This window comes from Methylicorpusculum oleiharenae (assembly GCF_009828925.2).
Taxonomy (GTDB): Bacteria; Pseudomonadota; Gammaproteobacteria; order Methylococcales; family Methylomonadaceae; genus Methylicorpusculum; species Methylicorpusculum oleiharenae.
The window spans coordinates 1-57,671 of record NZ_WUTY02000003.1; the positions used below are offsets into that span (position 1 = coordinate 1).

The 57,671-nt window shown below is 46.0% G+C and carries 52 protein-coding genes and 1 pseudogene (1 of these 53 running past the window's edge); 21 read left to right on the forward strand and 32 right to left on the reverse strand.

The window, feature by feature from the left end; all coding sequences use genetic code 11:
- Positions 1–430 precede the first annotated feature (430 nt).
- The 11 genes from GO003_RS25710 (at position 431) to GO003_RS25760 (ending at position 9,699) form a co-directional block, all read left to right on the forward strand.
- Complete coding sequence (locus GO003_RS25710; RefSeq protein ID WP_159656280.1) at positions 431–1,741, forward strand: replication initiation protein; 1,311 nt, start codon at positions 431–433, stop codon at positions 1,739–1,741.
- On the forward strand, positions 1,738–1,884 hold the full coding sequence (locus GO003_RS25715) for a hypothetical protein (RefSeq protein WP_164505719.1): 147 nt from the start codon (positions 1,738–1,740) through the stop codon (positions 1,882–1,884). The genes GO003_RS25710 and GO003_RS25715 overlap by 4 nt, the downstream gene beginning before the upstream one ends.
- A 248-nt stretch (positions 1,885–2,132) precedes the next feature.
- On the forward strand, positions 2,133–2,627 hold the full coding sequence (locus GO003_RS25720) for a hypothetical protein (RefSeq protein ID WP_159656278.1): 495 nt from the start codon (positions 2,133–2,135) through the stop codon (positions 2,625–2,627).
- Between the two features lie 20 nt (positions 2,628–2,647).
- Complete coding sequence (locus tag GO003_RS25725; RefSeq protein WP_159656276.1) at positions 2,648–2,872, forward strand: hypothetical protein; 225 nt, start codon at positions 2,648–2,650, stop codon at positions 2,870–2,872.
- A gap of 241 nt (positions 2,873–3,113) precedes the next feature.
- Positions 3,114–4,079: an HNH endonuclease signature motif containing protein gene (locus GO003_RS25730; protein ID WP_159656274.1), complete on the forward strand. Its 966-nt coding sequence runs from the start codon at positions 3,114–3,116 to the stop codon at positions 4,077–4,079.
- Positions 4,080–4,417: 338 nt separating this feature from the next.
- Entirely contained in the window at positions 4,418–5,395 is a 978-nt protein-coding gene (locus tag GO003_RS25735; protein WP_159656272.1) for a DUF2971 domain-containing protein, read from the forward strand.
- A gap of 636 nt (positions 5,396–6,031) precedes the next feature.
- A complete protein-coding gene (locus GO003_RS25740) occupies positions 6,032–6,412 on the forward strand; it encodes a hypothetical protein (RefSeq protein ID WP_159656270.1) in 381 nt (126 codons plus the stop codon).
- Positions 6,413–6,683: 271 nt separating this feature from the next.
- A complete protein-coding gene (locus GO003_RS25745; RefSeq protein ID WP_159656268.1) occupies positions 6,684–7,736 on the forward strand; it encodes a DUF6236 family protein in 1,053 nt (350 codons plus the stop codon).
- Between the two features lie 802 nt (positions 7,737–8,538).
- Positions 8,539–8,757 (forward strand): hypothetical protein, encoded by a 219-nt coding sequence (locus GO003_RS25750; protein ID WP_159655699.1) that lies wholly within the window; start codon positions 8,539–8,541, stop codon positions 8,755–8,757.
- Positions 8,758–8,869: 112 nt separating this feature from the next.
- Positions 8,870–9,211 (forward strand): PadR family transcriptional regulator, encoded by a 342-nt coding sequence (locus tag GO003_RS25755; RefSeq protein ID WP_159655701.1) that lies wholly within the window; start codon positions 8,870–8,872, stop codon positions 9,209–9,211.
- A 2-nt stretch (positions 9,212–9,213) separates the two neighbouring features.
- Entirely contained in the window at positions 9,214–9,699 is a 486-nt protein-coding gene (locus GO003_RS25760; protein ID WP_159655703.1) for a permease prefix domain 2-containing transporter, read from the forward strand.
- A 68-nt stretch (positions 9,700–9,767) separates the two neighbouring features.
- Here GO003_RS25760 and GO003_RS25765 read toward each other — a convergent pair whose 3' ends face one another.
- The gene (locus tag GO003_RS25765) at positions 9,768–9,998 is read right to left on the reverse strand and encodes a hypothetical protein (RefSeq protein WP_159655705.1); all 231 of its coding nucleotides are present in this window, start codon (positions 9,996–9,998) and stop codon (positions 9,768–9,770) included.
- A 73-nt stretch (positions 9,999–10,071) separates the two neighbouring features.
- Between GO003_RS25765 and GO003_RS25770 the strand changes: the two genes are divergently transcribed.
- The 3 genes from GO003_RS25770 (at position 10,072) to GO003_RS25780 (ending at position 12,198) form a co-directional block, all read left to right on the forward strand.
- The gene (locus tag GO003_RS25770; RefSeq protein ID WP_159655707.1) at positions 10,072–10,725 is read left to right on the forward strand and encodes a hypothetical protein; all 654 of its coding nucleotides are present in this window, start codon (positions 10,072–10,074) and stop codon (positions 10,723–10,725) included.
- Positions 10,715–11,647 (forward strand): ATP-binding protein, encoded by a 933-nt coding sequence (locus tag GO003_RS25775; RefSeq protein WP_231089305.1) that lies wholly within the window; start codon positions 10,715–10,717, stop codon positions 11,645–11,647. The genes GO003_RS25770 and GO003_RS25775 overlap by 11 nt, the downstream gene beginning before the upstream one ends.
- Before the next feature lie 218 nt (positions 11,648–11,865).
- Entirely contained in the window at positions 11,866–12,198 is a 333-nt protein-coding gene (locus tag GO003_RS25780; RefSeq protein ID WP_231089306.1) for a metal-dependent hydrolase, read from the forward strand.
- A 437-nt stretch (positions 12,199–12,635) separates the two neighbouring features.
- On the opposite strand, the gene GO003_RS25785 is transcribed toward GO003_RS25780, so the two are convergent.
- The 4 genes from GO003_RS25785 to GO003_RS25800 form a co-directional block, all read right to left on the reverse strand.
- Entirely contained in the window at positions 12,636–13,190 is a 555-nt protein-coding gene (locus GO003_RS25785; protein ID WP_159655709.1) for a hypothetical protein, read from the reverse strand.
- Between the two features lie 320 nt (positions 13,191–13,510).
- Entirely contained in the window at positions 13,511–14,482 is a 972-nt protein-coding gene (locus GO003_RS25790; RefSeq protein WP_159656558.1) for an ExeA family protein, read from the reverse strand.
- Positions 14,472–16,118, reverse strand: coding sequence for an IS481 family transposase (locus tag GO003_RS25795; protein ID WP_206444674.1), 1,647 nt, complete (start codon positions 16,116–16,118; stop codon positions 14,472–14,474). Before GO003_RS25795 ends, GO003_RS25790 begins: the two co-directional genes overlap by 11 nt.
- A 4-nt stretch (positions 16,119–16,122) precedes the next feature.
- Positions 16,123–16,698, reverse strand: a complete 576-nt coding sequence (locus GO003_RS25800) for a recombinase family protein (protein WP_159656562.1) — start codon at positions 16,696–16,698, stop codon at positions 16,123–16,125.
- Between the two features lie 351 nt (positions 16,699–17,049).
- On the opposite strand from GO003_RS25800, the gene GO003_RS25805 reads away from it, so the two are divergent.
- The 3 genes and pseudogenes from GO003_RS25805 to GO003_RS25820 all read left to right on the forward strand — a co-directional run bounded on the left by GO003_RS25805 (position 17,050) and on the right by GO003_RS25820 (position 18,728).
- Entirely contained in the window at positions 17,050–17,457 is a 408-nt protein-coding gene (locus GO003_RS25805) for a MerR family transcriptional regulator (RefSeq protein ID WP_159656564.1), read from the forward strand.
- A 95-nt stretch (positions 17,458–17,552) separates the two neighbouring features.
- Positions 17,553–18,258: pseudogene (locus GO003_RS26755) on the forward strand (MerT/CopZ fusion-like heavy metal transport selenoprotein).
- 17 nt (positions 18,259–18,275) lie between these two features.
- Positions 18,276–18,728, forward strand: coding sequence for a putative iron-sulfur cluster-binding metallochaperone (locus GO003_RS25820; protein ID WP_159656570.1), 453 nt, complete (start codon positions 18,276–18,278; stop codon positions 18,726–18,728).
- Between the two features lie 180 nt (positions 18,729–18,908).
- On the opposite strand, the gene GO003_RS25825 is transcribed toward GO003_RS25820, so the two are convergent.
- Together GO003_RS25825 and GO003_RS25830 are read right to left on the reverse strand one after the other, a co-directional pair.
- Positions 18,909–19,649: a hypothetical protein gene (locus GO003_RS25825; protein WP_159655941.1), complete on the reverse strand. Its 741-nt coding sequence runs from the start codon at positions 19,647–19,649 to the stop codon at positions 18,909–18,911.
- Between the two features lie 434 nt (positions 19,650–20,083).
- Positions 20,084–20,548, reverse strand: coding sequence for a type II toxin-antitoxin system VapC family toxin (locus tag GO003_RS25830; RefSeq protein ID WP_159655943.1), 465 nt, complete (start codon positions 20,546–20,548; stop codon positions 20,084–20,086).
- A gap of 306 nt (positions 20,549–20,854) precedes the next feature.
- Here GO003_RS25830 and GO003_RS25840 point away from each other — a divergent pair, with 306 nt between their 5' ends.
- Positions 20,855–21,238, forward strand: coding sequence for a hypothetical protein (locus tag GO003_RS25840; protein ID WP_159655939.1), 384 nt, complete (start codon positions 20,855–20,857; stop codon positions 21,236–21,238).
- Positions 21,239–21,760: 522 nt separating this feature from the next.
- On the opposite strand, the gene GO003_RS25845 is transcribed toward GO003_RS25840, so the two are convergent.
- The 12 genes from GO003_RS25845 to GO003_RS25900 all read right to left on the reverse strand — a co-directional run bounded on the left by GO003_RS25845 (position 21,761) and on the right by GO003_RS25900 (position 36,654).
- Complete coding sequence (locus GO003_RS25845) at positions 21,761–22,036, reverse strand: HU family DNA-binding protein (RefSeq protein WP_159655937.1); 276 nt, start codon at positions 22,034–22,036, stop codon at positions 21,761–21,763.
- A 251-nt stretch (positions 22,037–22,287) separates the two neighbouring features.
- On the reverse strand, positions 22,288–23,379 hold the full coding sequence (locus GO003_RS25850; RefSeq protein WP_159655935.1) for a serine/threonine-protein kinase: 1,092 nt from the start codon (positions 23,377–23,379) through the stop codon (positions 22,288–22,290).
- Positions 23,376–24,428 carry a serine/threonine-protein kinase gene (locus GO003_RS25855; protein WP_159655933.1) on the reverse strand — a complete coding sequence of 351 codons (1,053 nt, stop codon included), beginning with the start codon at positions 24,426–24,428 and terminating at the stop codon, positions 23,376–23,378. Before GO003_RS25855 ends, GO003_RS25850 begins: the two co-directional genes overlap by 4 nt.
- Complete coding sequence (locus tag GO003_RS25860) at positions 24,425–25,603, reverse strand: PP2C family protein-serine/threonine phosphatase (protein WP_159655931.1); 1,179 nt, start codon at positions 25,601–25,603, stop codon at positions 24,425–24,427. Before GO003_RS25860 ends, GO003_RS25855 begins: the two co-directional genes overlap by 4 nt.
- Positions 25,604–25,741: 138 nt before the next feature.
- Complete coding sequence (locus GO003_RS25865) at positions 25,742–29,545, reverse strand: SNF2-related protein (protein WP_159655929.1); 3,804 nt, start codon at positions 29,543–29,545, stop codon at positions 25,742–25,744.
- Positions 29,545–31,185, reverse strand: coding sequence for an EH signature domain-containing protein (locus GO003_RS25870; RefSeq protein WP_159655927.1), 1,641 nt, complete (start codon positions 31,183–31,185; stop codon positions 29,545–29,547). The genes GO003_RS25865 and GO003_RS25870 overlap by 1 nt, the downstream gene beginning before the upstream one ends.
- A 9-nt stretch (positions 31,186–31,194) precedes the next feature.
- Entirely contained in the window at positions 31,195–31,905 is a 711-nt protein-coding gene (locus tag GO003_RS25875; RefSeq protein WP_159655925.1) for an OmpA/MotB family protein, read from the reverse strand.
- A 3-nt stretch (positions 31,906–31,908) separates the two neighbouring features.
- Positions 31,909–34,077 carry an anti-phage ZorAB system protein ZorA gene (gene zorA, locus GO003_RS25880; RefSeq protein ID WP_159655923.1) on the reverse strand — a complete coding sequence of 723 codons (2,169 nt, stop codon included), beginning with the start codon at positions 34,075–34,077 and terminating at the stop codon, positions 31,909–31,911.
- A gap of 128 nt (positions 34,078–34,205) precedes the next feature.
- Positions 34,206–34,763, reverse strand: coding sequence for a TIR domain-containing protein (locus tag GO003_RS25885; protein WP_159655921.1), 558 nt, complete (start codon positions 34,761–34,763; stop codon positions 34,206–34,208).
- A 391-nt stretch (positions 34,764–35,154) separates the two neighbouring features.
- Entirely contained in the window at positions 35,155–35,673 is a 519-nt protein-coding gene (locus GO003_RS25890) for a hypothetical protein (RefSeq protein ID WP_159655919.1), read from the reverse strand.
- Between the two features lie 72 nt (positions 35,674–35,745).
- Complete coding sequence (locus GO003_RS25895; RefSeq protein ID WP_159655917.1) at positions 35,746–36,300, reverse strand: MltR family transcriptional regulator; 555 nt, start codon at positions 36,298–36,300, stop codon at positions 35,746–35,748.
- Between the two features lie 39 nt (positions 36,301–36,339).
- The gene (locus GO003_RS25900; RefSeq protein ID WP_159655915.1) at positions 36,340–36,654 is read right to left on the reverse strand and encodes a hypothetical protein; all 315 of its coding nucleotides are present in this window, start codon (positions 36,652–36,654) and stop codon (positions 36,340–36,342) included.
- A gap of 378 nt (positions 36,655–37,032) precedes the next feature.
- On the opposite strand from GO003_RS25900, the gene GO003_RS25905 reads away from it, so the two are divergent.
- A complete protein-coding gene (locus tag GO003_RS25905) occupies positions 37,033–37,527 on the forward strand; it encodes a hypothetical protein (protein WP_159655913.1) in 495 nt (164 codons plus the stop codon).
- A 154-nt stretch (positions 37,528–37,681) separates the two neighbouring features.
- Here the strand turns inward: GO003_RS25905 and GO003_RS25910 are convergent, their stop codons facing one another.
- The 6 genes from GO003_RS25910 to GO003_RS25935 all read right to left on the reverse strand — a co-directional run bounded on the left by GO003_RS25910 (position 37,682) and on the right by GO003_RS25935 (position 48,939).
- Positions 37,682–37,954 (reverse strand): DUF4124 domain-containing protein, encoded by a 273-nt coding sequence (locus GO003_RS25910; RefSeq protein WP_159655911.1) that lies wholly within the window; start codon positions 37,952–37,954, stop codon positions 37,682–37,684.
- Between the two features lie 930 nt (positions 37,955–38,884).
- Complete coding sequence (locus GO003_RS25915; RefSeq protein ID WP_159655909.1) at positions 38,885–39,853, reverse strand: tyrosine-type recombinase/integrase; 969 nt, start codon at positions 39,851–39,853, stop codon at positions 38,885–38,887.
- Positions 39,854–40,472: 619 nt separating this feature from the next.
- Positions 40,473–43,679 (reverse strand): type I restriction endonuclease subunit R, encoded by a 3,207-nt coding sequence (locus GO003_RS25920; RefSeq protein WP_159655907.1) that lies wholly within the window; start codon positions 43,677–43,679, stop codon positions 40,473–40,475.
- A gap of 457 nt (positions 43,680–44,136) precedes the next feature.
- Positions 44,137–45,594, reverse strand: a complete 1,458-nt coding sequence (locus GO003_RS25925; RefSeq protein ID WP_159655905.1) for an ATP-binding protein — start codon at positions 45,592–45,594, stop codon at positions 44,137–44,139.
- A 58-nt stretch (positions 45,595–45,652) separates the two neighbouring features.
- Complete coding sequence (locus GO003_RS25930) at positions 45,653–46,951, reverse strand: restriction endonuclease subunit S (protein ID WP_159655903.1); 1,299 nt, start codon at positions 46,949–46,951, stop codon at positions 45,653–45,655.
- Positions 46,948–48,939 carry an N-6 DNA methylase gene (locus GO003_RS25935; RefSeq protein WP_159655901.1) on the reverse strand — a complete coding sequence of 664 codons (1,992 nt, stop codon included), beginning with the start codon at positions 48,937–48,939 and terminating at the stop codon, positions 46,948–46,950. The genes GO003_RS25930 and GO003_RS25935 overlap by 4 nt, the downstream gene beginning before the upstream one ends.
- Before the next feature lie 380 nt (positions 48,940–49,319).
- Between GO003_RS25935 and GO003_RS25940 the strand changes: the two genes are divergently transcribed.
- Both GO003_RS25940 and GO003_RS25945 read left to right on the forward strand, forming a co-directional pair.
- Positions 49,320–50,681, forward strand: a complete 1,362-nt coding sequence (locus tag GO003_RS25940) for an SIR2 family protein (protein ID WP_159655899.1) — start codon at positions 49,320–49,322, stop codon at positions 50,679–50,681.
- 8 nt (positions 50,682–50,689) lie between these two features.
- Positions 50,690–51,751 carry a phosphomethylpyrimidine synthase ThiC gene (locus tag GO003_RS25945; RefSeq protein WP_159655897.1) on the forward strand — a complete coding sequence of 354 codons (1,062 nt, stop codon included), beginning with the start codon at positions 50,690–50,692 and terminating at the stop codon, positions 51,749–51,751.
- A 772-nt stretch (positions 51,752–52,523) separates the two neighbouring features.
- Here GO003_RS25945 and GO003_RS25950 read toward each other — a convergent pair.
- From GO003_RS25950 to GO003_RS25980, 7 genes are all read right to left on the reverse strand, one after another.
- A complete protein-coding gene (locus GO003_RS25950; protein ID WP_159655895.1) occupies positions 52,524–53,618 on the reverse strand; it encodes a tetratricopeptide repeat protein in 1,095 nt (364 codons plus the stop codon).
- Positions 53,615–54,364: a hypothetical protein gene (locus tag GO003_RS25955; protein WP_159655893.1), complete on the reverse strand. Its 750-nt coding sequence runs from the start codon at positions 54,362–54,364 to the stop codon at positions 53,615–53,617. Before GO003_RS25955 ends, GO003_RS25950 begins: the two co-directional genes overlap by 4 nt.
- A 336-nt stretch (positions 54,365–54,700) precedes the next feature.
- Entirely contained in the window at positions 54,701–55,087 is a 387-nt protein-coding gene (locus tag GO003_RS25960) for a type II toxin-antitoxin system VapC family toxin (RefSeq protein WP_159655891.1), read from the reverse strand.
- Positions 55,087–55,422, reverse strand: a complete 336-nt coding sequence (locus GO003_RS25965) for a CopG family ribbon-helix-helix protein (RefSeq protein ID WP_159655888.1) — start codon at positions 55,420–55,422, stop codon at positions 55,087–55,089. The genes GO003_RS25960 and GO003_RS25965 overlap by 1 nt, the downstream gene beginning before the upstream one ends.
- Before the next feature lie 335 nt (positions 55,423–55,757).
- Positions 55,758–56,234 (reverse strand): tyrosine-type recombinase/integrase, encoded by a 477-nt coding sequence (locus GO003_RS25970; protein WP_231089307.1) that lies wholly within the window; start codon positions 56,232–56,234, stop codon positions 55,758–55,760.
- 119 nt (positions 56,235–56,353) lie between these two features.
- Positions 56,354–57,343: a tyrosine-type recombinase/integrase gene (locus tag GO003_RS25975; protein ID WP_159652056.1), complete on the reverse strand. Its 990-nt coding sequence runs from the start codon at positions 57,341–57,343 to the stop codon at positions 56,354–56,356.
- Positions 57,340–57,671, reverse strand: partial view of a tyrosine-type recombinase/integrase gene (locus tag GO003_RS25980; protein ID WP_159652058.1) — the end only. Its footprint extends 580 nt past the window's final position; only the last 332 of its 912 coding nucleotides appear in the window; the start codon falls outside the window, past its right edge; it ends in the stop codon at positions 57,340–57,342. Before GO003_RS25980 ends, GO003_RS25975 begins: the two co-directional genes overlap by 4 nt.

Here is a 57,671-nt window from a genome sequence, read left to right on the forward strand (position 1 = left end):
AGCTGGCTTTTTTAATTAACTTTACTTCCCAAAGATAACAACAACAGGCTTGTTGTTGTTTAGTGTGTTTAATTAACAACATATTTAAATATATTTAGCTTCTTGTAAGCCTTGTGCTTCAAGGTTTACAGTGGATTATGGTGAGGGTTTAGGGGACGAAAGGTGATGGTTTAGGGGATAAATTAACCTTGAAAGGTGAGCCTTTGGGGGATGAAAGGTGAGGGTTTAGGGGATAAGCAAAAATCCGTTTATAGATATTTATAACTAACTGATATTATTGGTATAAAACATATTTCACCGGATTACCAAGCTTTCAAAGGTGAGGGTTTAGGGGATGAAAGGTGAGGGTTTAGGGGGCGAAAGTAAAGGCGATAAAAGGTGAGTTTAAATCTAATTGACAAAACATCACCTTTCAATATAATCGGCCTTCATGACCCAAAAAAAGGCGCTTAAAAATACGCAGCCACCGAGCGAGCGAGTTAAGAAGCATGTGGCCGCTATCCACACGAGTGGGATTCTCTCTTTGCTCGAAAGGAAGATGGTCAACGTGCTGCTTTTGAACGCTTATGACGCGCTATTGACGCGACGGACGCACACGCTCCCGATAAGGCATTTGTGCGCAATGCTCGGCTGGGACGAGAGCAACAACATCGAGCGACTTCAAGACGTGCTGCGCAAACTTGCTTCGACCCCCGTTGAATTTAACATGATGGAAGACGGGAAAGAAGTCTGGCGGGTCATGTCCATGCTGTCTTATGGCGAGATCAAGGACGGAACCTGCACCTATCGTTACGATGAATATCTTGCCGAACGGTTTTACGACCCTGAAATATATGCGACGATCAATATTGGCATTCAGCGGCGCTTCGAGGGAAGCTATGCGCTGACGCTTTATGAAAATTGTCTGCGTTACAAGGTTGTTGGCTCAACCGGATGGTGGGAGCTTAACCGGTTCAAAAAAATTGTCGGTGCCACGGCATCGATGTATGACGAGTTCAAGTACCTCAAGCGCGATGTCATTATTAAGCCGGTTGAAGAGATCAATCGCATTTCCGATATACAGCTGCTTCCAGAGTTTCAAAAACAAGGCCGCAAGGTAACCGCCGTCCGTTTCCTGATTACCGAAAATCCGCAACAAACGCTATTGAAGCCGGTGATTCAGGATGATCATGAGGCCATTCGTGAAACCAAAATATTCAAACGCCTTTTGGAGCATGGAATAGGGGAGCGATTGGCCATTCTATGGGTTCTTCAGGACGAAGATCGGGCCCAAAAGGTTGTCGAATACGTCGAGGCAAGGGCTCGTAAAAAAGAGGTTAAAGGCTCGACCGCTGGCTATATCCGCAAGCTTTACGAGAGCGATGCCGTGGTCGGCAAAACGCCCTTCGAAACGAAGAAAGAGCAGGAAGAGCATGAAAAAATCGAGGAAGAGCAGCGTAAGGCTTTAGATAAGCGGCGTACCGTACTCGAAGCGGAGTATCTGCGCGGCCGCACCAACGAAGCGGTTAACGCCCTGTCGTTTGATGACATAAGCATGTGGGCTAAGCGCTATGCTGAAGAGACAGGGGTCGAGAAAGCGAAGTCATACAATGCCGAAACGGCGGAGTTTCTAGACAGATTGGAGCGGCTGCAGTTTTTAGCCTGGTTACGAAAGCAGCTTGCGCCGAAAATAAAACCAGCTGAATTCAAGGCTTGGCTGAAGGATAAGGAGAAAGGACATGACGCGAACAAGGCGGGATGAATTACCACTTCAAAACGTTTGCCATTCTGCTGGTTGCCCTGGTGTTTTACATGCTCGGTTACTCGGCTTTAGGCGAGGTTGGGTTAGTTGTTGGCGGTATCTTTGAGCTTTGGTTTTGGGTGCGGCTTATTTGGGATAATTAAAATTTAACACGTACAGGTTCTTGGATTTAAGTTGCCGCAATCGACCCGTTGCAGACTATCGCGTTGTCTGATTCAATGTCAGCAGTCTGGCTGTTACCGGTCATTATTTCTCCGCCGACTGATACACAGAAAGGAAGATCATATGCTGATCAATTAATTATCGTGTCGAAGATTATTTTTCGGTAGATATAGGGAAACTATCAAATTCCTTGCTAGGCTTCTTTTTAACGTCACACGGAGGATAAAAAATGCCAATTCCACTAATCCCGATAATTTCAGCATTAGCAGCAGGCGGCTCTTTAGTTCCTCATGCGGCAGGGGGGCTTATTGTCACGGGCGCAAGTGGGTATATTGCTGGCACATTTCTAAGTACGGCAGCTATTAGCGGGCTATTAGCGACCGCATCCGCCACATTGGGAGCGGGAGCATTGTATTTATCTGGTATTGCGGCAAGTATTGTTGGTGGTGCGGGTATCTTTGGTACAACTGTAGGAGCATCTGGAATTACAGGTGCTTTAATGTCCGCTGGTATTATTTCCTCAACTCCAGTTTGGGTTCCGTTTGCAGCTAGTGGGGCAGCTATTGGTTGTGGTTATGGAGGTTATCGCATTTTCAAACTAAAGAGCAAACTTAGCAAAACTCCCGAAGGAGAAGAGGCGCAGTTTACTGAAACGGAAGCAAAGATTATCGAAAAATTCATCAAACGGCTTGCGAAAAAAGAAAAGCCAGACAGCGAATCCTAATGGCATTAAGGTTAAATTAAATGGAAACAGAAGAAATAATCCGAGCACAAAAGCTCATTGATAAAATGAATATTGGTGATAAAAAATGCCTGAAAGAAATATATGGCAGTGAGTGGGATGATATTTCTGATCCACGAAATTTCGGGAAATTATTTAAAAACGCCTTATCAGAAAACGTTTTAACCAAAATTAAACACCTTGGCATCAGAAGTACTGGTCGTTGCGACGAATATATTAGAATATAAAGCTTAATAAAACCATGTGATTCGACAAAATCAAGCTGCGTTCGTTCCTTACTACGCGTAATTTTTGCCGGTACTGTGAATTCGCCACTCTCGATAGCTGACGATGTTGGTTAGAAGTAGCTAACAGGCATGGAACGGCTTCTGACGCCAGAGCGATTCAGTTCTATATTTCAAGTATATTCTTCAGTCAGGCCCCATAAATGTAATATTCGGTGCGTACTTTAAAATATTGGGATGAGTAATGGCTGAAAACTGGAGTGACGAAGAACTAGCAGCAGCCGTCGATGCATACAAAGAAATGGCGCATTTGGAAGCTAATCAAAAGCCATATTCAAAGCGTAAGTATTACCGAGACTTGGTAGAACGTTTTGGGCGTACAGAGAAGTCTTTCGAGTACCGGATGCAAAATATCTCAGCCGTGCTTCATGAGCAGGGGGACAGTTGGATACCAGGGCTGAAACCAGCCGGAAATGTGGGCGCCAACGTAAAGCCGCGCATCAAAGCTCTCCTGAACATCAACAACTTACAAAAGCGGCCTTCTGACGTTAAAAAAGCAGCGTACAAGAAAAATCTGTCTGCAATGCGTGAATGGTTGATCGAGGTGGCCCGGTCCAAGGAAAAAGTGCTTTACAGCGAGATGATGCAGGTATTCGACATAGACCGATTTAGTCTTAGGCACGCTATGGACTATCTAGGCCATCAATCAGACAATCTGGATGAGCCAATCATCACCGCTTTGATCGTCTCGAAAGGTACAGGCCGCTGCTCTGTCGGATTTTCCAAGGAATTTGAAGTTCGGGACGATGAAGTCGAGCGGCATCGTCTTTATGAATACTGGGCTAACAACTCACCGACACAAAGTATCTTAGAACCATCTCCGACTGATCTAAAAGCGAAAGCTCTCCGGTTCGCCATTGTCGCTAGCAGACCTGATCAGGCCGCTTTTCGCCGTGAAGTCTATGAGGCATGTGGAGGCAGGTGCGTTATTAGTGGATGTGATGTAGACAAGGTGCTGGACGCGGCACACAAGCATGGTCGGGATTGGCGACTTGGCCATAACAAAGCAGAGGACGGCTACCTACTCCGCAAAGACCTGCACGCTCTCTATGACAAGAATCTACTCACCATCGCGGATGATGGTGTTCTCTCCCTAGCACCGGAAGCACTCGATCACTACAAAGATTACGCGGGTAAGAAACTCCCCTAAACTTCGATTCGGCAAGTGGGAAGAAACGCGTTGATTTTGAGCGATGAAATTTCATACCTGATCGTCGACTTTGCGACTGCTGTGTAACAGTCTGGTTATGGCCGAACTTGCTCTATCGACGACAAAGGAGCAAAGCCGACCCGTTGCAGTCCGCCACCTAAAGTGATTCAATGGCAGCAAATAGACCATCACCAGTCATAACTTTTCGTTGTCGATGATATACAAAAGGAAAAATTCACAGCCACAGCCACGCAACGGATTGATCCATCAAAGATCATTTCCGGTAGATATACGAAAACTATCTAATTCCTTATTATTTTCCGAATAAAAAAGGCAACATGGAATCGCCAAATTCATTTGAAGAATTTGTTAAAAATATAGAACTTGGCATCCTAAGAGCGGAATTGACGTCAAATGATAGGTGTTATCGGAAAAAGTTTATCGACTTTCATAACATGAAAGAATTCATCTACCATTACACCGATTTAAGTGGTCTGCATGGTATATTGGAAAACAAGGGGTTTTGGCTGTCTGAAGCAATATTTTTAAACGATTCAGAAGAGCTTTATAACGGGAAAAATATAGCAGTCAGTCTAATAAATAGATTGATAGAGAAAAAAAGATATACAAAGTTCAGGCATATTCTCGAAGGAGTCATTGAAAATCTAAATAAATCCCAATTTATTGATCACTATGTTTGCTCTTTCTCAATGGAGCCCGACAATTTAGAGCAATGGCGCGCCTATGCAAAAAATGGAACGGGGGTTTGCATAGGATTTAACATCAAACAAAGCACAAGATACCCACACTTTCCAAATTATAATATATGGCAGTACGCAAAAGTAATCTACGAAGATGAATCAAAATTATGGATTCTGCATTCCATAATATTTAAATATCTATATGAATTCAATAAAGACCTGAAAAATAACCCGTCGTATATAGAAAATGAAAGTTACATAAATTGTCTTTCTTTTTCTCTTAAAAATAAGTTCGTTTTTTTTAAAAACAAGGCGTTTCACACTGAAAGAGAAGTAAGGCTTGTTTATAATATGGGCGATCCATTGCGTTTGTTCAATAAGAAATATTACAGGAACGGGAATAATGTTTTGGTCCCCTATATATGTACATACGATACTCAACTTAAAGACAGCAGCGGTACAAAACTTGAAGTCGACTTGCTTCCTGTTTCTGAAATAATCGTTGGACCAACTGCAAATCAATCATCAACAATTGAAAGTATTAAATATTTTCTAAAAGACATTGGCTACTCACCCGAAATAGTTAAGGCGTCGGATGTACCATATAGAGGTTGAGCATACCAAAGAATATTAACTCGGATGTAAATTCCGCTTCGCTCCATTTGCTCTGGTTATTTGCGGCGGTTGCTGTCTATTGCTTGATCTGATTCAATGGCAGTTATTAGATCGTTACCGGAATTTCTCAATGTCATTGACACATTCCGACGCCGACGCCCAAGAACCGTGCTCCGGCGCAGCTTAGCTCTGACATTGAACGACAGTTTAGTATGCTTTTGATGCGACATAAGTAAAAAAATCTCAAATGTCGTAAAGTGGTCGTTAGCCAACGCTCACTATTGCTGAATCTTAACTTCCCCAAACCCTAATCAAACAAAACCCTCGCGGCTGCGGTTTTGGATGATTAATTAACTGGGAGCCACGCAGGAATAGGCTTAATAATCATTCGCCGCCTCCGGTACAACCACAACAAACGGCCCGGCCCGAAGGTTGCCATCGCCATAACCCCGCACCGGCACCGATGGCCAAGGTTGCCGAACCTTGGGAAACGTTCGAGCAGGCGTTGCAACGTAAGCGGCATTTGGCTGAGGTTAAGCGGAAGTTGAGGTAGAAAAAAATCCATTTGTTTCACGTAGAACTACGCATAAATCACATGACGCCACCTTAACATTGTTATTCAAATAATTGATATTAATGAGTATTAGTATAAAAACAAAAGGGGTCCGGTGGGTCACCTTTATACCGCCACCTGGAGAAGCCTTGTATCCGGTGGTTTGGATTGGTGTTTCCCAAGTAGACAAGTCCTGGCAAAAGTCAGACCTCTATATCACCCCCGGTGGTGGGTGGTCAGGAAATCCTGAGCGTTATGACAAATTCGGCAAATGGATGGAACGTAAGGAACCGGTCCAGATAGCCAGTTTGAGAATAGTTGATGATGTCATCGAATTTAACGATGGCCGTCATCGATTCGCCTGGCTGCGTGACCACGGCGTTACCGTTATGCCGGTTCATGTTGATCCGGATAAGGTTGAGTTAGTGAAAAACCGGTTTGGGGTGGTGGGTAAGCTTGATTAGGCTTTGGCCGGTATATGGATATAACGGATATTGGCGATGAGAATATATTGGGGGTAGTTGAATAAATGTAAACGACCCCAAGCTGACTTCGCTTTAGCGAGTGTTACTGTCTGGTAAACGATAATCAACAGACATAGGCTAAGGCAATACAAAAACCATGATCATCCATTGCATAAGGAAAGAATTTCCAGCCAATTTGACTGATAAGCTTCCGCCTCCTACTCAAATTAAGCATAATTGAATAATTTACCATGCAACTCGGAGAAGAAAGTTGAGGTATGGTCTCTACTATCCCAGTATTGAGTTTCGTGATGTGGATTTCCTTAAGAAATCCCTATTGGTCTGGGATCGCGTCTTTCGTATCGTTCCGCCATCATATAAACCTAATGACGATTCAGCTATCAGTGAAGCCGTAGCTGAAGGGTTAGTTGTCGATTTGAATGTGGACGATTACGAGAAGTCCAAGGCTGCTCATGGATTCCTAGATTTCTATCACGTTCGAAAAAGTTCAGGTAACCTAACTTGGCCTGCGGGCTTGGATTCACCCACATTTGTCCGAATTGATCCAGAAAAGATTGAGGCTAGGCTTCTACCTCTTTTTGAACAGCTTGCCAAGCAAGTTACAGGAGATAGATTCCTGCAAGTCCCGCCTGATCTTGCGGGCGGTTATATGTTCTATTTGGCAAACAGCGTCGCCAAGCAGCGTGACCTTCAATTAATTACCGATTCACCAGATACCTGGGTTGTTGGTTCATACTTCGCTCACGCAGGGAACTTTTCTGAGCAGGTATATCAGGAAAACGGTGATGCTTTTCTATGCAACCTTGCGATTACTGACTTGCTACCGGATGAGCTTCACGAAGTTTCTATGGATGATATACTCCGTTTTGTTGAAAAGCATAGAGATGAGCGTGCTGCGTTCCAAGACGAACTTGAACGTTTTCGAATGGAACTTTCTCGATGCAATAATAAACAGCACGCTCACTATATTGTTAGTGACTTTGTTCATCGCCTAAAGCGTGCAAAAGAAGATTACAGAAAGGCGATAGGGCCGTTTAGCAAGCGCGAACTTTGCAGTATCTTCTCTGGCGGATTGTCTGCCACGTTAAGCGTGTTGTCTTTGCCAACGATAGGCGGCGGAGATCCTTATGACCCGGTCCGCTTATGCTCTGGAGTATTGTTAGGTGGGGTTTCTGCTTTGGCAACGAGAAGCATGATCCCCGTTGACAAGGGAGGCGCTTCCTATCTAATTTCTTTAGATCGCTTGTCTACTACGCCAAGTTGGCAACTGCACCGCACGTTCGAAGAATTCATTAACGATTAGGCAAATCGTACCTTCGCACGACCCTGCCGATAAGCAAAATTTTCTGAATGGCGGTAAGTTTACGAGAGCAAACATTTATAAAAATGCTTGAGAATATGTTACGGATGTCTAAACGTCGAAGTGAACTAGACCTGATTATCTTGGCAAAAATGTATGTCATCCCGTTTAGAACTACATGGACTACAGACTTAAACAATTACGCTAAAGCCTTTTATTTTGATACCTAAGTTTAACAATTCAAAGCACTCGGACGCAGCAAAGCAGGTCTGGTGTTTTAAGCGCTAAGCGGCTGCTTTCTAATGAATACTTGCTATTAGCAGGACGATACCGATAGACAGCTATTGGCCGTAATGCAAAGCTTTGCATTACGGCCATCATGTGAAGTTTCCTTTTATGCACATTGTCTTGGTTTCTCATAGTTGACGCTAGGAATATAGCGGATTAAGCAAGACAGCCAGATAAAAAGCTGGTCATAATTTTTGCAAACTGCAGGAGTCGATTTCCTGTAGTTCCATTCAGAAACTAACCCTCAGTACTACAGATAGCTTTTTTTCTTAAATATTGCTTCCAACAGGGAAACAATCACGCGGAATTTATCCATGATGTCGATAAAAAGTGAGAATTCGATACGTCTGATGACATCGACTGGAATAATCGCTGATATTGCTCCCTTTGGGTGTATTTGAAAGCTTGTTTTAAATCATAGAAATTATGCAAAGATTGCGTGCGAGGTAGAGGCTTTAAAGCCAGCTTACATCATAGTTGTGCCAAAGCCGCTGCTCATAAAAGGAAACTTCACATAATGGCCGCTACCCGTCTTAATAATCATCATTCGCCGCCTCCGGTACAACCACAACAAACGGCCCGGCCCGAAGATTCCCTTCGCCATAACCCCGCACCGGCACCGATGGTCAAGGTTGCCGAACCTTGGGAAACGTTCGAGCAGGCGTTGCAACGGAAGCGGGATTTGGCTGAGGTTAAGCGGAAGTTGTGGCAGTCATTCATGTTCCAGCCTGAATAAAAAGCAAAATTCAATGCTTTACAATGTAGACTCTACATTGTAGAATAAACCTGTATTAAATAAATAAACATCAAAAAGTAAAATCAAATAAATCAAATAAATCAAATAAATCATGAAAAATAATGAGGTCAAAGATAAACCCGTTTCAATGGGTGATTTGGAAAGATTTATTTTATTAGCAATTATCAACAATCATAACAATAGTTATGGCGTTGAAATTAGGCGCGAAATAAAGGAAAAAATAGGAAAGGATGTTTCTGTAGGTGCTTTGTATACGACTTTAGATAGAATTGAAACAAAAGGCCTTGTAAAGTCTAAAGCGGGTGAAGCGACTGAAGAGCGCAGTGGGCGACAAAAAAAATATTTTCAGGTTACGGCATTGGGACAAAATTCATTGAACCAATCTCTGCGTGAGATTGCTTTGATGGCTAACGTCAACCCAATTGCAATTTAAAAATGAACAACAAACAAGCCGATAACAATATTGACCATTTATTAGACGAGCTTAAGGTTGTAGTAAATGCAACCAAATTTTATTTTACTGATAGAAGAAGTCAATCATTTCGTCATCATATCAATGCAATGAAAGAGTTGAATTCTGTTTATCAAGGTAGCATTCACAGAATTTTTTCTATAACTGTTTTTAAAAAAACAATACCTGAAGATGTTTTACAAAAACAGCCGTATGTCATAGTGGGGCCGCCACAATTAGCTGAATATCTCCTTTATTTATTTATCCCAAAGAGTAATAGAGATGCGATCCTTGGCGATTTAGAGGAGGATTACAGAACCGTTTATCAAAAATTCGGTTCAAAACTTGCATTGATGTTTTATTGGTGGCAAGTCGTTACTTCAATTTGGCCACTAGTTTCAGCGTCGGTCGAAAAACTGTTTAAGCTGATTTTTAAAGGGATCTTGATCAAATTATCAATCAGCAAATAAACGTTTTTTCGATTATGGCGAAGATTGTTCGCAGTGTTGGGTTGCTTCTATACAACCCAACACTGCGCTCATGATTGGCTTATATTAATTTCTCCAAACCCCACCTCAAACAACACCCCCACGGCCGCGTCCAGGCGCTTGAATACGCGAACCTGGCCGCGCGCGGTTTCCAGCATCGGGTTCAGCTTGTGCTTTCCGGACAGCGTGACGGTCCAGCCGTCTCCGGAGGCGTGTTTTTGGATGACGGGCGTTTCTAAAACGTCCGCCTGAAATAAGAGTTCGGCTTCTTTAATATTCATATTCACTTTTGCGGCTACAAAAGTTAGACTAAGTTAAAACAAAATTACACTTTTGTATGTTAAAAGTGAATCTATGAAAGTGCGAATCGTCTTTATTGTAGCCTTATTCTTACCGTTCCGGGTAGTGGCCTGGGAGGATGATGCCGTTTTGTCGTTTATCAGCCAGGTCAACCCGATCATTTTGGCGCAGCGCAACGTCACCCAAGCCTACGCCCAACCGGATTCGGTGACCTGGGCCTTGCAAAACACCTCACTGAGCGGCCGACTGGGCTTTGGCGGTACCGACTTCCGGGACGATCCTTACACCGTATTCGGCGGACTGCAGATCAACATCCCGCTGTCGTCGATCAAGGAGGAACGCGAGCAGGCCTTGAAGGTGGTGGCTGAAGCCAAGGCGTTAGACGATATGCACACCAAAGCGCTGCTCGATATCGCCCAATTGCGGCAGATGGAAGCGGAACTCGAAGCCTCTCAGGTGCGCAGAACGTTTCTGAAAGAAAAGGCCGCCTGGCTGAAACAGCGCATCGATGAGGGTTATTCGTCAGAAATGAACGAACTGTGGACCATCGGCAGCAAACTTAACACCGAAGACGCCTTGATTGCCAAGGTGGGCTTGTTGGCCAAGACCCAGCGTTACAAGCTGGCCAAATACGCCGGCACGGAATGGCCAACTTTGTTGGCGTATCTGGAAGGCAAAACCGAGACGTTAGGGGGTTATGATGGATGAGATCGTTGGGTTGCTGGGCCGTGATGATCTGGTCGCCGAGCTGGTGACCGAGATCCGCAAGGGCAAGCACGTTATTTTGACCGGCCCGGTCGGCATCGGTAAATCGGCGGTGCTGAAAGCGGCGCTGGTCAAGGTCGCGGCGCATGCTGCCGGGGGCTTGCTGATCACCTTGCACGATCACCAGGCGAAAGGCCAGTTTGTGGAAATGGCTCGGCAGATGCTGGCTTTGGGCTTGATCAGTGCCAAGGAATTGGAGTTGCCGGCCAAGTTTCACGGCGTGCCGGGGTCTGAAATCGATTGGCGGGAAGTCAAAAGCCAGGTCAACCGGATGAGCATGCGCGATCTGACCCATGCGATCATTCCGGCATTGGCCCGGGCCGACAGCAAGCCGGTGATTGCTGCCGATGATCTGACGTCGCTCACACCTACGCAAATGGCCTTCTGGCTGGCCATTTTCGATCATGCCCAGGTGATCGGCTGCGCTTCCGATAAAAAAGCCCGGGTGCGTAAGCTCTGGTGGAAAATGAAGGAGATTGCCGTTAAGCCATTGCCGGCGGAAGTGATTCGCCAGGTCGTCAAAAAGTACATCGAAACCCAAGGTGTGTTGATCGAATCGCCGGACCTTTACATTTCCCACGTCGTCAAGCAGTCGGGCGGGGTGCCGCAGGCGATCTACGACATGCTGGATGAATCCGGCAAAGAGCGGATTATCGACAAGCGCAAGGTGCGGGAAATGCGGCATGAGGCCGGCGTGGCCTACCTGGATTTTACGCCGATGATCATGATTCTGGGCGCACTGATCGTGTCGATGCGTTATGTGGGCATGGGGACCGGTGATAAGACCTTGTACATCATTGGCGGTATCGGCGCGGCGATGTTCCTGACGTTCCGGTTCTTTATCTTCAAAGGGGTAGGGCGGTAGTATCGTATGATATCAAGTGATATGAAATCATATCATTTCATATCATACCAAAGAGGGATGTTTACGATACCTTTTTAATGCTGTAACGGAGCCGTTTTGGTACCAAAAAGGTACACGTTAATCCGCTGTTTACGGACTGGGCAGCAGAGCCTTAACCCGTACCTAAACGGCACACTTTTAGTATCAAACCGGTACCTATTCAGCATCAAATTAATACTATGTTAGCCGCCACCCACGCCGCCTTTTCCACTGCGCTTTATTTAGGCGGCGCGGCGGTATTCGAATACCAGACCGATCCCGTTTCCTGGGGCCTGGCCATCCTGTTTTCCTTCATGCCTGATATCGATATCCCGACCTCGCGGGTAGGGCGGCCGCTATTCTGGCTATCGGTACCTTTGGAAAAGCGCTTTGGCCACCGCACCATTACCCATTCCGTTATCGGCGTGGCCATCCTGGCGGCGCTGGCTTCACCGCTGTATTTTGCCTATCCGCTGTGCTTCTGGTCCGTCCTGGGCGGCTACTGGTCCCATATCCAGATCGGCCGACCGTAAGGATTCCTCCGTAAATGAGTAAAGTGACCTCGTGACCCTTGGTAACACTGGCTTGGAAATACCAACAGCAAGAAAAACGCTCGTTAATCTTGCGGTCAAAAAATCGCCCGTTTGATCGGGAGAAAGCACAAGAAAACTGATTGTGAAAATCAAAAAAGATTCAACGCCTCGATTTTGCTTTTCTTGTCCTTCCAGTTACTCATTTACGAAGCGATCCTTACGGTACCCCATACTGAACGCCAGCAAATAGAGAGGCGACAGATTCTTCGGCAAACTCAGCGAGTTTATCCGGGCCGGTGTGTAAAGATATGTAGATACAAGCTTTAACACAAATATTAGCCGCATAGTGTTAGCGAATTAGGATGAAGCGCTGTTTTAGCCATATAATTTTTACTCTGATCCTAATTATTCTAATTATTTCTTGTGGCGGCAATGGTTTACCTGCTGTTACAGGCTGTTTGTATAGCATTGAAAGCAATGGTCAATTCATCACCTGTTTTGCCTGCAGGATTGTTCGCAGCAATTGCCATTTGGCATCGTGTGATCATCTGCTTATTCCAAAGAACGGAGAGTTCATTAGAAAGATTGTTGCTTTCGTTTTCCGACACTTTTTTAAGCCCTACAAAAATTTCTCCAAGGGCACTTGTGAAACCACCTAAGGCACTGGCAGGAATTTTTGCTAACCCTAGTAACTCGCTGTCGGTGTTTTGTTTTAAGCTGTTCACAACGCCGTTTATTAGAGTAATGTCGCTTGTATTATCTGTGAATAAGGTTTCAGAAATAGGGGCTAAGTAAACTCCAGACTCATTGGGTGAGAATGCATTAAATATAGCCGATGCATTTCTGTCCTTTTCGTATATTATGACTTTGTATGGTCTGTCCTGCTTGTAGTAAACTCCAGGGACAGATCCAACCGCATATTGATCTAAAGGACCCATGGCCATTAGATTTCGCGCCAACCTTTTGTAAATTAAAAAATAATCAGCAATCATTCTCCAACCATAGGAGCTAGGGTCCAACCAAGATGAATTGCCAGGATGTTTAAGATTTATGAATTCACGCTCTATATCTACGTAAAGCCCACATATCTCTTTGTGGTTATCCTCGTCAAGGTTTAGAGGGTCGATTAGTAGTTGTAGCGGCTTGCAATCAAAAACCCTCAAACCAGCAATCAGCGCAATTTTCGACCGGAATTAAATGCAACTGAAGGCCATTCAAACCGAGATTATTTGCAACTGAACCTGCAATCATTCATACCGACCTGCAATTATCCGCCGGAAACCAGGATTATTTGCAACTGACCGCAGATAGTTCAAATTGGTAATCCAGCCAGGCGCATACGATCTCGTAGCTCGCTGGCACGGACTGGATCGAGCTGGTTGGCAAATAGCGCTTTGATTTCTGCCGGTTTTGCATCAAAGTTCTGCACCAATTCCCGCAGACCATAGCCTTGCCGCGTGATGGTGGCCTCCATATCATCCAAATGCTTGGAGAGTACCGTTTCGACCAATTCAGCATCTACCGGTAATTCGCCTGATTGATAACCGGCTTCAAAAGCCTGAGTGAGATGCCATTCGATCTGTAAGGCTGTCCGTAACCGGCTTGCCAAGAGATCGATGGCATCGGCGGTCATCAATGCCTCTATCCCTTCCTGGCGTCCGGTGCAGGTAGTGAGCAACCATCGAATGTATTCACGTTGGCTGCCCGTGATACCATCCATTGAAAACATATCGGTACGTAAGCCGATTTCTTCCAATTTGGGGCGGCGCAAATCATTACGCAGCTTGGGCCAACCCGCAAGGACTACTGACAAACATCCGCCATCGCTTTCAATCACTTCCATAAGCCGTTTGATGCCGGTTAAAGCGTCATCTTTCAAGGCATGGGCATCGTCGATAAATAAAGCCACCGGGCGTTTGCCCTTTTTGACCAACTCCTGTAATTCCCGTTCACGGTCCTCGGATCGGGAAGGTATCCTGACCTTCTTTCCGGCTGACAGATCGTAGAACAGTGCCGCCATCAGTGTGTTCAGTTTAACGTTGTGCTTTTCTACCGCCTGTGAGCGGGAGACGGTGACTTTATTTTCGTCTTTCAGTTGTTGCTGCAATCGCCGTAAAGTGACGGTTTTGCCGCTGCCAATGACGCCGTAGAGAACGATAATCCGGCCTTCATGGATAGCACCGCGAATATTCTTGAACAATTGACTGTGATGTTCGGTTTCGTAATAACCGGCGCGATTCAGTGGTTTGGTTAGCCCATAATAGTCCATCACTTCAACCCGCATGTTGACCCCCTTGGGTTTCTTGGTGTCTAAAGTATTCCCGGATGCGTGTAAGTACGATACTTCGCGCGAGGGTTTCGGCTAGCACGTTGTCGATGAATGCGCGATCATTGGGTGTAAGCTTAGCTAATGGCTTGGCAATTTCATCGGCGATAGCCAGCTTAGCCGCGATCTTGCTAGGATAATGGTATTCCTGAAGGTCGGTGATGAAGGGCTGCCGCGGCAGATCTTCCTTTAATATCGCCGGTTCCGTCAGTTGGAAATCCGTTTCACCGGTTAATGCGGCGATGGGAAGCCCGAGTTGATCGGCAAGTTGCCGGATGCGATCAGCCTTTTCGTCTATTGCCGTTTTCTTGAAGGCCCGGTACCGATTAAGGGGAATGGGGCCTGAAATAGGAGCGTATGGCCCGGAACGTTCGCCATCGTATTCGACATAGAGTTCGGTGTCGAATAACCCCCATAGTAGCAACACGGTTTCACCGGCCAGTTCCGGCGCTACCTCATAGGCGGTACCATCCACCGAAACCCGCGCATCGGCCCCGACCTTGTGCCGCTCTGGCTCCCGAGCAAACCGGCAAAACTGTTCCCAGGAACACATTTCGCGAAAACCAATTGCCGGCAAGTTGGCGAGCCAGTCCTCCAGCCGTGTGTGTGGTTCGCTCCGATGTGGCTTCCGGTTGTAGTCCAACAAATAATTTTGCAACCACAAGTTGGCTTCGGCCTCATTCTGCGGCTGATGGAAATGATACAGGGTTTCATGTACCTCTTTCACGGTACGAAACGGCCGTTCAACTTTGCCGGTAGCACGAGCAGTGACGCGGCGGCCATCTTTTCCCGCTGGCATGTGGGTTTGCCAATTGGTACCCAATGCATCCATCACATTCTGGAAAACCCGGCTCTTGGACACCGGGCCACAATCCATGTAGATCATTTCCGGAATGCCTTGAAACGGAAAATCCGGCATGTAGGGTTTGGGCGCCATGGCATTGAACAGAAACCGCAACGCCGATTCGGCATCTTCACCGTAGACACAACGATATTCCTCATACCCTACTCCACTGCGGTCATCGACAATGCTGTATAGCATCAGGGTGGGCGCACCTCGGCTGGGTTCAATCCACAAGGGTGCTTTAACATGTTTAAGCTCGGAAGGCGACATATCGAATTGCCAGCAAGCGTTGCTTAATTCGGCCTGGAACCGCACTGCGGGGGGTTGTCGGGTCAATCGCGGTTGATCGAGTTTCCAGTAGCTCAGGTAATAATTTACTGTACTGGCAGTTAATAAACCTTTGGGAACACGGATCAATCCTTGTGGGGTTTCTAAGCCATATTTTTCCATCAGTTCGATGGCCCGGCAAGTGGAAACATGGCGGCCCTTCTTGTTAGTCGTCCGCAGTTTCAATGCCGCGATCAGTTCGCAGTAGTGCTCCAGTTCTGGTTTCGGTAGCACACGCGGTTTGCCACGGTCGCCGCGCTGGGCGGCCTTGGGTTTGTGTAAATCCCGGAGTGCGCGATAAACCGTGTCGGTGGAAACGGCGTAGAGTTCGGCGATGGATTTGACCTGGGCAGCTCGTTCCGGACTTTTTGGGGGCAATCGATCCAGCCGTTGGCGCAATGCCAACAGCGAGTCAGTTGGAATGGGGCTATGCCGCGTCGCGGGCATTGACACCCTGCTCCGCGAGATAGTTATACAGAGTGCTTTTGGAAATCCCCATGATTTGGCAGATTTCCACGATGCTGTGTTGGCGTTCTTTATAAAGGCGTAACGCTAGCTCGCGTTTTTTCGGATCAAGTAGCTTTGGCCGACCGCCTAGCCGTCCTCGTGCACGCGCTGCCGACAATCCCGCCTGGGTGCGTTCGCGAATCAGGTTGCGTTCGAACTCAGCCAAAGCGCCGAACAGATGAAACACCAATCGGCCACCACTGGTGGTGGTATCAATATTCTCTTGCAGGCTTCGGAGTCCGATGCCTTGCTGTTCCAGTTTTTCAACCAGGTGGATCAGATGTTTCAAAGAGCGCCCCAGTCGATCCAGACGCCAAACCACCAGCGTGTCATCTGAGCGGGCTATTTCCAGAACACCGGCCAGACCAAGACGGTCGGTACTAGCACCGCTCTGCTGATCCGTGTAAATCTTTTCGCAACCCGCTTTTTCAAGCGCGTCCCGTTGCAAGTCCAGATTCTGATCATCAGTGGACACCCTGGCATAACCGATCAACATTATTTCTCTATCCTCTAGTCCAATAAGTCTCAAGAACGGAGTATATCTGGAATTTGTTTTGTGGAATAGTTTTATGGACTCTGGAAGCCATATGGAACGGTGTCATGATATGGAAGATTAAAAAGTCCAGAAAACGGACGTATTCTGGACTGGACAATTTTCGAAGTCGGTGTCAGCAGCAACTTGGCCGACAAAGACACAACCCATACTTGTCCATTTGCCTCAATTACTTAATTGGCAGGCATCTGAGCCCAAGCCACCATTCAAGATAATATTTATGGTTGTTTATAAATAGCTGATGATTGGAAAACTGAGGGACAATAAAACCCCTTCAACATTTAATTCAAAGAAATGTCGCCTTTAACCATCGGCAAACTTGCCAAGCAAACCGAAGTCACCATTGAGACTATCCGCCACTATCAACGCATTGGTTTACTGACGGAACCAGAGAAACCCCAGGGTGGCTACCGATGTTATTCAGATGATGCGATTACTCGAATCCGCTTTATCAAGCGCGCTCAACAGGCTGGATTTACCTTGAAGGAAATTGCCACTTTATTATCTCTCGATGGAGCTCATTGCACGGATATACGACAACTCGCCGAGCAGAAATGCCAGCAGATCAATCAACAGATTAAGGATTTAACGGCTCTCCGTCAGGTATTGGTAACCCTGGTCAATGACTGTCAGGAGACAGCATCATTCGAGCGTTGCGCCATTCTCGATGCGTTTAGCGATGATGCTTCAACCAAGCCCTGATTCATAATGACATTGCCGCCCACTTGACCCTGTTCTAAAGAACAGGGTTTAGACTTCTGACCAACATTGGTAATTGTTTGGTTTAGGAGATTCACATGAATACAGACCCTGAAACACCTATTAACACCCCGTCATGGTTAGGTATCGGCGCCATTTTAGCCGCTATAGGGGCTTCGGCCTGCTGTGTCGGGCCTTTTCTATTTTTATCTTTAGGCATTGGTGGGGCATGGATGAGTACGCTTACGGCAATGGAACCGGCCCGTCCTTTTTTTATCACCCTGACCCTAGTCTTTATGGCATTAGGGTATCGCAAACTTTATCGGACACCTTCCTGTTGTGAAGAAGGTGCGAGCTGCGCCATAGCCAACATCCAACGCAAACAACGCCTAGTGTTTTGGCTTGGCTCTGCGTTCATTTTGCTGCTACTTGCCTTTCCGTGGGTAGCACCCTTTTTTATAGCTTGAGAGAATCGATATGACAATTAAAACCAGTTTGTTAATTTTGAGCTTGTCATCAAGCACACTGTGGATGCCGACAGCCTATGCTGAAACCACTGTTGCACAGCCAAACCAACAGCAAACGGTGACGCTGAATATAGAAAACATGACTTGCGCAATGTGTACAGTCACCATCAAAAAAGCCTTACAGAAAGTCGAAGGCGTACAAGCAGTAGCTGTCGATTACGATTCCAAAACGGCGGTGATCTCTTTCGATGGCACAAAAACCGATAGTGCAGCCCTGATCAAAGCCACGACGGATGCTGGCTATCCGGGTTCCATAGCCACACCTGTTTCTCGATAAAGTCGAGGATATGGTCTATGTCTGATTGTTGCAGCCCAAATACACCTACTAAAACCAAACAGATTTGTCCTGAATGCGGCTCCACTTGTAAAAGTGTCGGTATGCCTACGCTTTATCATCAGGTCAGGTTTCCCGAGAATGAGGCAATTATCACTGACAGCTATTTTTTTTGCCCTGCCAAAACATGCTCAGTTGGGTACTTTTCCAGTGCGGGCAACATCATTATTCCAAAACAGCATTTCCGAAGTTATCGAGCCATTCAAAACGACGGGCTTTGTTACTGTTTTGATATTGACGCCGAGCAGTATTTAACGGCGTTAAAAGATCAACGGGCAGAGCCGATCAAAGCTTTCGTCATGCAACGAACTCAAGCCGGGGAATGTGCGTGTGAAATTAGAAACCCGTCAGGCCAATGCTGTTTAGCGAATTTCAAGCGTTTAGAAAATGAGCGCAAAACAGATGTCAAATGATCGCTATAAACCAGTCATTCGGAGAACTGATTTTTTTATTTATAACAGACCAATGGACGGCTGCCGCCGATGGCCATCGACATATTTCAGTTGCAAATAATCCTGGTTTGCGGCGGATGATTGCAGGTCGGTATGAATGATTGCAGGTTCAGTTGCAAATAATCTCGGTTTGAATGGCCTTCAGTTGCATTTAATTCCGGTCGAAAATTGCGCTGATTGCTGGTTTGAGGGTTTTTGATTGCAAGCCGCTACAAGTAGTGAATAGTTTCCGGGTTTACATTCAGTGGTAACTTTGTCAAAAGTGGCGGTATATACTGAAGGATTAAATTCACCTGGTGTGATGCTGGTTGTAGGCAATGCAGTCGATCTTGATGTCTCAGTGGGTTTAATCGGAGAACCCGCACCCATCGATAGGGCAGCGAAATCAATCGCTAAATATGTAGCAATATCATTTATTTTGTTGATGGTGTCTGCATGGGTGATAGTTAGCAAACCCAAAGGACTTACGCCTACCGCCATATTGTTTTGGCCGATCCAATTTTTGCTGTATCGCAGCAAAAACACATTACGCAAATCTGGCAATGTCTCTCCACCTCGATTATCAACGAGGCTTACGGTGATTTGTTTTTTGTTGTCCTCAGTTTGGTCGGGTTTTGACGTACCTTTACTCTGAGCTTCGATTCTAGTAACTGTTACGTTAATCCGAATGTCCCGTTTGGGCATGTAGTAGACAATTCCATCACTAATACTTCTTCTCGAGTGACATATATTGACTTCTGAACCTATAGCGGCTTTGTCATTTTTAGCAGGGTCGGCTTCGCCACATATTACTTCAGAGGTAATGCTTGCACACCCTGTCAATTCCAAGCATCCTGCAAATACCAAAAGCCATACAAATATTTTTTTGTAGTTATAAAGCATAGCAACAATCCTCTCTTTTGTGACCAGAGACTTAGCTTTAGTTGTTTGATGAAATAGGGTAAGGGTAAGGGTAAGGATTCGTGAGAATTTAGGCAATAGCGTCCTTTATCATGTGCAAAAAACCTTAGCACATAATTTACGTATGGAATAACATTACGACGCTGTTTTTCGTACATTTTTTTGGGGTGGCTTGAGCAGCAATGGCGGCACTTTATCGAATCAGCAGGAAAATAGTTGTTCCCGACATAGGCGTAGTCTCGTCATGGCGAGCAAATCGCATTAGTTTAGCTGCTATTGCCCAAAATCGCACGAATCCTTACGGTCACACGGTCACCCTATATGTAGCGGTCCGATAACATCCGCCAGGAACCACATTAACTGAGAATTAAAAGAGGCACGCCGAAAGCCGCACGCAGGCCCCGATGACGGCCTCATTATACGAATGGGTTGAACACGGACACTTGAAAGCGTTCAAAATCCCGGATGTTTCGGGTGACTACAGTAAGCTTGTGCACAAGCGCACTGGCCGCGATCATAGCATCTTCATAGACCGTGTCCGACTGACGGTGCATCAGTTTCGCCCATAGCCGAAAGGTCACAGCGTCCATGGGCAATACATTATAGGTAGCTCCCACCTGATCGGCCCATGCCTCTATATCCGCAGCCTTGGCAGGGGCTTGCTCGCGTGTGATTTCAATGCCTGCTTGGATTTCACCGAGTGTCACAGCAGACAGGTAAAGTTCAGCATCGGCTACGCCTTCGATCCACGCTACTACCGCTCCATGGGGGCGAACCTTGCGCAACTCCGAAACAACATTGGTATCAGGGGGCCTGTGGAAGAACCCCCAAAAGTGTTCGTTCTGAGTTAAGCCACTTTCAAGTAGTAACGTTTTAAATATTCTTCAATCTCATAAAACTGATTTTAAATGTCTTTTTAACCTGGTGTCCGGAAAACTATCATTGGTGGCAATGCCGGAAAATGTTCGACAACAAGGTGGCAAAATGAGTTGTCGGACGATAAGATAGGAGGACTGGTGGGCGAAAACCTGTCATCTCTGCCGATCAGTTGCAGCGAGCGCGGGAACACATCGCCAACAGATTGAACGTCTGCGAAGACGCAATGGGGCTCAAGGTTGGCAAGACGGCTTTATATGCCGCACTGCAATCCGCCAGTGTAGCCGATTCCTGACATGGAGCAAACAACGATGAAAAGTAAGCAAGGCAGCGCCTTCATCACGTCCAGAAAGGGCTTTTGTTATCTCACGGTAAAAGTCGGCAGAAGCAATTTCAACATCAAGCGTATTCGCAACTACACGCTTGAGCCGCAGGAAAAGCGTGACATGCGCCGCTTGTACCCCGACTATCTCTTTGACTGGAAGAAAATCAATCAGCAGCTTGCCGAAAAGAGGGAGGTATGCAGAGCCTACCGCTCCAGGCGTCAAGCGCCCCGGAATACGGAGCGCACCTCAGACCCGTTCGTCATGGTGTCTTATGACCCAAGGACGCGCACAGTCTACGCATCCGATGCAGGCAATTCATTAGCATTGCTTGACGCTGTTCTACAAATTGAACGCGCCAATAAAAAGTAGTCCCAACAGCCAATGCAGTCGCCTTCTGAAAATGACAAGGGGCTTAGCTCAGAACGAACACTTTTGGGGGTTCTTCCACAGAGGCCCTTACAGGAAGGCTTTTGATCACAGCAAACACTACCGCGATAGCGGTTTAGTCCAAGAACGATTATGTTGAGCTTCACATAATCGTTCCGTTGGACTTCAAACCCCACTACCACTCGAAGACCCCGCATTACAACTCAATCTATAGGGCTGACTTGATAGCTAAAGCCGTCAAATGGGCCGATTGGCTGGATGCTCGGTTTGTGACTTATAACGCAAATAACTCCGATATACAGAAAGCGACACCATCGGCAACTGAAATAACGAAAACCCTTGTGTCTGCACCGAGTCAGCAACCCGTCAACACAGTTGCGAGGAATACTTCCGGATATGTCCCACGAAAACTCATCATTAACGGGCAACCGTAAACAGCAGTCTTTAAATTTTAGCGGCTAAAATTATGCCGTTTAGACACGACCAGCCAATCAACGCCAGGGATTAGACATTAACAGTGTCTTTTAAAGATTTACCGGCTTTAAAACTCGGCAATTTTGCAGCGGCGATGGTGATTTCTTCCCCGGTTTGTGGGTTGCGACCTTTACGTTCGGCTCGTTCCTTGACTTCAAAACTGCCAAAACCTACCAAGGCCACCGAATCACCTGCTTTTAAAGCGGTTTCGATGGATTTTATAATGCCCTCTAAGCCACGACCGGCGTCAGCTTTGGTTAGATTGGCGTGTTCAGCGATAGCAGTGATCAGATCAGATTTGTTCATGTAAGGTTGCTCCGTAAGTTAAAACAGTTAGGGTAAATGAGTTGTGTGGGTTTCTTAAACTAACTTTTAGGCGGTATATAAAAATGCACAGGCAATTTAATGGTTAATTAACCAAATGAACGCTTGTCACAAGCCCCCCCTGTATCAATTGGTATTCGTGGCTTACAGTTGTGTTATTGATTTTACAATCACCATTAAATTTCTTGGTAAGTTATTGAATATATATAGGACCGAAAGCTGTCTTTCTCTGTTTAAGTGTTAATGACTTTCTTAATTGGCACAATCGGATGGGCTCGGTCTTGGGGCGATCCAGGGTGAGCGGAAAAATAAACTTTTTGTCCGATCTCTACCTTTGAGTCGTAATAACTGTCTCTGTGAAAAAAAACGTCCGAGCCTTCTGTCGAAATATATCCAAATGATCCGTTAGTGGTAGCAGGGAAGGATTTCACAACTCCTATGCGCCGAGGAAAGGTGCTATAACAAACCGATGCGGCCATATCGGCAAGTTCGAATGCTGTCGGACGCTCTGTTGGGTTCATGCTGAAGCACTTTTGGATAATCGCCCAAAGGGTTTCTGTCAGCGGCTTAAATTGGTTAAGCGCAGAAAGCCTTGATGGATGCACTGGTAAAATTCCTGAAACAATTTTCGGGATTGCTCCAAGCCCTTCACCAAAAGGTGCTTGTCCCATCATGAGCCTATAAATTATTGCGCCCAAAGCCCATACATCGGATGGGGTATCAGCCTTCTTTGGGTTTTCAATTATTTCCGGGCTCATGTATGGCAATGCCCCAAACATTGTCGAGCTATTCAAAATAGTTGATTGAGTTTTAGCAGCTCGCTCCAGCTCCTCCTCGGCTAATTTTGCGATACCGAAGTCAGTTATTTTAAACTCGAGGCCTTTACTAGATTGCTCAACGATAATATTGCTTGGCTTTAAGTCGCGATGAACGACGCCAACTTGATGAGAGGCGCGAAGTGCCATTGATAGTTGGTGTAGGCATTGTGCTACCAAGTGGGAGTCCGGGTATGGCATCGTGTGCGTAATAAATTCTTCCAGGTTGCAGCCTGGAACCAGTTCTTCTACTAAATGGGCCCGCTCACTGCTCTCAAGATAGTCATAAGTCTTCGCAACATAAGGGTGGCTTATGCGCGCACTCAATGCGGCACTGGCCTTGAAGCGTTTACTGGCGGAGTCGTTTTTGGGGGTCTTTACAGCAACTTTTCTTTTTAAAATACGATCCGTAGCAACATAAACCTCTTGCATACCGCCAGCTGCTAAAAACTTTTCAATGAAGTAACGGTCCGCGATTAAGTCGGAAGGCGAGTAAATGTGGTCTGTCATATCTTCACCTCAGGATGGCTTACGTCGAACGTTACAAACTTACGGAGCCCGGAACTTCCAAGAGTAATGACATGCGATCCGGATAGCACCATACCTTGAACAGCGTTTTGGTTATTTACATACACATGACCAATAACCGAACCAACGTTGAAATCAAATCCATCGTAAGCAACTTCTATGGAGTTCACCTGATGAGAAGCCTTCACCGATTTGCCGATAGTGTCGAGTATCAAGGTTTGGCTAGAAGATACTAAAGTGGCTTTATGTTGGCCATATAAGAGTTCCCGTTGGAAGGCTATAGCAATTTCCGCAGCAGATGGCCTGTCGTTTGGAGGCACCGCCAGGCATTTGTCAATAAGGTGGGCAATCCTAGTATTGCTTAGCCCTTTATTTCCTATGCCATCAGCGGGAGCTAGAGCAACCGGTTTTTGTGGCCAAGGCATGGCGCAAGGAGGTAGATTCCCGGTTATCAGATCGAACATCATGGCTCCAAACGCATATATGTCAATTGGTTTATCAATTATCGGCGGCGAGTTAAATAGTTCGGGGGCCATATAGCCAGGAGTGCCAGTGAGGGTTACCGTTGAAGTGGGCAATGTGGTTGTCTTGGCAAGCCCGAAGTCGAAGATGCGAATATAGCCAGCTGCATCGTATTTCATGTTGTTCGGCTTGATGTCACGATGCACAACCATTCGGGCATGTATTTCTGCTATTCCTGTTGCTACCTGAAATCCAAGTTTATAAAATTCCTCCAAATTGAGTGGATTGAATGCAAATAATAATAGATCACTGCCAGGCAAGTACTCCTCAACGATAGAAATATCCGTCCCTGTGCTATTAATTAGCACGTCATAGATTTCTACAACGTGTTTAGACTTAGCTTCTTGCAGCGCAACTACCTCATCAATTAATCGGTTCAAATGGGCAGAGTGGTTTATCTTCTTAATAGCGACTTTACGTTGAAGAACTTGGTCTTCGCAGATAATTGCATGTCCAAAGCCACCAGAAATAGGAGGGAGAATAGGCTTGTAACGAGCAGGTAACGTCAATTGCTATCCTCTGTAATGTCATTGCTTTTTGGCTCTATTAGCTCTAAAACAATCTGATTTTGAAGCGTGGTCGCACGTTTTTCTTTTTTCCTAGTTCTCTTTGCGGGCTTGCTGGGAGGCTCATTCTGGCTTTTTACAACATTGTCATTTTGTTTATCATCATGGCCTGCATTTGTTGGAATATCGGCCTCGGCGCTGGCAGGAATATAAGTTTTATGATTGCGATTATGGGTATCGTTATCCAAATCATTCAGAAGGAGCATTTGGAAAGAACTTGCCGGAATGTCTAGAGTTATTTCTCGGACAGATTTTGGTAGCGTTCCAAAATCAATCCGCTCTGGTGCCAATATGACGGACGAGTTATCCGTGGATCCGCAGCGGCGAGAAATATCAACGAGGTTGCTAGCTAGTTTTGTTACGGGAAGCCCAGCTTTTAGAAGGCCTTTGATCATTTCATCGCCTATACAATGGGCTCCATCGGTAGATAACAAGAAATGTCTTGAACTGTTATCGTTAACTGCCGTACTTAAATCTATGACGTGCGGCTCAAGAACTGGGCCAATACCAATGAACTGAACAAGTCTATTATCTTGGTAAGAGTCTTCTTCCGCGCTTTTACCTCGATAATGCCTAAACTGTTCTCCTAAAGTGTCATCCAAGGTAAGCCGACGAAGAGAATGTTTTTCAACAGCGTAGATTCTGCTGTCCCCTACGTTGAGGCCTATTGCGCCCTGCTTGCCATAAAGGATTGCTGATAGCGTAGAGCCACCAGCTCCCTTCAGCTTTTCATGCACCCGTTGATTAGCATATAGAGTTGCCGCTACTAGCAGACTCTTTAGCCCGACAGATGCCTTACCGGAAGAGAGAAATGCAATGAATGCACTTATTGCTAGTGACGATGCTAAATCGCCGTCTTGCATACCGCCCATACCATCAGCTACTACGACCGCAGCTAATGGTGACCGAGCATAGCTCTGGTCCGACACATAGAAAAATGCAACCAAATCTTGATTGCTCTCTCGATAATCGCCTTTTGATGTTGCCAGTTCGACACCGTATTTAGTAATTTTAGAGAAGCCATCCTTGTCGCGCTTGCTGGTTAGCCATTCAAACGCGCTAGTCTCAATTGTACGCACTAGCGGAAAACGATCGGTCTTCAAATTTTCTTGGGGCATGTCATGCACTTAAGCTTGGGTTGGTCCGTTTCAATGTCTATTTTTGTCATTATACATATCGAATGATTAGCTGCGCCTGTACTTAAAAGATCATCGACAATGGCCCCTTGGACACATAAGATTTTTCACCGCACTTCTTTAGCTCGGTTGACTACCGAAGTTGGAGTCTTGATTAATACCTAACAAAAAATTTTCCAGATCAATCCTAGTCACCGTGTACGATTTCAATAACTGAACTAAGTCATGCCGATCAATTAGATTCACTCGGTTCGCTTCAGCTTGAGACTGCGCAGTTCTATTGAACCTTTGGTTGGTCGTAGCAACCTTGGTGAATTCGACTTTAGGATGTTTTATTCGATAAAGCGCTTCACCAGCCACAACGTCTTTTATAGCTTCCCATCCTAATGTAGCACTATCATTAAGCGAGCTTTTACATTGAATCAAGAAGCCGCTTGTGCCTCTGATTGCAACAACATCAACCCCTCCATCGCCACAGTCAGGCGTTCGATAAGTGGTATATCCCTGTTTAGCCCAAAGTGCAGCACAGAACGCCTCAAAAAATCGACCGTCGAATGTGGCAATATCGCTCTCGTCGACAAGAACTTCTGTAAAAGCACCAACTCCATCCGGACTACCAAGCTCGTCAAAGTCACCTGATGAGAGATCACCACAGCCATTTAGCATGTCATTTGACAACCCTCGTTTCCACTCCAACAAATTATCAAGCTTCATGTCGAATGTGGTGAAGTCTGCGGTTACCACAGGATAATAAACAAAAACATCCTTAGTTTGACCAATTCGATAAGCGCGATCTGTAGCCTGGTCTTCCTTCGCTGGATTCCAAGTTCGTGTGTAATGGATAACATGATTAGCACCTTGAATATTTACCCCAAAACCAACAGCGAGGGGGGAGAGAATAATTACACCGAATCCCTCTTTTTGCTGGAAAGCTTTTATACGCTTTTGTCGACTATCTGAACTTTTTGAAGAAGCAGATGTCGTTCCGTTGATGATGTCTGGGACTATGTCAAAACGGTGAGCAATATAGCGTTGAATAAGCCTCTGTAGATCATGAAACTCAACAAAGACAATCGCTTTGTCTCCCCGTGACTTAATCTCTGAAAGCGTTTCGAGAAGCCATGCCATCTTGGGTGCCTTGCGAGAATACTCTTCTAACGATTCCTCAAGATTGCTTCGTTGTCCAATTGGCCTAGGGTCAGTGCAAAGTTGCCGAAGATACTGAATCAATCCAAGATGGTTTTTAAAAGGGCTGTCAACACTATCGGTGCGTTGTTTGTAGAGGGAAACAGCATGACCATACAATTCTCGCTGCTTCGAAGAGAGTTTGAGCTCTTTACAGTTATCAACAATAATTTTCTTGGGCAAATCTTTCGCTACATCTGCTTTGGTACGTCTAAGTAACTGAGGTTCAATAAGATTACGAAGTTCTTCGACACGCTCTTTTTCTTCATCAGTTTCTGCCTCAATTGGTCGACGGTAACGCGTACCAAAATCGTTAAGTGCTCCTAGCAAACCTGGCTGAATAAAATCATACAAGCACCAGAGATCGGCAAGAGAATTTTCAACGGGAGTTCCTGTACAAGGGATCTTAAAGCGCACATTCTGCTTTTTTGCTGCCCGAGTGACAAGTGCGTTGGGATTCTTTATCTTCTGTGCTTCGTCACAAACCATGATTGACCATTTTTGTGCCGCCAATGAAAATTCGAGATCACGTAAAGTTTCGTATGTCGTGAGAACCACCTTTGCGTCTCCTAACCATCCAGGGGCCAGAAACCTTATTATCCCTTCCTGTAACAACTGTTGATCAATCTGACTTTTTGATATTTTCTTAGACTTTAAATCATCACCATAAAGCATCAGAACTGGCATTGATCCAGGCTCAAAAAACTTTTCAACTTCCTCTTTCCAGTTTTCTAAGAGCGATACAGGTGCAACGATCAGAATTGGATTGATGTTTGGATCTGCTTCGATACAACTTGCAATGAAACACAACAGTTGAAGCGTTTTCCCAAGCCCCATGTCATCGGCAAGAAGTGCTCCAAGGGCGTACTCTGGAGTGTTCATCCAAAGATGCTGAAGCCAAGCAATACCAACGCATTGATGTTCTTTTAACTGTGTCGATGTTTTCAGGAACGTCGGTAAAATAGGACTTGAATTCTGAGGAAGGGTGAGGGCTTCAATACGTCCCTGCTTACTCTCATCAAATTCCAGCGATTCTATATTAGGCTTAATGAGCAGCGACTTTCGATCTGATAGATGCTTTATCTCATCATCACTAGCCTTTGACTCTTTGTATGTACCTTTCTTAACGTCCTTTTTTGCTTCCTCAAGGATATGAAGAATATTTTCAGCGTCCCTTACCGAGATAGGCATTTCCAATCCGGAGAATGAGAATATTTCATCTCCTGAACGCTTAGCCTCTTCAATCTTTTCCTTCAGAGCAATCTGTTGGCTATCGTCTAGGGTGATAGCTACAGGCTCCTCACTACCTTCAGGGGTATGCCAAAGGCCGAAAAGCACATTCTCTGGAATCCATTCTGCGTCATTATTTTTTTTTGCGATAAACGGTGAGTAATACAATTTTTCTACACCGATACCCTCAATTCGACTGGAGTATCGAGATAAATCATAGACCTCTGAGTAGCGAATAACCAATTGCGGTTGTGACCACTCCTTATATGCCTTTTTAAGAATCTCTAATTGCGCGTCAGTATCACCAAGAATCTCAAGTTCGAAACCTTCCCAGACGCAACATTGATGATTACTTTCGATGCGTCCAGATAATTTGTTGATGAAGCGATCCAACTGGGCGACATCTGGAAAATCATACCGTTCGCTATTGACAACTGATACACCCATTTCTTGAATAATAAGTGACACACCAGTGATCAACCCTGCTGTATTTCTCTGGATGTTGCAGGTGAAGTGCTGGAAAGTAATCCCAGCGTCTGAACGAGCCTTTTCAAACTGATCTTCATCAAGAACTTTTGTCGCGTCTTCTCCTAATGCAGCAAATGGGTTTCGAATAAATGCCTCTGCTCGTTGTCCAGAAACCAATCGTGCAGGCCAACGACGAATTTCCTTCAGCACAGATTTTACCTGTGGATCGATAATGACATGGGTCATTCCTTGTCCATCGGGTATGTCATACCTATCAGGCACTTCTTGGAATCGATCGAAAAATTCGAGCCATCTGTTAGGGGCGCCGTCAAATGTTGGCTGAACTTCTATTGTTTTAGTCCCGCCAAAATCGGATTTATGTAACCCTAGTGTTAGCCGCTCAGGTGTTAAGACTACGGTTCTAAGCAGGAAGTCAGAAAGTTCCGTACCTGTATCTTGAGCATAGCGACGGATACTTGCCCAAAGTCGACGATTTTCTAGCCCTGATCTCCCAGAAACAGGGCTATTGTTGATATTCTTAACAGCAGAAACTAAGCGCCATAACGGCTCAGTTACGATAACTTCTTCACTACCAAGTTTCGCTAACCCGCCCGTGAATTCCGGTGGTTCAGACAACGCAACATTTTGTTCATCAAACCAGTTTCCAAACACTATTCGAAAGTGCGCATCTTCCAGTGACCCTTGGCTTTGCAAGCTTGGCCGTAACGCCTTCTCTCTCGGAAGCAATAAAAGTGAATTAAGCTCTTCTGAACTGCATTCAGATCGTAAACGGTAGTAATCATCCCACAAAAGATAAAGAATATTTTCATCGTAATCAGCATATCCCTGTTCCTCGACTTGAGCTAAAAACGAAACTGTTTCGTAGTGAATGCCAAATTCTAAGGGCTGGTAAAGCCATTCAGGAATCTGTGTTACAGGCTGAAACGCTAGGTGTTCCGTTGATATTTTGAGGACTAGCTCGTTGTTACCCGTAGTAACCCTTTCACTATTCGGTACTCGTTTTGAAAACCATTTCCACATTACCCAATCTCCTTCCACCAGCCTTTACTGGGCTTATACTTGAAGCCCCAGTTTTCTAGCTGATGCCGGAATACTTCTTTTACAGTCATTGGAGCTTCCACCCAGAGATTTCCACCTTGCGTAGTGTGGTCAGTAACTGAATAGCCATGGGTACGCGCTAAAATACGAATAGCCTCCAACGAAAACGAAGGTAACTGTTGAGCTGCAGTCGCTCGCCTAGCGTGCTGTTGATTCATAGGACTCGGCACAGCTGGACGAGCCCCAGTCAACCGCTGGATGGTCCATTCAAATTCGCTCTCCCAACCATGATGGTGATTCATCTTTGCCTGATGCCCAGAATGTTCGACGTTCTTAAGTTCATCACGAGTTCCTTCTAAAGATCCACTGCCTAGTTTGAAGGGAAGATTATCAAACTGAAAGACGTGCGAGGCATTACCATGCTGACCGAACTCTACGAAGAGGCTATTTCCAATGCGCATAAGAAAAGCATTATTGTCTGCAGGTACTCCTTCAAGTGACATCCACTGCCCTTTCATGTGTTCTCTAATGCGCTTGTAGTCAGCCGTGTTGTTCTTACGCGCATTTGCGCCAAGGGCAAAGTACACATCGGTTATCACGTCGACATATCGCAACCAAAAATCAAGGCGATCCCGACGAGCTTGGCCATCAATGGCTAGTAGAGCAAAGAAGTCTTCAATAGAGCGAAAAATCAACCACGTTTTAACCATTTTCATCACTGGCTCGGGCACCCAGGCGAGCCAAGTCTGTCTTTTAACTTGCAGCATAGGACTTCCCCAATATTTTAATGAGAAATCCCTTAATTCGATGTTTTCCGATGGGCTTAAGCCCTGGTGATATCGTTGCAGCAGCTGCCCCAATCCCTTGTTCCGAATAATCTCTGATGGCTCAAGTAAAGTAAGCAATTGTTTAAGGTGTTCTTGGAATTGAACATCACTTTTCTTAGTGGCGGCCTCAATTTGGGCAAGAATAATTTCCTGAAGAACCCACGAACGATCAGTTAAAGTAAGTTTTTCTCTGAGTACATCTATATCCCGAGTATCACCAGATAGCAACGCATCACCATAACGGAGACAGGGTGTATCAGTTAATAAATTTGAGTGCTCCCCAAGTATTTTTGACCAATCGGAGGGAGGCTCCTGCTTTTGAACGAATTTCAAATTTCCCTTAAGATAACCCTGTAGAGTTGTCCAATTAGACCGCCCATCAAGGTTTGATGAGACCAACCCCGGATACTCGAAATAACCTAACAAAAGGCCTTGGTAGCAACGTATGAACTTTCTCGGTTCTCGCTTGTAATCATCAACATGTGTGAGCAATTTCGGGAAAAGTTTACGGTCTTCAATCAGGCAATACTGACCTAAACCATAATTATTAGAGATCCCAAAGCAGACATATTTCGCCTCGCGATAATTTGGTAAACTCCCATCTTGGCTGTAAGACAATACGGAAATTCCTATGGATCGTTTATCGCCAGGACCGGCAGACCCGAGTTCACCGAACTGCTTTCTAACTGCGCGACCTACGTTCTGAATTGATGCTAAATCGCCCCAATGATCAACATCGAACAAAGATTCGTTAGTTTTATGAAGCAAGTTCCTAAATTTGTCGATGTGATTCATGTTTGACAATTAAATAGCGCAAGCACCAAAGTTACCTTGCGTGACTTCTGCCTTTGGTCGGTTCTCGTCAATGGCGAGAAACTCAAGACGAAGTTCAATGCGTCGACTTTCCTCAAGCGTCGGTTTAGAAGAGTTGAATGAAAACCCGCCCACCAGAAAAAGTTCCCTGACCTCCTCTTGTTCTTTATTCTCAAGTGGACGCTCATCTGAACCTGGCTTATCAAATAGGGCACATAACACGCGTTGGCTGCGCTGCATACTCAAGTTAAGATTGTATAAATAGGTACCCCGTTGATCGGTATAGCCCTCAACAACAATTTGTTTAAGAACTCGCTTTCCTAAGTCGTCTCTGGCGATGGCGAGTACTGTGGGCACGAAGGCCCTGAGCAGTTTGGCTTGATCGCGAGTCAGCTGATAGCTACCGGTATCAAAGCGGGCACGATCACCAAAATCTACGACTTGTCGCTTACGATCGACAGTTACACCAAAAGAAGCGGCAGCCTTCTCTACTTTATTCAAAAGCTGCTCAATATCCTGTTCACGTTCCACTTTTTTTCGTTCTGCTTCAGATACTGTCTTAGTTACTGCAAGCAGGGCAACGCTCATGACAAGCACAAAAAGGACCATAAGGGCCGTCATCAGGTCGGCAAAGGAAATCCAGAACGGCTTCTCAGCCTCATCGTTCTTGCCTCTCTTAAGAACAATACGCTTGCCTATCATTCATCACCTCCTTGGAATATCTTCTACAACGTCTCCGAGCTCTTTGACGGCAGATGAAAGATAGGAAACCGATTGTGACATCTCCTTGTGGAATTCCGAATTACCCTTTTTTAGGGTCGCTTCCATTGAGGATGCAAATTCCTGATGTGCATTTGCGAGCTCGGCACAAACTTCCTCAAAGAATCCGCTAACATCGCCTTTTGCTTGTTCGAGTTGATTCGCAGCTGCTTCTAATTTTGAAACCAATGACTCAGTAACTGATGCTTCGCGACGAGCATTTTCAACCGTCAACTTTAATTCGGCCACCATTCGTGCTACTGCATCACGGGCGGCTTGGTAATCATTTACAGCCGCTGATACGGCTCCAGCTGCTGTTGATAGAGCTCCGCTTGTGGAAACCATCTTGTCTGTAATTCCAACTGTTTGCTGAAGTACTCCTGTGACTCCATCTCCTGCCTTGGCAAAATTTGATGCTGCCGAGGAGAGAGTGTCAGCTCCATAATTCATTTTATTGACAGTATCTGACGTCACTTCTCGCATTGAGGACACGCTTTCCCGCATTGATTGGACAGCTTCGGTTGATTGTCCAGCCAGTGTTTGCACCTGAGTCGAAAGGGACGACAATAGTTGGTCAACTTGCAGAAGTAGATTGCGCTGTTGCTCTTGATGGAATTCACTCGAAACTCTTGTTTGGTTTTCTAGCTGCGTAACTGCACCGACAAGGCTTTCGTTAAGACCGTCAACGGTAGTGCGCACTTCGCTACCAAGGTTTGAAACGACCATGGCTGCATGTTGTGCGAGCTCACTTTGTTTATCAGCATGGGAGTCTGACGCATTTTTAGCCTGCTCTTCAAGCTGCCCAACCATCTCTGAAACTTTGGTTCCGAGAAGATCAAGTGTCTCTTGCAGTTTCTTAGATGTTTCTGACTGCGAATTTCCAACAAGCTCACGAATCTGTGAAACAAATTCACCCATCTGAGTGTTAAGAGCTTGCTGTCTTGCTTCTAGTGAAATCAATGCTTGCTCAACTTTGTCCGCCATGGCGTCCGCAGTATTTCTGCCTGCAGAGTCCAAATTAGCAGCTAATTGGTCAAATTTTCCAACGGTTGTCTGCATGGCTCCCATGGTTTGGACAAGTAACTCATTCATCCCTTTCATTTGTCCGCCAAATACATCTTCCATCTTGCTTGAGAAGGTAACCAAGGCTTCATTCAAGGCTCGTGTTACGACATCGCCATTAGTGTCTGAGCTATTGTTCATGGCCACCGACATGCGTTCTATGGGTTCTTTAAGAGAATTAGTTATCGCGTCAGCAATCTCCTGGCCACTTCTTGTAGTCGTCTCTACTTGGGCCGTAGAGGTTTGACGTATTGCCTCAATATGTTGGCTGGCCAAATCCGTCATGATCTCTCTCAGGTCTGCAACCAACGCATCTTTGAGCTGTGTTGTCTGTGTCGCTGATGTTTTTGCAGCTGAAAGTAGCTCAGCGAGATATTCCTCACCTACTCCTGCTTCATAGAGGCCATCAATAAGTTGGCACAAATCTTCAACGCGCTTGTAACACTGTGAAGCTAAATATTTTTCGATGAACGTAGTCACCATTGCACTCAAGATAGCAATGGCAGAGACAATGAATGCCTCTGAAACACCACCAAGTAGATTACTTAGGCCTTCTCTTACTTCATCGGGATTATCAGAGATTGTTCCCTTGAATTTTTCTAGGCCATGAAGCAACCCAGAAAACGTTCCGATGATGCCAAGCCCAGTCATAATTCCAGGACTATGTTTGAAATAGTCAGTCTTTAAGTGGATATCGACAATAGTTTGCGATGTGAAAAATGTTTCAGCTGGAACGGTAGAACGCCAGCGGACAGTTCGAAGTTGCCCTGAGTTATCAACCTCCTTTTGTGAATGAAGCGTTTCGCTGAACTCACTCCATAAGTGAGAAAGCGTAGGATGAATCATGACATCTTGAGCAATTCGATTTGGATCAATCGACGCTCCATTAGCGCTAGCCTTAATACTTTCTAATGTAACCACAGCACGGTTCAATCTGAAAAGAAGTGAAATGCCCGGTATTAGAAAGCGAAAAATGAAGAAAAGTACGAGCCCAGCTAGGAACGCGAATAAAAGTTGCACGGTTCCGGTGAGGTTCAGGAGTTGATCGATCATTTAAAGTCCATAGATGTTTCGTCTTCTCGATCGCCACTTGCCATAAGGGATCGGTCAAACTCGATTTTGTTGTTAATAATCTGTCGTACAGTGTCGGTAACTGAACCTTAAGCCTAGTTGCAATGATTTTAGTCTGTTATTCCAAAAGCTTTATAAGCTTCATCGCTGTAAATTCCTAACCCTTTGCCGTTTAGGGGTTTATTGTGCGAGAATTGGGAAATTGCATCTAGCAGTGCCGCTTTTTTAAAAGGTATATGAATAACGCTAGCAGTTTCATTATCTATGCGTGTTGCAAGCGCACCTGGCCAATGTTTTCTTAAAACAGATGGATTTCGAATAGGTGTGCTGTAACCGGTATAGGCGGCAATGATTGGGATTTTATATGTATCTACAGCCTTTTCTATTTCAAATGGCACCCAGTCATCATCTAAAAGCGTTGTTTCGCCGATGATTAGCACCATATTTTTTGAATTTTTTAGCCTTTCTATTAGAGACCTTTTCAAGGTTTCTTTTTTACTTGAATCACGAACTGCCGATGCTTTGTCATGGCTGTTGTTCATGGTGAATTCGTTGTCTGTTTTTGCAGTCCACGCTTTCATTAAGTTGTAGTAGTCAATATCGGACTTGCTTGGAATGTTAGTTCCATTTGCGTGAAAAGCTACATAAGTGCCGTTGCGGTATGCCATTATTTTGGTTCTATTTCTGTCATTTTTGCCTTCCTTTTAAGCGTTTAAGGTAGAGAAAATTATATCATAATCAATATGTTAGTTCTTAACTTAATGACATTGCGGCCTATCGGGATATCGTGTTGCATGAGGAAATGGATACGGTGATCTGGGGCGTGGTGACGAGCGTGATTCATCCGGTGTGATGTCTATACTGGCGTTATACGACGGATTAGGAGTTGGTTAGAGCAAAGTGGGTGTGCAATACTTGGAAGTTAACGACCCCCTAGTTAACATCCGACGCTTTGCGCACAATGTCGGCAGGGATTCAATGATCTGCCATTCAACGTTTGAGGTAAGCCGCGCGGAGGGCGCAGCCCAGAGTACGTGGGCTTGATCGAAGGGTTAGGTCTCACTGCCCTTGCGCTGCCTCGTAGTAGCGCCTCAGGACAGTACCGATCTCTTCATTGAGCGGCTCGTAATCTTGTGTGATCTTGTCGAGGTGGGAGCGCGCTTCCTTCTCAGAGTGTGCCATCAGGACGCGTTCGGCAGTGCCGGTCAAGTGCTTGACGCTCACGCGTAGGTCATCGTCGGCGACGCGCTCCACCAAGATGAAGACTCTTCTAAGAGCAAGTCGGACTCCCACAGAGACTTCTTCGGAGAGCACTATCTTGCTCCAGTCCTGACCCGCGCGATGCGCCAGATGGTCTTCGTGGTAGCAACGAATGACGAGTCTGAGGACGTCGTGAACGGCTTCCTGTAGCTCAAGCAGTGTTTGCCTCTGAAAGGCTCTCGCTTGTTCGGACCGTTCCTCGCGACTCTTCGCGCGCTCAAGATCGTGCGAGCTTCGGGCGGCCAGCCAAGCAGTGGCGATGCTGGCGGCAGCGCCGATGACCGTGCCGAGTAGGCCCCACATTGCTGAAGAGTCCACATGTGCTCCTTGTTGAGACCTAACGTTTGGTTAAGGGGCGGGTTGAGCGAATCGAGCGGTTTTAACCATTTATTATGTTCTTATTCTGAGTAGGTGATGCTCTTTGATTCTAAGACGTAATATAGAAACACCTAAACAAAATACTGATTTTGTATACTTTACGAAGCCCTTTGCTCGTGCCTCCCACTCTTCTAGCACGACAGGACTATGGTTTTTGATAGCATTGTTTTTACCGCGGCCTTTAAACATTTCACCTTCGAATTTTTTAGAGGCTTCTATGCAACAATTTATTTCAGCAACATGGTCTTCTATTTCGCTAGATAGGAAGTCTACTTTTTCGGTTGAATGTGCAAATTTATTTCTAAGTTTTCTGATCTTTGCTAAATCTTCAAATGTGTCTTTAGATATTAATCCAAATGCATAACAGATCAGCGATTTCGAAGAAAAGCTGGAGAGAGGGCCGCTCAGGTCAAATATCTCATTTATTTGTTTTCCAGATAGTCCGTTTCTTTGTATTGCATCTTTAAGCAGCTCGCTTAGATCATCCTCTAATATCGCGGCAGCCACTATCACGGCCCCGCGATCCGACTCGTTAAGCAGATCAAGTTGGGATTCTTTGCTGTCCATGTGAGAACCTAACAATTTATTAATCTGTTACCAGTATATCTACCAAGAAACCTGGGTTGCAACACCAGATTTCTGAACTGCAAGGATTTTCCCCCTCCGTATATCATCCAAACTGAGCCAATAGATGAAATTGGAGGTTGCCATGTTGACTGTTAAGTAGTGTTCTGTGGTCGCTTTTAGCAGAAAATTTACACTGGATTTCTGCCAAAACATCCCCTCCAACACCCACGGCGTCGCAACCTTCCCTCCCCCGCCTGAAAAGCTCAACTCCACAGCCTCATCCCCCGGCCTCAACCAAAACAGCACTACCACCTCGCCCCGGATTGCTGTCAGATTCAGGCTATTTTTGCCCATCCCCTCGAATATGCTGTGCTCAGCATATTTCGGGGGATGGGCAAAAATGGGTGTTAATCAACAAAAGGCTCCAAAGTTTCATAGAAATTTGCTGAATGCCTTATCCAGCAAGGCTTTCAGATTGTTTTTAACCTCTCAAAAATAATCCGTTCTGACCGTGTAATTTTTAGGAGATCTAAACTTCCAGACTTTTTCGTACCAAGAATAAAGAGCTTGTGTTAAATATAGGCCGACGTAGAGGCTCATAGAGCGACGCAAACTAAGTGTAGGTCCAAATGGTATCATTAGTTTGTCCGCGTGCCCCACATTTGCGGTGGCTTATAAAGCCTGTGGAACTTTAGAGCCTTTTTTTATTAACACCTATCATTGGAGGCCACTATGCCATTACCCCTTATCCCGGTAGTTATATCTGCGCTTGCAGCTGGCGGAACGCTCGTACCTCATGCAGCCGGCGGGTTGATTGTGACGTCAGCAAGCGGCTATGTTGCGGGCACTTATCTCAGCACAGCCACTATCACGGCACTCCTCGTAGGTGGTGCTACAGCTTTGGGCGCCGGAGCCGCTGTAGTCTCCGGGTTTGCTGCGACAATCATTGGAAGTGCAGGCATTTTCGGTACGACGATCGGCGCGTCAGGGGTTACAGGAGTGCTGATGTCTTTAGGTATCCTTGCTTCAACACCGATCTGGGTGCCAATAGCTATTGCCGTAATGGTTGTAGGTGCCTCATACGGTGCCTTTAGGTACCACAAACTCCGCAAGAAGCTGCTATCTACGCCGGAAGGAGTTGAGGCGCAGTTCACCGAAACCGAGGCAAAAGTGATTGAGTGGCTGCTCCGCAGATTTGCCAAAAAAGAGAAACGCGACGACGCCTAATTGTAGCGGCCTGCATACATAATCCATAAGACCTGCAAATAACCGCATTTTCGGCCCGAATTATTTGCAAACAGCCTTGGTTGCACCCGTAAGATTGACCTAAAAAGCCTTATTCAAATATTTGATGCTCATACTTTAGCGCCACCTGTTCTACTTATTTTCTTTTTCGTGCGGCTTCAACGTCATCTAAAAATCTAGCTGTATTTCTTACTTTTTCCCGATACTCTTTGATATATTCTCTCCTTTCCCTTTCGATCCGTATTTCTTCTGGTTCGCGCTCCACCTTCTTATATTTACATGGTGGGCTATTCTCAGGTTTATCTGTGTAATAGACGTGGCCGCTATGGTCATAACATTTAAAAATTTCAGCATGGACATCGCTGCAGAATAAAATTAAAAAAATATTTAATATTTTCTTGATTGACACAATCTTACCTCTTAATTTTAAGTTCCCACACCATCACAATCGGCCATTTTTCCAGAACATACAGACCATCCGGATCTTCATCTATCTCCATATAAGCAACCGTCTTTTTGATATCTGCATAGCGCACAGCGCACGTCTTCAACGGTCTCTATCTGTTAATGGCTCAATTCTGTTGGCCATTGACACTATCTCGAAGCCCAGGCCATTTTTTAAGGCCCAGGCGTGAAAAGTGGCTTTAAATTTGGTGACCGTAAGGATTCGTGCAAACATGGGAAGTAGCGTCTAGGCTATTTCTGCCCAACGCCTCGAATATGCCAAGTGCCGAACGTTGATTCCAAAGAAAATGGGTCACTTGGTTTCCATTTACTCTGCATATTCTATACGCCTCTTGGAAAGGCAATCTATTTGTCCGGCACACAGAACCGTCAAAGCGAAGCTGGTTTAGTAAGTTGACGAGTGCTTGAGATGTAATAAGCATACCGTCGTCCTTCAATATGTACGAAGAAAGAAGGCAATAATATGCAGATCAAAATCAGTGGATCGGATGGTGCAAACGTGATGATTTTTATGCTGTTACTGCTGTTCATGGGTCAGTATACTCTGCATATTTCTTAACTCCGCATATCCTAGAAATGGGAAAAATAAGAAAGAGTTAATATACAGTAGCCCGTAAGTTCAATTACTTACGATACTAACCATACGATTTGGCTCAGTCGGAAAAACTTAATTCTTTTCGCAGAAAGAGACTAAATTACAAAAAATATCAATAATATAAAATATTAGAAATGCATAATATTGTCCATTTCGAGGCGTTGGGCAAAAATAGCCGTTACGTACCTTTATGCAGAATAACCCCACTTAGAGGCAGTTCAAAGGTGCCCGCGCTCATCAAGGTAAAATGTCTGAAAAATGATCATTAGTTGCCAATTTTCAATACTCCACCTTAAAACTTGGACTATCCTCCGGCCGACTATTGCGCTTGTCGTAAAGCCGGGTGGTTGATACATTGGCGTGTCCCAACCACTCCTGGACTTTGGCGATATCGGCTTTGTTATCTAGCGCATTGGTGGCCGCCGTTGCGCGAAGCGAGTGCACGCAAAAGCCGTGGGTATCGAGTGTAATGCCAACCTGTTTGGCGTAACCCATGACCACATCCCGATACACCGAACGCGGATTGAGTGATTTGGTCAGATCGCCGGTGGTATTGTTTTTCACCGGTCGATACAAAGCCCCTTCCAGATCCGAACCATGGCCTGCCGTTTCCAGATACTCAGCGATCAAGCGTTGGGTTTTCGGTTCCACCGGCACGAAGCGCTCTTTTTTCCGTTTACCATGAACATGAAACATCATCACGCCACTGCGTCGCTGATAATCTTTGACGCGCAGATTGCACAGTTCCTGCCGGCGCAGACCATGATAGAGCAGGGTAGCCAAAATAGCCCGGTCACGTTGTCCTTTCACCGTGTCTTCCGGCGGCGCTTCCAATAACTGCCGGGCCTGGTCATTACTCAAGGCCGGGGTTTTGCCTTCGTTGTTATTCGCCGCCGGTCGTTTCACGCCTTTGACCGGATTATGGGTCACGGCGTTTTTCTCACATAAATACTCAAAGAGGGAAGACAGGGCAGAGAGCTTGCGGCGAATGGTGGCGTCGGAGAATTTTTTCGCTTCAAGGGTTTTACGCCAGGCAATGACATGGGAGCGGGTGACGGTCCGAAACTCAGCCGGTTGGCGGATGCCGACAAAGTGCGCGAAATCGCGGATGTCGTTTTGGTAGGCCTTGCGGGTTTTCTCGGAATTGATGTTGGCAAACCATTCCAGTTCCGGTGGCACGTCAGATAACTGCTGAAACTGTTTTGCCGTCAGTGCGCGTTCTGGGTTCTTGAGGATCAGGTCGGCCATGGTGGTTTATACCTTATATATATAGGTGCAAATGAGGCAGGATTTTGAGTGTGTTTTTAGGTCCGATAAAATAGATTATAGGACCTAAAGTGGGCAAGTCAACAGCTATCTAGCTGACTTTCACTTGGATGAATACGGACGCTAAGAGGGTATCAAATAGTCAGCTGACTTGGCCTAGGATGAAAAGGTTTATTCAGTAGTGCTACGAAAAATAGAGTCAACTAAACGACTGCCAGCGCCAACAAGTTTGGCTAACACTCGAAGCTGTTCTCTACAGGCGATGTTCGATGTCTTATCCGGGTAATTTAGGGCATGATCGACCTCCCCCATACCTCCTCAAAAAGTGTCCTGATGAATTTCACAACAAATTGGAGAATCTGATCTGGGTCGAATCAAGTAATGTACACTCGTATAAAAGCTTTCTTTAATCGAGACGCTAATGCCAACATCTTCAAAGAACTTCTTCGATTCCGGGTCCCATGTATAGGCACATGGCGCCTCTGGCAGACACCAATCGTTGAGTTCATTGACCTTTCTTAATATTTCATTATGAATTTTTGGAAATTGATCCTGATAAATATGAAGGACGCGCTGCATCTCAAGGAAAGTTTATTTGTAACTAAAAACTCCCATACCGACTAACCCCTGCCCCTTGATAATTGGCATATATATGCTGGTAAACCAACAGACTTCTAATATCCAACTCCTCATCCGGATAAGGCTCTTGTGGCAACCATTGTAAGCTGTGATCAATCATAGTTTTTACTTGCGCGGCAACTTGAGTGCTTTCCCGCCAGCGTTCGATTTTCAGCTTTTCCTCTTTCAAAGTTGCCAATGTTTGTTTAGCCACTTCTTTTACTTTCTTCTCTTCTGCTGGGGTTAACTCAGGCTTTTTCAACAAATCGAAAATTGCTAATGTTTCCTCATCCAGTTCCTCACGCATCGCCCGTTCCATTTCCGGCGCCAAGTCGTTTTGCATGAAATCATTCAAATCATCAAAAGCTTTCTGTACGGCCTGAATATCTTTGCCTTGATTGTACTCTTCGATGATTATTTTATATTTCTCGTAAAACTCTAAGCGAATCGGATTTTGCTGAACCATTTGTTCCAGTTTTTTCTGAATGGCTTCTTGAAGATCAAACACGACTGCATTCTTTTGATTAGACCTGGCAAACGCGGCTCTCAGCTTGTCGAAATCGAGTGAACTCAGATCGACATAGTCCACATCACGCACTTCATTGTCGCGGCTGGTAATACTGATATTTACTTCTTGCTGTAACCGGCGGATAACCGCAGAAATATCGGCCTGCTTGGTTTTTTGATTGAGTTGGTCGTAAATCGCCTGAATAGCGTTGAACGCTGGCAAAAAGGGCTTGGTTTCTGGCTCTGGAAACAAAGCCATATATTTACGAAACACATCACGCGCGGCAACCTCATATTGGGTTCGGGTGGTTTCATTCAAGCAAACCGCATTGGTTGCTTGCTTAAGCTGTCCTAATTTTTCAACTGCCGATGCAGCATGAATCAATTTATCCAAATCAAAGCTAACATCCAGCAAAAAATCACGCACAACGTCAATCGCTTTGTCCAAGTCATCAACTAATTCGATTAGTTTTTCGACAGAACTCCCTTCACCATCTTCACCATTTTGGCCTGGCTTGGTTTTCCCGCCGCCGTCACCATAGACCGAATACGCTTGCTCCAATTGCTTATAAACATTGCCATAATCGATGATCAGTCCGTTTTCCTTTTCGTCATCGTAAACCCGGTTAGCCCGCGCAATGGTTTGCACCAGGGTATGGCCGTTGATGGGTTTATCCAGGTACACGGTCGATACGCACGGCACATTAAAACCGGTAATCCACATCGCACACACAATCACCAAACGAAACGGATTGTTTTCATCCTTAAATTCCGTTTCCAAATCCCGATTCACCATTTTTTTACGGTGTGGTTCAATATCCAGGCCGAGGTTGGCAAACTTCTGGACTTCGTTTTGCTCGCTACTGACCACCACGCACACTTCTGTTTCTTCAACCCGTTTCAAGTGATGCTTCAGTTTCAATGCTTCCTGCTGATCTTCTGCTTTGGCAAGCCGCTGCTTCAGTTCCGCCACATACGCGGGCCAATATTTCATCACCAAACCATGCATACGCACCGCAGTCGGTTTATCCAGCGCCACAAACATGGCTTTACCCTGATAACCCCGCTCGTTGAAATGCCAGACCAAATCCTTGGCAATCGCATCCAGGCGATGCTCAGCCGTTAAAATGGGATAATCGCGCTTAAACGCCCGTTCCAATTTACGCCGCTGGTCGTCATCCAACTCGGTATCGTTGATGATGTCGGCCATGCGTTGGTCAAGATCAGGATTTTCAATGGCCAGTTTCTCGCCGCGATTCAAATAACGCACCGGCAAAGTCGCGCCGTCATCAATTGCCCGCTTAAAGTCATACACCGACACATACTCACCAAAAATATTCCGGGTCAGTTCCTGCTCGTCTTTAAAAATCGGCGTACCGGTAAATCCCAGATAAGAGGCATTGGGGATACCTTTAAAACGCATATTGCGAGCAAACGCGCCGCCTTGGGTGCGATGCGCTTCGTCAGAAATCACAATGATATTGCTGCGATCGGTGATCAGCGGATAGTCGGTTTCTTTCTTGGGATCGATGGAAAACTTATGGATCAAGGTAAACACATAGCGATGATTTTCTGCCAGTAACTGGCGCAAATGCTCGCGGCTTTTCGCCCGCACATTATCTTCCGTCACCGCACCCACACCACTAAAAGTGTCGTACAACTGGCCTTCCAGTTCGGTTCTGTCCACCACCAACAAAAAGGTATAACTGCCGCCCAGCTTACGCAGCATTTTCTGACATAGAAACACCATGGAATACGATTTGCCGGAACCCTGCGTATGCCAAAATACACCCAACTTGCCTTTTAACACCTCAATATTCGCTGACTGATCCATTACCTTATTCACGCCGATAAACTGATGGTTTTTCGCCATGATTTTGGTAATTTCCGAACCTTCGCCATCAAACACTAAAAAGTTCTCAAATAAATCCAATACCCGATGCGGTGCACAAGTGCCGCGCAACAAGGTATCCAGACTCACCACGCCTTCGTCATCTTCTTCGATGCGCTTCCAATCCATGAAAAACTTATACGGACTGGTTAACGTGCCAACCTTGCTATCGATGCCATTGCTCAAAATCACAAACGCATTGCAATGCAGAACTTCCGGGATGGTGTCTTTGTAATCGCTCAGATTATTGTCAAAGGCATGGCGTAAATCGGTGTGATGCGCCTTCAGCTCGAAAAACACCAACGGAATACCGTTAACAAAGCCCACCACATCCGGGCGGCGGTTATACAGCTTACCCACCACCTCAAACTGCCGGACGGCCAAAAAATGATTGTTGGCGGCATCATCAAAATCAAACACCTTTAGGCGTTTTTTCTGCAACACGCCTTTGTCATCCTGATAACTGACCGGTACGCCTTTCACCAACAGCTCATGTTTTTCTTTGTTAATAGCCGCCAAATGCTTATCCGCTGCAGCTTCGCTCAACACATCCACCGCTTGCTGATAGGCGGTGTGCGGCAAATCTGGATTCAGCAACCGCAAAGCCTGCAACAAATAACGCGCCAGAATCACTTCGGCTTTATTCGCACGCCCCAGCAAACCGTCGCTACGATCCGCTTGAGTTGCCAAGGTTTCTTTAGTCCAGGCGGTAACCACCGTCCAACCCAGTCCTTCCAGTACTTCCTGTGTCGCAGCCTCAACCAGGCCGTCTTCCGAATATTCGTAACTCATGGCAATAATCGTATTCCATTAATAATAAGTTCGTGATAAACCTTGGGTTCATGCTAATCAAGCATTCAACACTTGTTAACTTCAGTAACAACACCAACGCTTGCATTTAAATAGCAACTGTCTGATTTATAGCTGCTATTTCATGATTTCCGAATTACAGTTAAATAAGATCAAAGGAACTGCTACCAGCAACTACTACACAAGCAAGACTACGGGGCAACTATAGTTAAATAGCAACTGTTTGATTTATATCTACTATCTCCGGATTTCCGAATTACAGTTAAATAGGATCAAAGGAACTGCTACTAGCAACTACTACACAACCAAGACTACGAGGCAACTATAGTTAAATAGCAACTGTTTGATTTATATCTACTATCTCCGGATTTCCGAATTACGGTTAAATAAGATCAAAACCTGCTACTAGCAACTACATAGCTAAGACTGCTGCTAGCAATCAAACCCAATACGGCAGGTACACCGCAAATTTCTTGGAACTATCTGGATCTTTGATTTTGATCTTACCCGCGCTTAAAGCGTCTTTAATCAGTAAAGAAATTTGCGGGCTTTGCTTGTCATGCATCCCAAACCGCTTTCTCAAGGAGGCATTATTCATCCCGCCAGCGCCATAATACTGAATGATGCTGTGCTGGTAACACGCTTCGATGCGCTCTTCACGGGTCATCTCGGCAAAAGTTTTTGGGCTGTACAGGATGACCTTGAACGAACTATCGGTTTCTTCCATTTTCAGTGGCGGCAAACCAAATAGCTCAATCGCGGTAATCGCCTTCTCAAAACCGGAGCCGCGCTCCTCGCAAATATTAAAGCGTCTGAAGGCAGCGGCCAGCACTTCATTACGTGATTCCGGCGTGGCCCGGATCAAGCGATCAATCTTCTTGCCCGGCAACAACTTACCGGGGTTGGATATTTCAATCCGATCCGCAAAAATCTCAATCATCGGCCCGCTGCCGCGAATCGTAAAATCCTGATGGATCAGCGCATTAGCGATCAACTCGCGCAAAGCAATCTCAGGATACATCGAAGCATCGGTACGCAAAGCATGTTTAATCACCTCGCTGCCCGGCAAAATGCCTTTCAAAAACTGAATAAGCCCTTCAAAGCCAATTGCGTAACCCTTGTTATCAGGAAACTCCTTACTGCCCTGGGTTTTGGTTTTGCCTTCGTACTGAATCACCCGCACCGCTTTACGCGCCAAACCATCAAACTGCGACAGATTTTGCGCGGCGGCCAGTGCGCCAAAGTTGGTAATGTAAAACCCCTTGCCATCCACGTCCTCAATCATCTTTTCTTGTTGCAGCCAATAGATGATTTCCTCGACATTATTGGGCGTCGGCTTTTTCAATAAGGCATGAATCCCGGCCACATCCAACAAGGTCATCACCTCGGTGGCGTTTTTCAAGATCGAAGCATGTAACTCTTCAAACACCGGGGTTTTGCTGTTCAACATCAACGCCCCCACGTCCTGCCGCGATGCCTTGCGGGTACTGCCGCCGCTACGGATAAAACTGTCCTCGATACTTTTATGTGCCAAGTGTACCGGCTTTACCGCGCTCTCCCTGATATGCACAAACAACAAAGGGCAATCATTAAACAACTCGATAGCGTGATCCATACTCACCAACGGTTCCACCCCGGCCCGGCAAAGATTCGCCAACTGTTCAACAATCTTGTCAGTACTCGCTTTGTCGATACCGACCACCTTGCCGGTTGCATCTTCCAGCCCAAACACCAGAAAGCCGCCGCCGGGTAAATTGGCAAAGGCGCACAAGTGCTGGCACAACTTATCCTTTTTCGGCGACAGATTGGATTTCCAGTCCAGTTCGTTCAACTCCTGCGGCACCGGCGACAGACTGCTTTGCAGGTAAGCGATGGCTTTGCTGGTCCAGGGTTTCATGCGCATAGCCTCAAACCCAAAACAGGCAGCGGCAGGGATAACTGGAAACTCAGGCGGCTCATACGGTTTGCGGCACTTGCGTCGAAGCTGACAGATTGCTGAACGACTCTGGCAAAACCAGCTGTTCGACATCGATCATGCCGGTCATCAGACGCGGCAGCAGAATGTCACGGGCTTCTTTGAGGAGTTGGTTTTGCGACTGATACATTGAAATAGATTCGTAAATAGGTGATGAAAATTCATCATATTTGATTAGTACATCTTTTGTTGGTACCACCACCTTAATGAGTTCAGCCAAATCAGTTCTTGAAAGCTCCTGTTGATTGGTTGCACCTTTACCCAAATTTTCAATAAAAGACTCAATATGTTCTAAAGCCCTTCCTAAATACAAAGCGAATATAGGCGTACTAGCCCGAACAATAGTGACATGGCTATCAACAGTAGCAAAACCTGGTGTTGCGAATATTTGAGCAACTCTACCTAAAGTTCCAGTTCCAGTTGAATTTATTAAAATATCAAGCTTATTTATTAATTTGTCATCTGGAATTCTTTTTGCTTTGGAAGTTAATCTAGCTTCTTCAAGATTAACATAATGGTTTCTGATGCATTTCTGATTTATTACACAAAAACCATCATTCTCAACATAATCAGGAGAAACCCCTCTATTTATATATGACGTCACATTACCAAGCTTTTCTTTCTTCCACCCCACCGGCAAGCCCGTTGCCGAATCCAGCGGCGTGGTTTCGTGGCCGGGGAATTTCAGGCGCACAAACCATTCTTCGTAGGTGATTTGCGCCATTTCTTCCAAGAGCTTGATGCGTGTTAAGTTATTTTCAATCAGGTAGTCATAGGCAGACAAGATGGCGGCGATATTTCTCTGTAAATGAAGGGGCGGCAATTCCACCTTACACTTATAAATTCGCTCCGGCGCGGTGTGTTTAACTTTCGCACCACTTGCACTACCAGATATTTGTTGCCTGACTATTTGGGTATTAAATAACTTATAAACAAAAAACAAATCCGCTTCGGCATCGTTTTTAATTGTGACGAGGCCTAATCGTTGATTATGTAGAAAACGATCATTTTCGGGAATTATTGCAGCGCTACCAAGCAGCCCTTCACCTTGTTCAGTCATTGCCACAATAACATTACCTTTCGATAACAAATATTCCGACGGATAATCTCCAGAATAAAACCGATCTTTATCCCCCCTTGCCTTAAATCCCCCTTCTTCATAGAAATTGCCTGGGGTTAAAACTATGTGCTGACCAACATCTGAAAAGTGTTCACTTTTAAAAGCCCAGCCATGCTTAACTCGTAAGATTTCACCTAGGGTGATTTGTTTCCATTTCATACAGAAATGCCTTGAATTAAGCCCATCAATTCATTGGCATTAGTATTTAAACAAGCCAGTTCCTCTCGAATTTCGCTTAACCTATTTTGATAATCAAAATCCTCATCTACCTGAATGCTATAGCCCACATAGCGTCCCGGTGTCAGGCTGTAGTCGTTTTCTGCCACTTCGGCCAGATGGACAATTTTGCATAAGCCTTCGACATCGGCATAGTGGCCGTCGGGAAAGTAGTGCAACACATGCTGCCAGTCTTTCAGCGCCTGTTTGTAATCCTGTATCGGTTCGCCGACCTGGCTTTTGCCGTATTGGTTTTGATATGCGTTGATGGCTGCGGATAATTCGCGCAGCAGTTTGCCTTGCTCATCCAGTTGCTTTTTGCCAGCGCTGTCTTTTTTATCCAGGGCTTTTTTGGCGGCATCCAGTTGGGTTTTGTAGTTTTCCAGCAGTGCCGCCAACTGGGGCACAGGATTTTCAAAGGCTTTCAATAAGGCGTGGCAAGCGGCGTAATCGGCATCCTTAGCCAGGATCACGCTGTGCGCCAACTCCAGCTGTGCGGCCTTAAAGTTCAAGGCAGTGTTGTTAAACAAGCTGCCGGCACACTGTTGCCGTAACTCATTGACCGCCTCGACTAGACTGGTGGCTTGCTCAATAGCGTGGGCTTGAAGTTGCGTGGTGCATATGTCGATGGCCAGCAAGTCGCCGCGATAGGCGTTCATGATGGCGGTGAAAGTCAACAACTGGCCGGGTGAGTAGTCGTTGATGGTGGTCGTGACTTTGCGGAAGGTATTGCGCGCATCGATCATCAGGATTTTGTCGCGGTTTTCCTCGCGTTTGCCGCGATCCAGAAACCACACATGACAAGGCAGCGAGCGGGTGTAGAAAAAATTGTTGCCCACGGCCACGATGCAATCCACCGCGCCAGTTTCGATCAGCTTTTGACGGATGGCTTTTTCGCTGTTACCGGCATCGGTGGCCGAGCTGGCCATAACGAACCCGGCCCGGCCTTTGTCGTTCAGGTAGTGGTAAAAATACTGTATCCATAAATAGTTACCGTTGTCGGCCTTGGGAATGCCCACGTCTTTAAACAGGCGTGGGTCGTTTTTAACGTAATCCTTATCCTTGTCAACCTTGTTGACGTTAAACGGTGGATTGGCCATCACGAAGTCGCATTGGCCGATCAAGCCGTGCGGATCACTATAAAAGCTGTTGCTTTCGATGATTTTGCCTTCTATGCCATGAATAGCCAGATTCATTTTCGCCAGCTTGGCGTTATTGGACTTTAATTCGGTGCCGTAGCATTTGATGGTTTCGTTGACGTTTTTGCCGCCGTGTTCTTCGATGAAGTGGCCGGTTTGCACAAACATACCGCCGGAGCCGCACGCATTGTCTTGAACGATGCCGTGGTCGGGTTGAATCATGTTGACGATCAGTTGCACTAATGACGGAGGGGTGAAGAACTCGCCGCCTTCCTGAGCACCCGCACCGCTCATGGAAAACTTCATCAAAAAATATTCGTAAATGCGGCCAAACACATCGCCGGTCAGGCTTTTGACCGAGTCTTTGTTGAATATCCGGATTAGTTCGCGGAGTAAATCCGGGTCCAATTCCTGATAATTCTTCGGCAAGATGCCAGCCAGATCGGTGTATTCCTCTTCAATCAAGCGCATGGCGGTATTCAAAGCTTCGCAAATGCCAACGCCTTCCGGCAAATTGGCCAGATAGTCGTATTGCGATTGTTCGGGCACCAGCATGGCTCCCGCAGCCAAAAAGTGTTCTTTCGTCAGTTTCACTTTGCCGCGCGGGGTTTCCGGCAAGCTGGCTTCCAGGCTTAACTTGGCTTGTTGGTATCGGTTTTGCGCATAACGCAGCAGAATCAAACCTAATACGGGGTCTTTGTATTCTGCCGCAGTCAGTTTGGAATTGGCCCGCAAATTATCGGCGCTGGCCCAAAGTTCGGTTTCAAGTTGTTTGATTTGTTGCTGATTCATGCAGTTGTTAAAGCTTCCTGTAATTTTGATGCGCTCGGAGTGCGCTCCATATTATTCTAATCAGTAGGACGCTGACCTTTGATATTAGACACGTTTGTCAGGTTAATTTGACCACAATTTTGCCGCCTTTCCAGGCGTGGTAATATTAACAAAGATATTATTGCATACTGTGCAAGTTGCGTAGCCCACACTGGCAGCATTTATCCATCTAAGTCTAAGTACATACTATTTTGTCCTAAATGGAAATATATAATTGTGTAAACCAGTTGATTTCGATTACGAACAATTTGAGGCAATTCTTCATACCCATCCAAATGTCTGGATAGATTGCTTGAAGGGTAAAATAACCACTTTTCAATAATCCATTATAGGGCGGTGCCATGGATGCCAACGATCTTGCTCAAGAATTTTCTAAGCAACTAGCGGCAGGTTTTGGGGCGATCTTTGTAGGATCGGGAATTTCTAGTGCTTCAGCAGTGCCAAACTGGATAGGATTACTTGGTGGGATGGCTCGCACTCGTCTTGGGTTGATCATCGATGCTGAAGATAATCTGCCATTAGTGGCGCAATATATCGTTAATCAAGCAAACGGTAACAGAGGTCCTCTCGTCCAGCATTTCAGAGAGGAGCTGACGAAACACTATCCGCTTAATCAATACCACACAACATTAGCTCGGACGAATGTAAAAAATCTATGGACGACAAATTACGATACGCTTTTGGAGGATGCTTTTCGTCGCTACTTTCACGTTAATGTCAAAGCCTCCGATGATTCCGTATCCCGAAGTGTTGAAAATTCCGAAATTGAGGTGGTCAAGATGCATGGATGCATTGAGAATTCACCGCATGACGATTTGGTCGTTACACAGGAAGACTATGAGACATTTTTTGATAGAAGACCTGCGATGGCACGCAGGCTCGGCCAGGACCTGCTTAACAAATCATTCCTTTTCATAGGGTATTCCTATGAAGATAGTGACATCAATAATATTCTTGTCGAGGCTAGGCGTTTAGCTCGCAACGCCACTCGGCAACACTTTATTATTTTATTGCGAAATCAAGATGCAAAAAAACAACAGCGGCAGGATCTTTGGCTTGGAGACCTTGCGCGAGTTGGAATCCAAGCATGCCAGATTGACGAATTTGGCGAGCTTCAAAAGATATTGGATCGTATTGCTTTAAAGTCCAGAGGTAACACAGTATTTGTCACTGGCTCACATAGTCGGAATGAAAGAAAGCAATCTACACGCCTGCAATGCATTGGCCGGTTACTAGCTCAGGAAAGCAATCTTGTGCTTCTTGATGGCCAATCCGCTGGTACAAGCCGGTTTGTTGTGTCGGCTTATCTGGAGGAGTGCATACAGAGAAAAGCGGATATTTTAAGGCGGCTAAGTGTGTTTCCCAATCCCTATGCTGCGAATCCAAATTTTTCGAACGATAGAAATCTTATCCCTATCCTTAAGGAATGGCGTTCACAATTGCTAAGGTCTGCTCAGGTAATGGTTGTTTACGAGGGTGGTATGGGTACAGAGGCGGAGGTAGGTGTCGCCCTTGATTTAGGGTGTCAAATTATTCCTGTTCCGGAATGCAAAGAGGATTTGCCGTGGCGGTTATTGGATCAGAATCAGGGGATACAGGATGCGTTGAGAAGTATTAATGGCGTTTACTTGGATAAAGCTCTGCGTTGCCAAGTAGAACCAGAGGACGTTATGAATTGCGTCCGAACTATTTTAAATCATTGACCTAGCCAATGATTATTAAGGTCCAATCAGCTTCAGGTTGCTTCGAAGTAGGCCTTGGTCTAAAAACTCGTGTGATGGCTCTTGTTGGAATTAGTCATCCCCGGCAACTTCCAGATCAAATCGCAAAAATTCGAGCATTAACTACTATGGATAACGCTCCCGACATCATCGGTGACCTCAGTATTTGTCCAATAATGCAGGATTTGCCATTGTGGAAATGGATCGTTAAGGAGACGCCTTTTGTTGCTGCTTGCCTGCCTGTCTATACGATTAGTAGCCATGGTGGTCGAATCGACCCTGCGGAATTGTTAGACAAATGTATAGAGCAAATGGAGGGTGGTGTTGGGATATTGACGATTCATCCAACTCCATCTGAGGATATTCAAAGTCTGGCGCTAAATCGTCTTGTACCTTGTACTTCCAGAGGAGGAGGCATCATTATCGCCGATGCAGAAAGCCGAAATTGGAGAAGCGAAAATGCCTACATAGAAATTCTACCCCAGTTGATTCATCATGCAAAAATTAATGGGACTGTCTTAAGTCTTGGTGCTTCCTATCGATCCGCCAATATTTTTGATTCATGTGACGCCGCCCAACAGGCTGAAATTGAACGTCAAATTGAATTGGCAAAAATTATTTCAAACGAAGACGTTGGTGTAATCATAGAATCTCCTGGCCACGCACGACCAGCTGACATCAAGAGGCTAGCGTCAATACTACGAAAGAGCGGCTTTCCGATTATGCCTCTCGGCCCCATACCAACCGACACGGCTATAGGCATGGATCATGTATCAAGCGCTATTGGAGCTACGCTTCTTGGTCTTGAAGGGTGTGCCCACATCCTTGCAGCGGTTACGAGAGAAGAGCATACGGGAAGAGTGCCATCATTAGAATCTACTATTGAAGCAGTAATGTCAGCTCGAATCGCTGCCCATGTGATCGACCTCCACATTCTAGGTGATGATGCTGCAGATTATGCGATTGCGAGTGCTCGCGCCGACAATAGAACTTGTATCATTGGCAAAGAGACCCCAGGATGTGACCGTTGCAAGCATGCATGCCCACTTTAGAATCTAATTTACACTTACATGCCTTGGATACAATCATAGCCATGATTGATATTAATCAGCTGTCTAGGAGATTCTCGAAATTTCAAAATATGCGCTAAAGTCTGACGTAGAAAAAGCCTGGATTTTGTCCGGGCTTTTGCATTTTATGGAAGTGTGGCAACAGGCATTTAGCATGAGCGTAGAAAATCTAACTCTTGTCTTCGACGGTTCATGTGTTGAGAAAGGCGAAATAGAAGTGCAGGACCTAGCGCCTACGTTATTGGGGTTGTAAGCCCAAACCCAGGAATTTTGGAAGTTCAACTATAACAATGCCTTATAAGGCAAAGATGCAGCTAACAGGGGTTAATTGAAGGTTATGTCGACCAGCATGGATACCGTAAGGAATGCTTCGTAAATGAGTAACAGGAAGGACATGAAAAGCAAAATCGAGGCATTGAATCTTTTTTGATTTTCACAATGAGTTTTCTTGTGCTCTTTCCCGATCAAATTGGCGGTTTTTTGACTACAAGATAAACACTCGTTTTTCTTGAAGTTAGGAGTGCCAAGCCAGTTATACCGACTGTTACAGGGCAATATTACTCATTTACGAAGCATTCCTTACGGTCGGCCGATCCGAGATGAAAATGCCGGATAAGTGCAAAAAAAACCGATTATGAAATCAAGAAAAAGCACGTATCTCCTGTTTATATATCCGCTACCAACTTAGATAACCGCTCCTGCCCCGCATGCGTATAAATCTGCGTCGTCGCAATGCTTTCATGGCCAAACCAAGTCAGTTATTGGTTTTGGAAATCCTCAACGCCTCTTCATACTCAGCCTTAATATCAAACCCGGCATCCTGTCCCGGCGCGATGCGTTCCAGCGCAGCATACATGATGCAAACGATATTAAGACCGGTGTAATTCCCCGGTATGGATCTGAGCGGGTAGGTTTTTTTGGGATTATTCACATCCAATCCACTTTGCCCGAGCGTTGCGGTTTCGAGCGCTACGCCGGAAATCTCCTGGTCTGACATGCCTTTGAATGTCTCCAGCGCTTTTAGACAGTAGTTGACGGCAGCTTGATTAAGGCCCTTGGTTTGGCGGAATTGGTCATAGGCAATGCCCCGCAAAATGTCTTCAGCACGCTCGGCCGCTTTCGAACCGGGTGCCGCTTCAATGACTTGAGTCAGCAACGCCGCTACCCGTTTTTTAATCGCTTCGTCGCTATGAATGGCCAACAAGTTTTCCGCCAGTGCCAATAATGCGATAGGGTCATTAGGACCCGCTCTGACCGCATTTTCCAGCAAGGCAGCGGCTTCGGGTTCGTTGAGCTTTGACGCAATATAACCGGCGGTTCTCAGTGCATACGGATCGTTCGGCGCCAGTTTGACCGCCGTTTGTGCTGCTTGATTGGCTTCAATGATCTGACCATTACGCAGATAGGCAACGGCAAGCGCAACCCAGCCATGGACATAGTCCGGTTTGATGCGGGTCAGGTTGGCCAACAACTCGATAGCGTTGGCAAAGTTGCCCTCATCGCTGTAAACCATGCCCAGGTTGTAAAGCACGATCGGGTTGGCGGGGTATTGTGCGTACAGCGCTTCAAAAATGGCGTGGCCTTTTGGGTAAAGGCCGCGCTGCAGGGCGTCCAGACCCGCCTCTGATTGTGCTTTTGCCTCGAGATCTTCGGTAACGATCAACGTATCGTGATCAATGCTGACCTTGGGAAATAGACCATCGACACTGGACTCTTCGGCGATGTGTTTTATCAGGTAGTCTTTAAACCCTTCCGCATGCCGATCTTGGTAGGCTTCCGGCAAGGCCGACACATCATATTCGGAAATTTTGATGAACACGGTGCCAGGGGCAGGGGCAGGGGTTTTCATAGTGAGGGGGTTATCCATTCAAAACGGTCTGTTAAAGCCAGGCGCTTAAGCCACGCGTCGACGAGTTCGCTATCGGTGGCATCGGCCTTGCTGCCGGTCACGTCACCCACCAATCCGGTACAGACGGCTTCAAAGCCACAGTGCTTATAGGGTTCAAAAAAATCGGTGCGATTAAACAGGTAGTCAGAAGCCAGAGCCGTAGCTCCATTGATGGCTTGATGACTGTGTAACAGCCAATCAGGGAATTTTTCAGGTTCGATGCTTAAAGACTGTTCGCCCGCGTCTTTTTCCACTAAAAAATGCGTTAACTGACTATCTCTTAACTCCGGATAGTCTTTGTGAATGTGTGCCGATAGCTTTATCAGCGGCGCCGCACTGCGAAGTTGACTGCCCAATCCCATTAACATTTTGTCGGCGAACATTTTGGCAGTGTCGGCATCGTAACCCAGAGCCACAAACTCAGCTACCGTTTTAGCCAGGCAGTTTGCCGGAGAGGACAGGTGCTTAGACTCCCGTTGTTCATAATACCGGATAGCCAGCGCGCATTGCACGCCAACGAGATACGGGATGTCGGGTCTTTTGGGATTGACTGAAATCCTTAACTGACTGGACCACTGCGCTTCGCTTAAATGCAGCACCGCCCCGACAGTCAGGGTGTCGTCCCATGTCACCCGGACAGGTAAACGGCTTATTTTTTCCGCCGCTTCAATGAGACCGGCCGCTTGTTCGTAAGTTGTATCGGGCATGCGCCTGTGAGTTTGTTTGAAATTAATGGTGTAGTTTATCTTTTTATGGCCTTGATAGCCTTATTTCCGATGGTGTATCAGGAAGAGGCTGGGCTGGGCATGACTCAACGATTCGCAGATTATTAAGCAACACCAAGAGTTCTCTCCCATTCATATATCCGCCACCAACTTACTCAACCGCTCCTGCCCAGCATGCGTGTAAATCTGCGTCGTCACAATGCTTTCATGGCCAATCGGGGCTTGAATATCCAGCAGCTGCACGTCCTTTTCCAGCAAGCGCATGGTGTAAGTTATATATCTTTTTTCGCGTTTGGTAACTGTCTTGGAGTCATGTAACTATTCAAAGTCAATTTGAAGATACAAATTCAAGTCGGGGATGAATTTGAAGTCCTTGGTATTCAGCGTGTACAGCGTCGCATCATGGCTAATCGCGGTCGCTGCAATCAGCATGTCCGGGATCGAGGCTTTATGGCTGAGCGAATAGCTCCGCATCAAGTCAATAAACAAGGTAGAAATGGCCGGATTCAGGCCATAACAATGGCACTGTATAAGATGGCGTTCAATTTTGGCTAGCTCTTGTCTATCTCTAGCGCCGTAAAACAGTTCAGCTTTGGTGATAACGCTGACCGCGATATTGGCCGGTCCTATCGTTCTGAGTGTTTGAATGATAGCCGGATTGCCTTTGTAAAATTCAATCAGAATATTGGTGTCACAGAGAATCATCAGCGCCGATCCGGCCAGGATTTTGCGCGAATACTGGCTTGGTCGATATCTTGATGTTCCCAAATGCCTGCATAGTTAAAGAAATCGTCCTCGGATGCAGGTTGCGCAATGGCTTCCATTTCTTTCATCACTTCGTCATGCTCAATGACTTCGCCACGATCAGCGGCGGTTATGCCTTTTGTGATTTTTTCAATGTGCTTGGCATGGGTTTTCAGGTATTCGCGCAAGGCTTGGTTGACCAAGTAATTGCGGGAACGATCTAACGCTCCGGCCATGCTATCGAGTTGATGCACGATCTCTGTTTCAGCTCTAATAGTAAATGCTTCAGTTGCCATTATCGCTACTCCGGTTTATTGTGGTTCATTTGTAGTCATAGCTTATACTTTAATATATAGGCCATCCACTTTTCTTTGATCACTAAAACCACAAAATAGAGTGGTACCATTTCCTCTCCTTAATGGCCCTTAACTTATTTCCGGCTGTTTTTGCCTCTTCCTCGCTATCAAACCAACTTTCCAAACAGTGCCAGGTGATCCAGCCTACCCCACTCCCTAACCAACGATCAATCCCCGAAAACGCCGGCCGTGACGAACATTTGATAAAACCTGTCCAGGTTTTATCGGGATCGTGGCGTTCGAGGTAGATGCAATCCCTGTTTTCTGTTTTGAAGTTAAATATCCGCCACCAACTTGCTAAGCCTCTCCTGCCCAGCATGCGTATAAATCTGCGTAGTGGCAATGCTCTCATGACCTAATAGAGCCTGAATATCCACCAGCTGCACGTCTTTTTCCAATAACCGGGTAGCGTAAGTATGCCTAAGCTTGTGCGGCGTAATCTTCTTCTCGATGCCGGCTTTGTCGATCAGCTTCTTTAAATAAGCTCTGGCGGCGTGGGGTTGCGGTGCTTTTCCGCCGGCTTTTTTCGCGAAGACATAATCTTCCTGGAATTTTCCGGCCACCGATAGAGCCAACACCCGGCCAAACGACTCCGGTAGTGGTACCTGTCGCTCTTTGTTGCCCTTCCCTATCACGCGAACGTGTTTGGCTACGCCATCCACCACGCGGATATGCTGGATTTTCAGACCCAAGGCTTCACTGATGCGGAGGCCTGATTTTTGAATCAGTTCAAACAGGCTATTATTGCCCAACCCCTCGAATATGCTGAGCTCAGCATATTTCGGGATATGCGGAGTTCAGGAATATGGAAAGTGGCGAACGGAGGAGCCGAACAACATGGGTCGTTCGGCTCCGAACTACTCAGCATATTCTAGCCGCCTCGTAGAGAGGCAATCAACTGGTCCGGCGCACGGAACTGACCACGTTTAAGCGTAAGCGGGACCATCGCACTCATCGCCTCAAGTTTTTCGGTCGGATCAGCGCGTAGATAGACTTCGGTCGTCTGGATATCCCCATGTCCAAGCCACAACGATACCTTTCGGATATCGCCTGTTGCTTGCAATACCACCATCGCGGCGGTGTGACGTAGGACATGAGGAGATATCCGTTTTTTCTCAATAGATGGGCAACGTTTAGCAGCCACTTCCACATGTTTCTTCAGCACATACTCGAAGCCCGATCTGGTCATGGGTTCTCCGTGTGCATTTAGGAAGAGTTCTGTCGCAGCTGGTTGTCCTCGCACGGCAAGCCATGCACGCAGATCGGAAGCTGCCTGCTTCCAGAGTGGCAATAGACGTTCTCGACGCCCTTTACCGAAAATGCGTACATTGGGTGATGGTTGCCACTCCAGCGCCTGTAATGGGAGATGAACCAGTTCGGATACTCTCAGTCCTGCCGAAAAACAGAGGTGGATCATAGCTCGATCACGGATACCGTCGCGGCGTTTCAGATCCGGTACATTGAGCAGTGCCTGCATTTCGTCTAATGACAAATAATTGATTAGCCGTGTATCTGTTCGCTTTGCGGGAATGGCTAAGATACGTCGGCTCTGCTCTAAGAGAGCGGGTTCTCTATATTCCATAAAGCGCATAAATGACTTGATCGCAACGAGCCTAGCATTGCGTGTGCGCGGGCTGTTGTCGCGCTCCGTTTCCAGATATTGCAAGAAATCCATCACCAAAGCGGCATCGAGTTGCTCAAGGAAGAGCGCGGAGGGTGTCACATGCAACCGAGCGGCGGCAAATTGAAACAACAGTTGAAAAGCGTAGGCATAGCTGTCGCAGGTATGCTCGCTCGCGGCTCGTTGTAGCGGCAATCGTTCTTGTAGAAATGCGGTGATATGAGGGGCGATCGGAGTCATGGTGTATTTTCCTCGACGAAATGTTCGCAGGCGCGAACGATGTGATCCATTAAGAGCGGTGAACTTTCTAAATACCAAAACGTACTGTTTGGGCTGGCATGACCCAAGTACGTCATCAACGCCAGCGTGTGGCGACCGACCTGATCGCGACGATCCGGGCCGTCTACGAGTGCATTCGACGCGAAGGAATGACGAAAATCGATTAGCCTTGGTCGTGGCAGCCCAGATTGGCGAGGGAGACCGGCCATCTTCAGGAGCTCTTTGAATGTGGCATATACCGTCTGGCGGCACATCCCACGACGCCACTTCGAGATAAACAAATGATCAT

Coding starts and splice junctions, on each gene's coding strand:
- GO003_RS25710 (WP_159656280.1), top strand. CDS start 431: ATGACCCAAAAAAAGGCGCTTAAAAATACGCAGCCACCGAGCGAGCGA.
- GO003_RS25715 (WP_164505719.1), top strand. CDS start 1,738: ATGAATTACCACTTCAAAACGTTTGCCATTCTGCTGGTTGCCCTGGTG.
- GO003_RS25720 (WP_159656278.1), top strand. CDS start 2,133: ATGCCAATTCCACTAATCCCGATAATTTCAGCATTAGCAGCAGGCGGC.
- GO003_RS25725 (WP_159656276.1), top strand. CDS start 2,648: ATGGAAACAGAAGAAATAATCCGAGCACAAAAGCTCATTGATAAAATG.
- GO003_RS25730 (WP_159656274.1), top strand. CDS start 3,114: ATGGCTGAAAACTGGAGTGACGAAGAACTAGCAGCAGCCGTCGATGCA.
- GO003_RS25735 (WP_159656272.1), top strand. CDS start 4,418: ATGGAATCGCCAAATTCATTTGAAGAATTTGTTAAAAATATAGAACTT.
- GO003_RS25740 (WP_159656270.1), top strand. CDS start 6,032: ATGAGTATTAGTATAAAAACAAAAGGGGTCCGGTGGGTCACCTTTATA.
- GO003_RS25750 (WP_159655699.1), top strand. CDS start 8,539: ATGGCCGCTACCCGTCTTAATAATCATCATTCGCCGCCTCCGGTACAA.
- GO003_RS25755 (WP_159655701.1), top strand. CDS start 8,870: ATGAAAAATAATGAGGTCAAAGATAAACCCGTTTCAATGGGTGATTTG.
- GO003_RS25760 (WP_159655703.1), top strand. CDS start 9,214: ATGAACAACAAACAAGCCGATAACAATATTGACCATTTATTAGACGAG.
- GO003_RS25765 (WP_159655705.1), bottom strand. CDS start 9,998: ATGAATATTAAAGAAGCCGAACTCTTATTTCAGGCGGACGTTTTAGAA.
- GO003_RS25770 (WP_159655707.1), top strand. CDS start 10,072: ATGAAAGTGCGAATCGTCTTTATTGTAGCCTTATTCTTACCGTTCCGG.
- GO003_RS25775 (WP_231089305.1), top strand. CDS start 10,715: ATGATGGATGAGATCGTTGGGTTGCTGGGCCGTGATGATCTGGTCGCC.
- GO003_RS25780 (WP_231089306.1), top strand. CDS start 11,866: ATGTTAGCCGCCACCCACGCCGCCTTTTCCACTGCGCTTTATTTAGGC.
- GO003_RS25785 (WP_159655709.1), bottom strand. CDS start 13,190: ATGATTGCTGATTATTTTTTAATTTACAAAAGGTTGGCGCGAAATCTA.
- GO003_RS25790 (WP_159656558.1), bottom strand. CDS start 14,482: ATGCGGGTTGAAGTGATGGACTATTATGGGCTAACCAAACCACTGAAT.
- GO003_RS25800 (WP_159656562.1), bottom strand. CDS start 16,698: ATGTTGATCGGTTATGCCAGGGTGTCCACTGATGATCAGAATCTGGAC.
- GO003_RS25805 (WP_159656564.1), top strand. CDS start 17,050: ATGTCGCCTTTAACCATCGGCAAACTTGCCAAGCAAACCGAAGTCACC.
- GO003_RS25820 (WP_159656570.1), top strand. CDS start 18,276: ATGTCTGATTGTTGCAGCCCAAATACACCTACTAAAACCAAACAGATT.
- GO003_RS25825 (WP_159655941.1), bottom strand. CDS start 19,649: ATGCTTTATAACTACAAAAAAATATTTGTATGGCTTTTGGTATTTGCA.
- GO003_RS25840 (WP_159655939.1), top strand. CDS start 20,855: ATGAAAAGTAAGCAAGGCAGCGCCTTCATCACGTCCAGAAAGGGCTTT.
- GO003_RS25845 (WP_159655937.1), bottom strand. CDS start 22,036: ATGAACAAATCTGATCTGATCACTGCTATCGCTGAACACGCCAATCTA.
- GO003_RS25850 (WP_159655935.1), bottom strand. CDS start 23,379: ATGACAGACCACATTTACTCGCCTTCCGACTTAATCGCGGACCGTTAC.
- GO003_RS25860 (WP_159655931.1), bottom strand. CDS start 25,603: ATGCCCCAAGAAAATTTGAAGACCGATCGTTTTCCGCTAGTGCGTACA.
- GO003_RS25865 (WP_159655929.1), bottom strand. CDS start 29,545: ATGTGGAAATGGTTTTCAAAACGAGTACCGAATAGTGAAAGGGTTACT.
- GO003_RS25870 (WP_159655927.1), bottom strand. CDS start 31,185: ATGAATCACATCGACAAATTTAGGAACTTGCTTCATAAAACTAACGAA.
- GO003_RS25875 (WP_159655925.1), bottom strand. CDS start 31,905: ATGATAGGCAAGCGTATTGTTCTTAAGAGAGGCAAGAACGATGAGGCT.
- zorA (WP_159655923.1), bottom strand. CDS start 34,077: ATGATCGATCAACTCCTGAACCTCACCGGAACCGTGCAACTTTTATTC.
- GO003_RS25885 (WP_159655921.1), bottom strand. CDS start 34,763: ATGGCATACCGCAACGGCACTTATGTAGCTTTTCACGCAAATGGAACT.
- GO003_RS25895 (WP_159655917.1), bottom strand. CDS start 36,300: ATGGACAGCAAAGAATCCCAACTTGATCTGCTTAACGAGTCGGATCGC.
- GO003_RS25900 (WP_159655915.1), bottom strand. CDS start 36,654: ATGGGCAAAAATAGCCTGAATCTGACAGCAATCCGGGGCGAGGTGGTA.
- GO003_RS25905 (WP_159655913.1), top strand. CDS start 37,033: ATGCCATTACCCCTTATCCCGGTAGTTATATCTGCGCTTGCAGCTGGC.
- GO003_RS25915 (WP_159655909.1), bottom strand. CDS start 39,853: ATGGCCGACCTGATCCTCAAGAACCCAGAACGCGCACTGACGGCAAAA.
- GO003_RS25920 (WP_159655907.1), bottom strand. CDS start 43,679: ATGAGTTACGAATATTCGGAAGACGGCCTGGTTGAGGCTGCGACACAG.
- GO003_RS25925 (WP_159655905.1), bottom strand. CDS start 45,594: ATGAAACCCTGGACCAGCAAAGCCATCGCTTACCTGCAAAGCAGTCTG.
- GO003_RS25930 (WP_159655903.1), bottom strand. CDS start 46,951: ATGAAATGGAAACAAATCACCCTAGGTGAAATCTTACGAGTTAAGCAT.
- GO003_RS25935 (WP_159655901.1), bottom strand. CDS start 48,939: ATGAATCAGCAACAAATCAAACAACTTGAAACCGAACTTTGGGCCAGC.
- GO003_RS25940 (WP_159655899.1), top strand. CDS start 49,320: ATGGATGCCAACGATCTTGCTCAAGAATTTTCTAAGCAACTAGCGGCA.
- GO003_RS25945 (WP_159655897.1), top strand. CDS start 50,690: ATGATTATTAAGGTCCAATCAGCTTCAGGTTGCTTCGAAGTAGGCCTT.
- GO003_RS25950 (WP_159655895.1), bottom strand. CDS start 53,618: ATGAAAACCCCTGCCCCTGCCCCTGGCACCGTGTTCATCAAAATTTCC.
- GO003_RS25955 (WP_159655893.1), bottom strand. CDS start 54,364: ATGCCCGATACAACTTACGAACAAGCGGCCGGTCTCATTGAAGCGGCG.
- GO003_RS25960 (WP_159655891.1), bottom strand. CDS start 55,087: ATGATTCTCTGTGACACCAATATTCTGATTGAATTTTACAAAGGCAAT.
- GO003_RS25965 (WP_159655888.1), bottom strand. CDS start 55,422: ATGGCAACTGAAGCATTTACTATTAGAGCTGAAACAGAGATCGTGCAT.
- GO003_RS25975 (WP_159652056.1), bottom strand. CDS start 57,343: ATGACTCCGATCGCCCCTCATATCACCGCATTTCTACAAGAACGATTG.